Annotated in this window: 53 protein-coding genes and 3 tRNA genes (2 of these 56 only partly in view); 25 read left to right on the plus strand and 31 right to left on the minus strand. The window is 64.6% G+C overall.

What is annotated here, in order from left to right:
• From obgE to ACOHWE_RS02930, 5 genes are all read right to left on the minus strand, one after another.
• Nucleotides 1-889, minus strand: the 5' portion of a protein-coding gene (obgE, locus tag ACOHWE_RS02910) for a GTPase ObgE (RefSeq protein WP_420663991.1). Its footprint begins 146 nt before the window's first position; only the first 889 of its 1,035 coding nucleotides appear in the window; it begins with the start codon at nt 887-889; its stop codon lies off the left edge, out of view.
• Between the two features lie 115 nt (nt 890-1,004).
• The gene (locus tag ACOHWE_RS02915; protein WP_420663993.1) at nt 1,005-1,541 is read right to left on the minus strand and encodes a GNAT family N-acetyltransferase; all 537 of its coding nucleotides are present in this window, start codon (nt 1,539-1,541) and stop codon (nt 1,005-1,007) included.
• Nucleotides 1,542-1,790: 249 nt separating this feature from the next.
• Nucleotides 1,791-2,060: a 50S ribosomal protein L27 gene (gene rpmA, locus ACOHWE_RS02920; RefSeq protein WP_420663994.1), complete on the minus strand. Its 270-nt coding sequence runs from the start codon at nt 2,058-2,060 to the stop codon at nt 1,791-1,793.
• 12 nt (nt 2,061-2,072) lie between these two features.
• Nucleotides 2,073-2,648, minus strand: coding sequence for a 50S ribosomal protein L21 (locus ACOHWE_RS02925; protein WP_420663995.1), 576 nt, complete (start codon nt 2,646-2,648; stop codon nt 2,073-2,075).
• A 223-nt stretch (nt 2,649-2,871) separates the two neighbouring features.
• Nucleotides 2,872-3,732 (minus strand): DUF2059 domain-containing protein, encoded by an 861-nt coding sequence (locus tag ACOHWE_RS02930; RefSeq protein ID WP_420663996.1) that lies wholly within the window; start codon nt 3,730-3,732, stop codon nt 2,872-2,874.
• Nucleotides 3,733-3,850: 118 nt separating this feature from the next.
• Here ACOHWE_RS02930 and ACOHWE_RS02935 point away from each other — a divergent pair.
• A tRNA-Ser gene (locus tag ACOHWE_RS02935) sits at nt 3,851-3,940 on the plus strand.
• 279 nt (nt 3,941-4,219) lie between these two features.
• Here ACOHWE_RS02935 and ACOHWE_RS02940 read toward each other — a convergent pair.
• From ACOHWE_RS02940 to ACOHWE_RS02950, 3 genes are read right to left on the minus strand one after another with little or no spacing between them, the layout of a single operon-like run.
• Nucleotides 4,220-5,278: a methyltetrahydrofolate cobalamin methyltransferase gene (locus ACOHWE_RS02940; protein WP_420663997.1), complete on the minus strand. Its 1,059-nt coding sequence runs from the start codon at nt 5,276-5,278 to the stop codon at nt 4,220-4,222.
• 9 nt (nt 5,279-5,287) lie between these two features.
• Entirely contained in the window at nt 5,288-6,214 is a 927-nt protein-coding gene (locus tag ACOHWE_RS02945; protein ID WP_420663998.1) for a methylenetetrahydrofolate reductase, read from the minus strand.
• A gap of 26 nt (nt 6,215-6,240) precedes the next feature.
• On the minus strand, nt 6,241-6,537 hold the full coding sequence (locus ACOHWE_RS02950) for a virulence factor (protein WP_420663999.1): 297 nt from the start codon (nt 6,535-6,537) through the stop codon (nt 6,241-6,243).
• 320 nt (nt 6,538-6,857) lie between these two features.
• Here ACOHWE_RS02950 and ACOHWE_RS02955 point away from each other — a divergent pair, with 320 nt between their 5' ends.
• Both ACOHWE_RS02955 and ACOHWE_RS02960 read left to right on the plus strand, forming a co-directional pair.
• The gene (locus ACOHWE_RS02955; protein WP_420664000.1) at nt 6,858-7,970 is read left to right on the plus strand and encodes a Ppx/GppA phosphatase family protein; all 1,113 of its coding nucleotides are present in this window, start codon (nt 6,858-6,860) and stop codon (nt 7,968-7,970) included.
• A 77-nt stretch (nt 7,971-8,047) separates the two neighbouring features.
• Nucleotides 8,048-8,764, plus strand: coding sequence for an RlmE family RNA methyltransferase (locus ACOHWE_RS02960; protein WP_420664001.1), 717 nt, complete (start codon nt 8,048-8,050; stop codon nt 8,762-8,764).
• A gap of 34 nt (nt 8,765-8,798) precedes the next feature.
• Here ACOHWE_RS02960 and ACOHWE_RS02965 read toward each other — a convergent pair whose 3' ends face one another.
• Both ACOHWE_RS02965 and ACOHWE_RS02970 read right to left on the minus strand, forming a co-directional pair.
• Nucleotides 8,799-8,981 (minus strand): hypothetical protein, encoded by a 183-nt coding sequence (locus tag ACOHWE_RS02965; protein ID WP_420664002.1) that lies wholly within the window; start codon nt 8,979-8,981, stop codon nt 8,799-8,801.
• A 96-nt stretch (nt 8,982-9,077) separates the two neighbouring features.
• The gene (locus tag ACOHWE_RS02970) at nt 9,078-9,959 is read right to left on the minus strand and encodes a YihY/virulence factor BrkB family protein (RefSeq protein ID WP_420664665.1); all 882 of its coding nucleotides are present in this window, start codon (nt 9,957-9,959) and stop codon (nt 9,078-9,080) included.
• A 146-nt stretch (nt 9,960-10,105) separates the two neighbouring features.
• On the opposite strand from ACOHWE_RS02970, the gene cls reads away from it, so the two are divergent.
• Nucleotides 10,106-11,521, plus strand: coding sequence for a cardiolipin synthase (gene cls / locus ACOHWE_RS02975; protein ID WP_420664003.1), 1,416 nt, complete (start codon nt 10,106-10,108; stop codon nt 11,519-11,521).
• Here cls and ACOHWE_RS02980 read toward each other — a convergent pair.
• Nucleotides 11,518-11,943 (minus strand): potassium channel family protein, encoded by a 426-nt coding sequence (locus ACOHWE_RS02980; RefSeq protein ID WP_420664666.1) that lies wholly within the window; start codon nt 11,941-11,943, stop codon nt 11,518-11,520. The genes cls and ACOHWE_RS02980 overlap by 4 nt on opposite strands.
• 202 nt (nt 11,944-12,145) lie before the next feature.
• Between ACOHWE_RS02980 and ACOHWE_RS02985 the strand changes: the two genes are divergently transcribed.
• From ACOHWE_RS02985 to ACOHWE_RS02995, 3 genes are read left to right on the plus strand one after another with little or no spacing between them, the layout of a single operon-like run.
• Nucleotides 12,146-12,802, plus strand: a complete 657-nt coding sequence (locus ACOHWE_RS02985; protein WP_420664004.1) for an ABC transporter ATP-binding protein — start codon at nt 12,146-12,148, stop codon at nt 12,800-12,802.
• Nucleotides 12,799-15,216: an ABC transporter permease gene (locus ACOHWE_RS02990; protein ID WP_420664005.1), complete on the plus strand. Its 2,418-nt coding sequence runs from the start codon at nt 12,799-12,801 to the stop codon at nt 15,214-15,216. The genes ACOHWE_RS02985 and ACOHWE_RS02990 overlap by 4 nt, the downstream gene beginning before the upstream one ends.
• Nucleotides 15,206-16,258, plus strand: coding sequence for a lipocalin-like domain-containing protein (locus ACOHWE_RS02995; protein ID WP_420664006.1), 1,053 nt, complete (start codon nt 15,206-15,208; stop codon nt 16,256-16,258). Before ACOHWE_RS02990 ends, ACOHWE_RS02995 begins: the two co-directional genes overlap by 11 nt.
• Before the next feature lie 41 nt (nt 16,259-16,299).
• Here ACOHWE_RS02995 and ACOHWE_RS03000 read toward each other — a convergent pair whose 3' ends face one another.
• The 3 genes from ACOHWE_RS03000 to ACOHWE_RS03010 form a co-directional block, all read right to left on the minus strand.
• Nucleotides 16,300-16,731, minus strand: coding sequence for a universal stress protein (locus tag ACOHWE_RS03000; RefSeq protein WP_420664007.1), 432 nt, complete (start codon nt 16,729-16,731; stop codon nt 16,300-16,302).
• Complete coding sequence (locus tag ACOHWE_RS03005) at nt 16,728-19,340, minus strand: TRAP transporter permease (protein ID WP_420664008.1); 2,613 nt, start codon at nt 19,338-19,340, stop codon at nt 16,728-16,730. Before ACOHWE_RS03005 ends, ACOHWE_RS03000 begins: the two co-directional genes overlap by 4 nt.
• A gap of 130 nt (nt 19,341-19,470) precedes the next feature.
• Nucleotides 19,471-20,436 carry a TAXI family TRAP transporter solute-binding subunit gene (locus ACOHWE_RS03010; protein WP_420664009.1) on the minus strand — a complete coding sequence of 322 codons (966 nt, stop codon included), beginning with the start codon at nt 20,434-20,436 and terminating at the stop codon, nt 19,471-19,473.
• Nucleotides 20,437-20,830: 394 nt separating this feature from the next.
• On the opposite strand from ACOHWE_RS03010, the gene ACOHWE_RS03015 reads away from it, so the two are divergent.
• The 4 genes from ACOHWE_RS03015 (at nt 20,831) to ACOHWE_RS03030 (ending at nt 23,973) form a co-directional block, all read left to right on the plus strand.
• Entirely contained in the window at nt 20,831-21,139 is a 309-nt protein-coding gene (locus tag ACOHWE_RS03015) for a hypothetical protein (protein ID WP_420664010.1), read from the plus strand.
• Between the two features lie 85 nt (nt 21,140-21,224).
• Nucleotides 21,225-22,070: a KPN_02809 family neutral zinc metallopeptidase gene (ypfJ, locus tag ACOHWE_RS03020; protein WP_420664011.1), complete on the plus strand. Its 846-nt coding sequence runs from the start codon at nt 21,225-21,227 to the stop codon at nt 22,068-22,070.
• 116 nt (nt 22,071-22,186) lie between these two features.
• Complete coding sequence (gene mtnA, locus ACOHWE_RS03025; RefSeq protein WP_420664012.1) at nt 22,187-23,290, plus strand: S-methyl-5-thioribose-1-phosphate isomerase; 1,104 nt, start codon at nt 22,187-22,189, stop codon at nt 23,288-23,290.
• Nucleotides 23,291-23,307: 17 nt separating this feature from the next.
• Complete coding sequence (locus tag ACOHWE_RS03030; protein ID WP_420664667.1) at nt 23,308-23,973, plus strand: class II aldolase/adducin family protein; 666 nt, start codon at nt 23,308-23,310, stop codon at nt 23,971-23,973.
• Between the two features lie 70 nt (nt 23,974-24,043).
• On the opposite strand, the gene ACOHWE_RS03035 is transcribed toward ACOHWE_RS03030, so the two are convergent.
• Nucleotides 24,044-24,129, minus strand: a tRNA-Leu gene (locus tag ACOHWE_RS03035).
• A 165-nt stretch (nt 24,130-24,294) separates the two neighbouring features.
• Here ACOHWE_RS03035 and ACOHWE_RS03040 point away from each other — a divergent pair.
• A complete protein-coding gene (locus ACOHWE_RS03040; protein ID WP_420664014.1) occupies nt 24,295-24,873 on the plus strand; it encodes a YqaA family protein in 579 nt (192 codons plus the stop codon).
• 2 nt (nt 24,874-24,875) lie between these two features.
• Complete coding sequence (locus ACOHWE_RS03045; RefSeq protein WP_420664015.1) at nt 24,876-25,343, plus strand: disulfide bond formation protein B; 468 nt, start codon at nt 24,876-24,878, stop codon at nt 25,341-25,343.
• Between the two features lie 51 nt (nt 25,344-25,394).
• On the opposite strand, the gene ACOHWE_RS03050 is transcribed toward ACOHWE_RS03045, so the two are convergent.
• Nucleotides 25,395-25,820, minus strand: a complete 426-nt coding sequence (locus ACOHWE_RS03050; RefSeq protein ID WP_420664017.1) for an Lrp/AsnC family transcriptional regulator — start codon at nt 25,818-25,820, stop codon at nt 25,395-25,397.
• A gap of 115 nt (nt 25,821-25,935) precedes the next feature.
• Here ACOHWE_RS03050 and rocF point away from each other — a divergent pair, with 115 nt between their 5' ends.
• The 3 genes from rocF to ACOHWE_RS03065 are packed head-to-tail and all read left to right on the plus strand — an operon-like array spanning nt 25,936 to nt 28,831.
• Nucleotides 25,936-26,862 carry an arginase gene (rocF, locus tag ACOHWE_RS03055; protein ID WP_420664018.1) on the plus strand — a complete coding sequence of 309 codons (927 nt, stop codon included), beginning with the start codon at nt 25,936-25,938 and terminating at the stop codon, nt 26,860-26,862.
• The gene (ctlX, locus tag ACOHWE_RS03060; protein WP_420664019.1) at nt 26,859-27,788 is read left to right on the plus strand and encodes a citrulline utilization hydrolase CtlX; all 930 of its coding nucleotides are present in this window, start codon (nt 26,859-26,861) and stop codon (nt 27,786-27,788) included. The genes rocF and ctlX overlap by 4 nt, the downstream gene beginning before the upstream one ends.
• Complete coding sequence (locus tag ACOHWE_RS03065; RefSeq protein ID WP_420664020.1) at nt 27,785-28,831, plus strand: ornithine cyclodeaminase; 1,047 nt, start codon at nt 27,785-27,787, stop codon at nt 28,829-28,831. The genes ctlX and ACOHWE_RS03065 overlap by 4 nt, the downstream gene beginning before the upstream one ends.
• A gap of 200 nt (nt 28,832-29,031) precedes the next feature.
• Here the strand turns inward: ACOHWE_RS03065 and ACOHWE_RS03070 are convergent, their stop codons facing one another.
• Nucleotides 29,032-29,616, minus strand: a complete 585-nt coding sequence (locus ACOHWE_RS03070) for an HNH endonuclease (RefSeq protein ID WP_420664021.1) — start codon at nt 29,614-29,616, stop codon at nt 29,032-29,034.
• 237 nt (nt 29,617-29,853) lie between these two features.
• Between ACOHWE_RS03070 and ACOHWE_RS03075 the strand changes: the two genes are divergently transcribed.
• The gene (locus ACOHWE_RS03075) at nt 29,854-30,501 is read left to right on the plus strand and encodes a pseudouridine synthase (RefSeq protein ID WP_420664022.1); all 648 of its coding nucleotides are present in this window, start codon (nt 29,854-29,856) and stop codon (nt 30,499-30,501) included.
• Nucleotides 30,502-30,513: 12 nt separating this feature from the next.
• Nucleotides 30,514-30,948, plus strand: coding sequence for a VOC family protein (locus tag ACOHWE_RS03080; RefSeq protein ID WP_420664023.1), 435 nt, complete (start codon nt 30,514-30,516; stop codon nt 30,946-30,948).
• An 84-nt stretch (nt 30,949-31,032) separates the two neighbouring features.
• On the opposite strand, the gene ACOHWE_RS03085 is transcribed toward ACOHWE_RS03080, so the two are convergent.
• On the minus strand, nt 31,033-31,698 hold the full coding sequence (locus ACOHWE_RS03085; RefSeq protein WP_420664025.1) for an alpha/beta hydrolase: 666 nt from the start codon (nt 31,696-31,698) through the stop codon (nt 31,033-31,035).
• On the minus strand, nt 31,695-32,327 hold the full coding sequence (locus ACOHWE_RS03090; RefSeq protein ID WP_420664669.1) for a DNA-3-methyladenine glycosylase family protein: 633 nt from the start codon (nt 32,325-32,327) through the stop codon (nt 31,695-31,697). The genes ACOHWE_RS03085 and ACOHWE_RS03090 overlap by 4 nt, the downstream gene beginning before the upstream one ends.
• 124 nt (nt 32,328-32,451) lie before the next feature.
• Here ACOHWE_RS03090 and ACOHWE_RS03095 point away from each other — a divergent pair, with 124 nt between their 5' ends.
• Nucleotides 32,452-33,669: an MFS transporter gene (locus ACOHWE_RS03095; protein ID WP_420664027.1), complete on the plus strand. Its 1,218-nt coding sequence runs from the start codon at nt 32,452-32,454 to the stop codon at nt 33,667-33,669.
• Between the two features lie 198 nt (nt 33,670-33,867).
• Here the strand turns inward: ACOHWE_RS03095 and ACOHWE_RS03100 are convergent, their stop codons facing one another.
• The 5 genes from ACOHWE_RS03100 to ACOHWE_RS03120 form a co-directional block, all read right to left on the minus strand.
• A complete protein-coding gene (locus ACOHWE_RS03100) occupies nt 33,868-34,644 on the minus strand; it encodes a squalene/phytoene synthase family protein (protein WP_420664670.1) in 777 nt (258 codons plus the stop codon).
• Nucleotides 34,634-36,268, minus strand: coding sequence for a citramalate synthase (gene cimA / locus ACOHWE_RS03105; RefSeq protein ID WP_420664028.1), 1,635 nt, complete (start codon nt 36,266-36,268; stop codon nt 34,634-34,636). Before cimA ends, ACOHWE_RS03100 begins: the two co-directional genes overlap by 11 nt.
• A gap of 145 nt (nt 36,269-36,413) precedes the next feature.
• Complete coding sequence (gene cysS, locus ACOHWE_RS03110) at nt 36,414-37,796, minus strand: cysteine--tRNA ligase (RefSeq protein WP_420664030.1); 1,383 nt, start codon at nt 37,794-37,796, stop codon at nt 36,414-36,416.
• Nucleotides 37,797-38,144: 348 nt separating this feature from the next.
• A complete protein-coding gene (locus ACOHWE_RS03115) occupies nt 38,145-38,729 on the minus strand; it encodes an outer membrane protein (RefSeq protein WP_420664031.1) in 585 nt (194 codons plus the stop codon).
• Between the two features lie 219 nt (nt 38,730-38,948).
• Complete coding sequence (locus ACOHWE_RS03120) at nt 38,949-39,329, minus strand: hypothetical protein (protein WP_420664032.1); 381 nt, start codon at nt 39,327-39,329, stop codon at nt 38,949-38,951.
• Between the two features lie 614 nt (nt 39,330-39,943).
• On the opposite strand from ACOHWE_RS03120, the gene ACOHWE_RS03125 reads away from it, so the two are divergent.
• Complete coding sequence (locus tag ACOHWE_RS03125) at nt 39,944-41,494, plus strand: trimethylamine methyltransferase family protein (RefSeq protein ID WP_420664033.1); 1,551 nt, start codon at nt 39,944-39,946, stop codon at nt 41,492-41,494.
• Between the two features lie 153 nt (nt 41,495-41,647).
• Here the strand turns inward: ACOHWE_RS03125 and ACOHWE_RS03130 are convergent, their stop codons facing one another.
• The 5 genes from ACOHWE_RS03130 to pdxH all read right to left on the minus strand — a co-directional run bounded on the left by ACOHWE_RS03130 (nt 41,648) and on the right by pdxH (nt 47,811).
• Nucleotides 41,648-45,295 carry a vitamin B12-dependent ribonucleotide reductase gene (locus ACOHWE_RS03130; protein WP_420664671.1) on the minus strand — a complete coding sequence of 1,216 codons (3,648 nt, stop codon included), beginning with the start codon at nt 45,293-45,295 and terminating at the stop codon, nt 41,648-41,650.
• A gap of 642 nt (nt 45,296-45,937) precedes the next feature.
• Nucleotides 45,938-46,014: transfer RNA gene (locus ACOHWE_RS03135), tRNA-Pro, on the minus strand.
• 43 nt (nt 46,015-46,057) lie between these two features.
• A complete protein-coding gene (locus tag ACOHWE_RS03140; protein WP_420664672.1) occupies nt 46,058-46,519 on the minus strand; it encodes a DUF192 domain-containing protein in 462 nt (153 codons plus the stop codon).
• A 13-nt stretch (nt 46,520-46,532) separates the two neighbouring features.
• Nucleotides 46,533-47,072, minus strand: a complete 540-nt coding sequence (locus tag ACOHWE_RS03145) for a cold-shock protein (protein WP_420664035.1) — start codon at nt 47,070-47,072, stop codon at nt 46,533-46,535.
• Between the two features lie 133 nt (nt 47,073-47,205).
• Nucleotides 47,206-47,811 (minus strand): pyridoxamine 5'-phosphate oxidase, encoded by a 606-nt coding sequence (gene pdxH / locus ACOHWE_RS03150; protein ID WP_420664037.1) that lies wholly within the window; start codon nt 47,809-47,811, stop codon nt 47,206-47,208.
• Nucleotides 47,812-47,954: 143 nt separating this feature from the next.
• Here pdxH and fabI point away from each other — a divergent pair, with 143 nt between their 5' ends.
• Nucleotides 47,955-48,761: an enoyl-ACP reductase FabI gene (fabI, locus tag ACOHWE_RS03155; RefSeq protein WP_420664038.1), complete on the plus strand. Its 807-nt coding sequence runs from the start codon at nt 47,955-47,957 to the stop codon at nt 48,759-48,761.
• A gap of 1 nt (nt 48,762) precedes the next feature.
• Here the strand turns inward: fabI and ACOHWE_RS03160 are convergent, their stop codons facing one another.
• The gene (locus ACOHWE_RS03160) at nt 48,763-49,230 is read right to left on the minus strand and encodes an SRPBCC family protein (protein WP_420664039.1); all 468 of its coding nucleotides are present in this window, start codon (nt 49,228-49,230) and stop codon (nt 48,763-48,765) included.
• Between the two features lie 72 nt (nt 49,231-49,302).
• Here ACOHWE_RS03160 and gpt point away from each other — a divergent pair, with 72 nt between their 5' ends.
• From gpt to trpE, 4 genes are all read left to right on the plus strand, one after another.
• Nucleotides 49,303-49,806, plus strand: coding sequence for a xanthine phosphoribosyltransferase (gpt, locus tag ACOHWE_RS03165; RefSeq protein ID WP_420664674.1), 504 nt, complete (start codon nt 49,303-49,305; stop codon nt 49,804-49,806).
• Between the two features lie 179 nt (nt 49,807-49,985).
• Complete coding sequence (locus tag ACOHWE_RS03170; protein WP_420664040.1) at nt 49,986-51,161, plus strand: aminotransferase; 1,176 nt, start codon at nt 49,986-49,988, stop codon at nt 51,159-51,161.
• A gap of 112 nt (nt 51,162-51,273) precedes the next feature.
• Nucleotides 51,274-53,115 (plus strand): peptidylprolyl isomerase, encoded by a 1,842-nt coding sequence (locus tag ACOHWE_RS03175; RefSeq protein ID WP_420664041.1) that lies wholly within the window; start codon nt 51,274-51,276, stop codon nt 53,113-53,115.
• 15 nt (nt 53,116-53,130) lie between these two features.
• Complete coding sequence (gene trpE, locus ACOHWE_RS03180; RefSeq protein ID WP_420664043.1) at nt 53,131-54,642, plus strand: anthranilate synthase component I; 1,512 nt, start codon at nt 53,131-53,133, stop codon at nt 54,640-54,642.
• A gap of 95 nt (nt 54,643-54,737) precedes the next feature.
• Here the strand turns inward: trpE and ACOHWE_RS03185 are convergent, their stop codons facing one another.
• Nucleotides 54,738-55,287: the end of a divergent polysaccharide deacetylase family protein gene (locus ACOHWE_RS03185; RefSeq protein WP_420664045.1), read on the minus strand. The gene runs 968 nt beyond the window's last position; 550 of the gene's 1,518 nt are visible here — the last part of the coding sequence; its start codon lies beyond the right edge, outside the window; it ends in the stop codon at nt 54,738-54,740.

The following is a 55,287-nucleotide window of genomic DNA, read 5'->3' on the forward strand; positions in this document are numbered from 1 at the left end:
CCAGCGCGGCGCGTTTTTCTTCGCGTTCTTCCGGGTCAAGCGCATCGGCCTTGTTCAGCACGGTAACGCGCGGCTTTTCTGCCAGGTGGCCGCCATAGGCCTCCAGCTCACCGATGATGGTCTGGTAATCCTCCACCACCGTCTCCGAGGTGCCGTCGATCAGGTGCAGAAGCACCGCACATCGCTCGACATGGCCAAGGAAGCGGTCGCCGATGCCGCGGCCTTCGTGCGCGCCTTCGATGAGGCCGGGAATGTCCGCAACCACAAATTCAGTGTTGTCGATACCAACCACGCCAAGGTTCGGATGCAGGGTGGTAAACGGATAGTCCGCAATCTTCGGCCGCGCGTTGGAGGTCGCCGACAGGAAGGTCGACTTGCCCGCGTTCGGCAGCCCCAAGAGGCCTGCGTCGGCAATCAGCTTGAGCCGCAGCCATATGGTGCGATCGACGCCTTCCTGACCCGGGTTGGCCCGGCGCGGCGCCTGGTTGGTGGAGGATTTGAAATGCAGGTTGCCAAATCCGCCGTTGCCGCCCTTGGCCAGCAGCACCCGTTCGCCCACCTCGGTGAGGTCGGCGAGCACGGTTTCCTCGTCCTCATCCAGGATCTCTGTGCCGACCGGCACACGCAGCACGATATCGTCGCCATCCTTGCCGCTGCGCTGCCGTCCCATGCCGGACTGGCCGTTCTTGGCAAAGAAATGCTGCTGGTAGCGGAAGTCGATCAGCGTGTTCAGCCCTTCGGTGGCCTCGGCCCAGACCGACCCGCCCTTGCCGCCATCGCCGCCATCGGGGCCGCCGTATTCGATGTACTTCTCGCGCCGGAAACTGACACAGCCGTTCCCGCCCGCGCCCGATCGGATGTAAACCTTTGCCAGATCGAGGAATTTCATGTGAGCTCCTTAATGCAGCGGAGATATGGCCCTGCCGCGTCGTACCCCGGAAGCAGACTGAAGCTGCCGCCCAGGCGGTTTGTCTTGCCTTACCGTAAAGCGCGTGCCGCGCCAATCACAGTTTTCGGCTGTAGGTCCAAGTCGGTACCGTCGCGTTGCGGGCGACCGAGTAGCTTTCGGCATCGCCCAAGTAATCGAAGCCGCAATGGATCAGAACCCGGGCCGAAGCTGGGTTGTCCTGAAAGACGGACGCGAACATCGCCGCATTGTTTTGCGGGTTAGCATCGACGAGCGCCTTCAATGCGGCGGAGGCAAGGCCAGTATTCCAGAAGGGCGGCGCGGTCCAATAGGAGACCTCGGACTGGTTCCGGTCCATCCGCTTCAGCCCGATGACGCCTTTCAGTTCGGCATCGCCATCGCTGGTGCCGTCGATAACCCAGACGTCCTCATCCCGCACCTCGGACATTGCGCGGGCGACAAATGCCTCCACAGCACCAGGCGGCAGAGGGTGCGGGATAGATCGTGTCATGCGGGCAACGCGCTCCTCGCCGACGTAATGCGCGATCAGCCCGGCGTCGGACTTTCGCAACGGCCGCAGAATGAACCTTTCGGCCTCAATAACCTGCTGGCACACGATCTGTTCCAAATTCATGGCTTCCCTCCTCCACGTCCAAAGCCGATCCCCTGCATGATTTGCAGATGGGTGCGGCGGGGGTTCAAAGCAAGCGCTACCCGGTTCAACTTGCACAATAAATTCCGTTACCGCCGCTGCGCCGACGCCACCGTGGCCGGGCGGTTTTCACCGCCGGGTGCCCTCTCCGGAACCCGCAATGCGGAAACAGCAAGGGGGACCGGCTGTATAGCCGATCCCCCCTAAGATTTCTTTACCCTTCGGGTCGGCTTACTCAGCGGCCTCCGCCACTGGGAGAACCGATACAAAGGTGCGGCCTTTGAGGCCTTTGTGGAAGGTCACTGCGCCATCGGTGGTTGCAAAGATGGTGTGATCCTTGCCCAGGCCAACGCCTTCGCCCGGCCAGAACTTGGTGCCGCGCTGGCGCACGATGATGTTGCCTGCGATGGCCGCCTGGCCACCGAACAGCTTCACGCCAAGGCGGCGACCGGCAGAGTCGCGGCCGTTACGGGAGGAACCGCCAGCTTTTTTATGTGCCATTCGTCTTTCTCCTTAGCCTTTGGCCAGCTCTTTGGCCTGCTCAACCCATTCGGGTTTCACTTTGACCGCTTCGATAGCAGCAATGTCGTCTTCCGACAAGGCCGCGATCTGGGCAAAGCTGGTGAGGCCGGCATCGTTCAGCTTCTTGGCAGCGGCGGGGCCGACACCGGTGAGCTGGGTCAGATCGTCGGAGCCGGCAGCAGCGGCGGGCGCTGCCTTGGCTGCGGATGCGTCACCCTTGCCGGTCGCGGCTTTCACGCCGGTGGCGTCCGCGCCGGAGGCCAGGATCTCGGTGATCTTGACCAGGGTCAGCTTCTGACGGTGGCCCTTGGTGCGCTTGGAGGAGTGCTTCCGGCGGCGCTTCACGAAGTGGATCAGCTTCTCGCCTTTGATCTGCTCGATCACTTCCGCCTGCACGGCGGCGCCTTCCACCAGCGGAGCGCCCACAACGGGGGAGTCGCCGCCAAGCATCAGGATGTCGTTGAACTGGATGGTTTCGCCAGCATCAGCAGCCAGTTTTTCCACGCGGAGCACATCGCCCGCCTGAACCCGGTACTGCTTGCCGCCAGTCTTGAGGACCGCAAACATATGCGTCTTTCCTTTTCCAACCGCGTCCTTCGGCCCCCGGTTTCGGGTGTTGTGGCGGATGCCGCCCCGGACAGCGCGCCCTTCGCGGGCGTATTACAAAAGAACCCCGGCGCACGGAATCCGGGCCGGGATGCGGGCTTATGAAACAGAAGGCGGTGAGTTGTCAACCGCTCCGGCAGCGATTTCTGAACCTGCCGCTGTAACGGACGCAGCAGCCCTGCACTCAGATATCCTGTTCCGGCGTCAGATCCTTCATCCGATAGGCCAGCGCCTCGAAACGGTTGGCAGTGATCTCATATTGCACCGCGTTCAGGAGCTCGTAAACGCGCTGCATTTTGGGATGCTCAAGCGCCTCGGCATAGGCTTCGACCTCTGCGTCGGTGAAGCCTTGGTAGGTGTAGGCCGAAGAGGCCAGCCCCGAAGCCTCCAGCGCCACGCGCAGCGCATCATCCTGCTCCGCCAGATAGGCACGCAGCTCCGCCGCATCCAGGTCCAGCTCGATCAGCCCGGCGGCCGCTGCAGCCATAATAAAGCGGAACTGGATCTCCTGCAGCGCCTTCAGCCCGGTATCGGCCGCGTCGATCGCCCGTCCCAGCCGCTTGAACAGCTCGACCCGAGGGCTCCCCGCTTTCACCAGGGCCCCAATGATACGCTCGCCCGCCTCAGCTTTGACCTCCTCGTCGCGCACCCGGTGGGCGGCATTTTCTGCGGCCACCAGCCGCACGCCAAGGGGCGTCTCGTAGAATTCGGCGGCATGGGCGAGCGCATCCTCGTCGAGCGTTTGCTCCAGAATATCCAGTGCGATTGCCCGCATCGCGGAAGTCTCGAACACTTCCTCGGAAAGCTTGGTCCACTCCGCGCCGAAGCTGCCAGCGTCAAATCCAAGCAGTTCGGGTGCGCCCGCGGCGGAGAAGGCAATGCTGTCCAGCGCGACATCAAAACCCGTGACCTCCAGGAAAGCCTCGATCCGGGCCCGCTCTGCCGCTTGCGCGGGCAGCACTCCAGCCAGGATAACGAATACGAACGCGCCCGCAGCGCCAATCCGGCGGCGGGATTTCAGCATCAGAAGGAGTATCTGGGTCATACCGCAAATTTAGCCAAAAAGCCTGACCGGGCAATGCGGTTGCAGTTTTTTTTACGTGCAGGCTATTTCCGCCTTGCACGCGTCTGGAAACAACATTAAACCGCGCCTCACCCCCCGCGGAGAGGTGCCGGAGTGGTCGAACGGGGCGGTCTCGAAAACCGTTGTGGGTGCAAGCCCACCCAGGGTTCGAATCCCTGTCTCTCCGCCACTTTTTCCCGAAAGACGCTCCCAGATCGCGCGAAGCCGCTGAGGCCGCTAGGCCCCATACCGGTTTGCCGTGCGTATCTTGCCGCGAACTCAGAAAGCGCCGTTTCCTTCCCCTTCCCGGTTCCGCCAGCGGCATGCTGGCCCTGATGGACCATATGCTGGACGCCAGTGCAGCACTTCCGTAGGCCCTGGCGCCCCTGCGCACGTGACGCGCGCGAAAATGCAAAAAGGGGGAAGGTTTCCCCTCCCCCTCGCACCGTATATCTCACACCGGCGCGGATCAGGCGCGGCGCCGGCGGCCGCCGCCGCGGCGGCCGCGGCCTTCGCTTTCGCCTTCAGCGGCCGGCGCCTTGTTGAACCTGATCCACTCGCCACCGTGCGAGTCATTGTTGGTCAAAAGGTTGGCGGCGCGGATCGCCTCCATCTCTTTGCCCGCGCGCGGCTGGGTCGAGCCCAGGCCGAACATGGTCACGAAGGTCTCGTCATCCATGCCTTCCGGAAGGATAATGCCGGCCGCTTCGACCTGTGCCTTCTTTTCTGCAATCGCCTTCTGCGTCACCGGCAGCGCCACCGGGTTCATGATCGCCGAGGTCATGCCTGCCCCCATTGCCATTGGCAGGAAGGCGTTGTTAATGCCGTGGCGGTTCGGCAGGCCGAAGGAGATGTTGGACGCACCGCAGGTGGTGTTGACGCCCAGCTCCTCGCGCAAGCGGCGCACCAGCGCGAACACCTGGTTGCCCGCGGTCGCCATCGCGCCAATCGGCATCACCAGCGGATCGACCACGATGTCGTGTGCGGGAATGCCGAAATCGGCCGCGCGCTCGACGATCTTCTTGGCGACGGCAAAGCGCACATCCGGGTCTTCCGAGATGCCGGTGTCGTCATTGGAGATCGCCACAACCGGCACGTTGTACTTCTTGACCAGCGGCAGCACGTGCTCCAGGCGCTCTTCCTCGCCGGTAACGGAGTTCAAGAGCGGCCGGCCCTGGGCTGCCTTGAGCCCGGCTTCCAGCGCGCCGGGAACCGAGGAGTCGATGCACAGCGGCACGTCGGTAAGCCCTTGCACCAGCTCGACGATCTTGGTCATCAGCGGCGGTTCGGTCTCGTTCGGGTTGGGGTTGGAATTATAGACCACCCCGGCATTGATATCGAGAATGTTGGCGCCCGCCATCACCTGCGCCAGCGCGTCTTTCTCGACAGTGGAGAAATCGCCGGCCTCCAGCTCGGCCGCCAGTTTCTTGCGGCCGGTTGGGTTGATGCGTTCGCCGATCACGCAGAACGGCTCGTCAAAGCCAAGGATCGCGGTTTTGGTTTTTGATTCTACGACTGTACGGGTCATTGTTGATCCTCAGGAATTGACCGGCTGCGCCGCGGCGCCGCCATTGTTGATGGCCCAGGTGGCATTCGTCTTGATGCCGCCCAAGGGGAAGAAATGAACGTTGGTGATATTGAAATCCGGATGCGCGGCCTTATAGGCGGCAAGCTCTGCGACCACGTCGTTGGGTTCGTAGGGCAGCAGCAGCTTGGAGACATCCATCGCCCGCTTCTGCAGCACTTTCAGCGACGGGCCAACGCCGCAGGCAATCGCGAATTTGATCAGCGTCTGCAGCTTTGCAGGGCCCGCAATGCCGATATGGATCGGCAGATCGACACCTGCAGCCTTCAGGCCATTGGCCCATTCGATGATGGGCTTGGCTTCAAAGGCGAACTGGGTGGCCAGTGCCATCTTGGCATCGGTGCGCTCGGAGAATTTCTGCTTCCACATAAGCGCTTCGACGACGTTTTTGGTGGAACCGTCCGGGTCGATGTCCTTGTTGCCTTCGGGGTGGCCCGCGACATGCAGGTTAGTGAACCCAGCCTTGTCGAACAGGCCAGTTTCGAGAAGCTGCATAGAGCTGTGGAAGTTGCCATGCGGCTGTGCCACGCCGCCCGCCAGAAGCAGCGCCTGCTTCACGTCCGCCTCGCCCTGGTAGCGCGCGATCCAGTCGGCGAGAGTTGCCTCGTCCTGGATGATACGGGCCGGGAAATGCGGCATTACCGGGTAGCCTTCGGCGTTCAGCCGCTTGGCGGTCGCCACCATTTCCTCGATCGGAGTGCCTTCGATGTGGGCGATGTAGACGCGGGTGCCCGCCGGCAGCAGGTCGCGGAAGTCATCGACCTTGGAGGCGGTGCGCGGCATCACTTCGATGGAATAGCCCTGCAGGAAGGCCTCCACATCGGAGTTGACGGGCTGAGCAGCGGCGGTGTCACGTTTTTTGAAGTTCAGCAAAGCCATCATGGCCTCCCATAGTGGTGTCAGGCTCACGCCCATCCGTCATTCGCGATCAGCGCCTTCAGGCGGTCCTGATCGTATTCCCGTTCCAGGCGGGCGGCTTCCGACTCGGCAATGTCACCGGGCTCGCCCTCGGCCGAAAACGGCTCGGCCTTACGCCATTCGGCGAGATAAGCATCGGCGTCCTTGGCGTTGACCTTCATCGCGGCACGGTCGATCGCCTGCTCGAAGCGCTCCTCCAGCTGGCGCTTGGCGCCGCGGCGGCCTTTGCCTACGATGACCTGCGCGGGAATATCGCGCCAGTACACGATGGTGACTTCGGGCATCCCGAGATTTCCTCCTACCTGATTAAACCACCTTCTAGTGCGGCTGCGTATTCCGCGTTGGTCGGATTTCGACAACACGGGGGGTTTGAGCGACGTTTTGGCCTGCGCCCCTGCCCGGCCAACCTACGGGGCGCGGCGCGGGAAAGCCACCGGCGCGTTCCGCCAAAATCTTCATGTGGATTATGAATCTTTGCCTTTAACGGTGACCGGTGCGGGCGCGCGGATTGCAATTTCGCCCTCCCGTTGCCGAGCAGCGGCTTGCGCCTGTGCACGCACGCACCTATTCTCTCAAGCAACACGATAATCGGAGGGCGTGAATCATGGCGCCCAGGCGCTCGAAAGGTGCGGGCGCGTTTCCCAAGGCGGTAGAGACCCCTGCACCGGCCCGGCCCGATCCAGATGCGCTTTATGCCGCGCTGGATTTGGGCACCAATAGCTGCCGCATGCTGATTGCCCAGCCCAAGGGCAGCGGCTTTCATGTGGTGGACAGTTTCTCCAAGTCGGTGCAATTGGGCGCCGGACTGGAGCGGACCGGACGGCTGTCGCGGTCCTCGATGGCGCGCACCATCCAGGCTCTAAGGATCTGCCAGCAAAAGCTCAAACGCAACCGGGTGCGAAGGATGCGCCTGGTTGCAACCGAAGCCTGCCGGCGGGCCAAGAACGCCCGCGACTTCATCCGCCAGGTCAAACGCGAAACCGGCCTCACCCTGGAAATCATCCAGCCCGAGGAGGAGGCCCGGCTCGCGGTGATCTCCTGCGCGCCTCTGGTCTCCACCAAGACAGAGCAGCTCCTGGTGGTGGACATCGGCGGCGGCTCCACGGAGCTGGTCTGGATCGACATCTCCTCGGTGCCGCGGCGCGACCGGCCCTCGGCGATCATGCGCCTGCATAACGGCTTCCACGCCGCCGAAAACCCGTTTCCCGCGGCCAAGGTGGTGGATTGGATCTCGGTGCCGCTCGGCGTGGCCACCCTGCGCGACCAGTTCAACGACGTGGAGGATGACGCCGCCCGCTTTGCCCTGATGAGCTGGTTCTTCGAGGAAAACCTCGCGGATTTCGCACCCTACAAGGACGAGCAGGCGCGCGCGGGCTTCCAGATTGTCGGCACCTCCGGCACGGTGACCACGGTCGCCGCCTCCCATCTCGGGCTGAAACGCTATGACCGCACCAAGGTCGACGGGCTCAGAATGACAAGCGATCAGATTGACAAGGTGATCCGCGGTTATCTAGAACTCGGGCCTCACGGCCGCCGTCGCGACCCCCGCATCGGCGAGGACCGGCAGGCGCTCATCATGTCCGGTGCTGCCATCCTGCAGGCGCTCCTGCGCTGCTGGCCGACCGACCGGCTGTCGGTAGCGGACCGCGGCCTGCGTGAGGGCCTGCTTTACGCGCAGATGAGTGCGGATGGCGTTCTGGAGGACGGCCCCTTCTAGGCGGGGCCGGAAAATTTCAAATTTTCCGGGCCGGAATTTTCCCAAAATTCCGGGCCCCGGGGCAGATGGTGGCGGATATGGCAAAGACACCGACCGGAAAGAATACATCGGGCCGCGGCCAGCGCGACCTGAAGGTGCGGGTGAAAAGCGCGCGCGGGCGCAAGCTCAGCTCGACCCGCTGGCTGCAGCGGCAGCTCAACGACCCCTACGTGCGCCGCGCCCAGGCCGAGGGCTACCGCGGCCGCGCCGCCTTCAAGATCATGGAGCTCGACGACAAATTCCGTTTTCTGGTGCCGGGCGCCCGGGTGGTTGATCTCGGCTGCGCGCCGGGCGGCTGGGCGCAGGTCGCGGTGAAGCGCATCAACGCTCTGGGAGAAAAACAGGGCAAGGCCGTGGGCCGCATCATCGGTATCGATCTGCAAGAGGTCGAACCGCTGGCGGGGGCCGAGTTCCACCAGCTCGACTTCATGGACGACGGCGCCGACGAACAGGTCAAGGAATGGCTGGGCGGCAAGGCTGACCTGGTGATGTCGGACATGGCCGCCGCCAGCTCCGGCCACAAACAGACCGACCACCTGCGCATCATCTCGCTCTGTGAAACCGCGGCCTATTTCGCCTTCGACGTGCTGGAGGAAGGCGGCACCTTCGTCGCCAAGGTGCTGGCGGGCGGCGCCGAGGGGGAGCTGCAGAAACTGCTGAAGCAGAAATTCACCAAGGTGGCCAACGTGAAGCCGCCCTCCTCGCGCGCCGACAGTTCCGAGAAATTCGTGGTCGCCCAGGGGTTCCGCGGCTAACGGGCGGCGCCGGCAACGCCGGGAATTGTTCGCCTCAGGCGCGCACCGCCGAGGGGCTTGGCCGCAAGGAGCGGGTCGCGCGGTCGCGCAAGATCAGGCATTCCGCTTCGTTCCTGTCGCTGGGGCGCGTTACCTTGGCCGTGCCGGCGCCCCGGCCAGCGTTGGCCCGCTGCCAAAGCGCTTTCAGCAGGTTCCGGGTCTTTGGCGTCGTCCGCATGATGGCATTCCTGTGCAGATGCTGTCTTTGCTTCGGATAACCCGCCTTTGCTTCCGCAACGGGGCCGTACTGTGGCGAAACCGCCGCGCAGCCGGCTCAACTTTCGTCCTGCGGTGCCTCCGCGATCTGGTTGGCCATGTCGATCAGAGCCCCGTTGAACTCGGCGCCAAGGATCAATATCGCCGAGTTCAGGTAGAGGAAAATCATCGCCGCCATCGCACCGGCGAGCCCTGCATAGGTCGCCGAGTACTGCGCAAAGGAACTAACGTAGAAGGCAAAACCGCTGCCCGAAGCCAGCCACAGCAAAAGCGTCAGCACCGCCCCCGGCAGAATCCGCCGCAGCCGGTGCACACGGCCCGGCAGAAGCACATGGAATGCCAGCACCGCCCCCGCCGGCAGCGCCAGCGCTAGGATGCCGCTCAGCCCCTGCTCCCAACCCTGCGGCACGGTGGCAAAGGGAATGAGCTTGGTGATGTGGCGCACGTAGAGCGGCAGGATCACCTCGAAGACGGCAACGGCCAGAACGCCCGCGCCCCCCATGATGACAAGGCCGATGCACAGCGCCCGCGCGCGCCAGAACGGCCTGGTATCGGTGTCATGATAGGCCTGCACCATCGCCACCCGCACGGCATCTACCCCATTGGAGGCGAAATAGAGCGCAAACAGTGCGCCTAAAGTGGCCAGCTGCGTGTTGGAGGTACGCAGGACTGCCCGAAGTTCCGTCAGCAGCGGCCGCGCAACACTGTCCGGCCAGACACCGAAGACCTGCTCGGTCATCGCTTCCAGTTCAACCTCGCGCGAAAGCATCCCCGCAATGGTGCCCGCCAGCGCCACGGTGAACAGCACGAAGGGAAACAGCGCCAGCATCATCGACATAGCGATATGGCTGCTCATCACCCAGCCGTTCTTGCGGTTGAAGCGGCGGGCCGCGGTCAGCAGGGCGGCGGGCCAGCAGTTGAGAGGCGGCAGCACGGACATGCGGGCAACGTTCCACAGCAAAAGAAAAAACGCCAGCGTCAAAGCAGAAAAGCCGGAAGTTTCCATGCGCTTGCTGCAAGCAGTTGCAGCGCGGCTGTGCATGTGCAGAGATGCGGAGCCGAATGTCATCCATAATGGAAGGCCGTATGCACTGGTTCACCTTCAGTTCGACCACCGTCGCTCTCGTCTGGATTGCCGCCGCCTTTGCCGCGATCAGCGCCGCCCGCACTGCGCGCACGCCCCAAGGGGCGATCGGCTGGGTGGTATTCCTGCTGGCCGCCCCGGTCGCGGCCCTGCCCGCCTATCTCGTCTTCGGCCACCACCGGTTCCGCAGCTACCGCAATGCCCGCCGCGCCGCGGAGCAGGTGGTGAGGGACATGCGCAGCTACACGCGGACCCATGCCGGGGCTCCGGTGCAGGTCAAGGTCAACACCGCCCCCTTCGAGGCGATCTCCGGTCTGCCTGTCTGCGGCGGCAACAGCTTCGAACTGCTGATCGACGGAGAAGAGACCTTCAGGTCGATCTTCGAGGCCATCGACGCCGCGCAGGACTATATCCTTTTGCAGTATTACATACTGCGCGCAGATGATCTGGGTATGGACCTGCAAAAACGCCTCATCGACGCCGCCGGGCGGGGTGTGGCCGTGTGGGTCATCACCGACAGCATTGGCTGTTACACCCTGCCGGGCAGCTATCTGGAGGCGCTTGAGGACGCAGGCATCGATATCGCCGAGCCTGTGGCGCCAAACCGCCCCTGGCACCGGCTGCGCGTCAATTTCCGCAATCACCGCAAGACCGTGATCGTCGACGGCAAAACGGGCTTCACCGGCGGACTCAACGTCGGCGACGAGTACCTGGGCAAGGACCCGGCCTTCGGAGCCTGGCGCGACACGCACCTGAGGGTGACGGGTCCGGCGGTCCAGCAGCTGCAGCTGTCGTTTGCGGAGGACTGGCACTGGCGCACCCAGGAGCCGATCCTCGACTTGCTGGCCTGGGATGCGGAGCCCTCGGACGAAGACCGCGCCGCGCTGGTGGTCTCGACCGGCCCCGGCGATAACACCGAAAACGGCTCGATGCTGTTTTTCTCCGCCGTCACTGCAGCCCGGGAACGGGTCTGGATTGCCTCGCCCTACTTCGTTCCGGATCAGGACGTGACGGCCGCGTTAAAACATGCCGCTCTGCGCGGGCTCGATGTGCGCATCCTGATTCCCGAAACCGCCGACCACTATCTTCCCTGGCTGGCGGCCTTTGCCTACTTCGATGAACTGCGCGCCGCTGGCGTCAAGATCCTGCGCTATCGGGACGGGTTCATGCATCAGAAGGTCTTCGTCATCGATAACTCGATCACCGCTGTTGGCACCGCCAATCTCGACAACCGCTCCTTCCGGCTGAATTTCGAGACCATGGTGCTGTATTTCGACGAAGACTCCGCAGTGCGTGCCGCGCAGATGCTGGAGCGGGACTTTACGAAAGCGCAGGAGTTGATCACGCCGCTTGAGGACCAGAAATGGCCGGTGCGCCTGCTGGCGCCGCTGGCCCGGCTTCTGGCGCCAGTGCTCTAGGATCTTTCCCCGGGCGCGCCGCCGTTCAGGGAGAACATCCGCCCCATCACACTGACCAGGAATGCGGTGCTGACGCCGAACGCCAGCATCCCGGTTACCGCTGCAAAGGCCGCAAAAATCCGCAGACCTGGGCCCAGCACTACATCGCCGTAGCCGAGCGTCGTGTACGTGGACAGCGAGAAGTAGAGCGCCGTGTTCCACTCTCCAATCGCACCCACCATCATGAAGGCCGACGCCCAGATCCAGACCTGCGCTGTGTGGGCCAGCACGATCAGGCCGATCGCGATCATCAGAATGGCCGCATTGTGCCGCCGCCCGTGCGGCGCCGGGAACCGCTTGGACAGCTCCGCAAGCAGCGCCGCGCACCAGACCAGCACCGCGATCTCCAGAAACAGGCAGACGCCAAGGTAGATTGAGCCCATGATCAGCTGGTGTCCCACGGGTCTTGCTTCTCCTGCCTGACTTTGTGCGCCTCTTGGCCGAGGGCAGCGTAAGGGGGCACGCCAGCACATGCAATTGCCCCCGGCGGCCCTGTGACGGAGCTGCACTGGACTTCCCTGCCGCGGCGCTATTCACTGCGGGCACTCGCGCGAAACACTTGGAGACGCCGGAGGGCCGCCCGCCGTGGTGCTGAGGATCAAGAATGTGACGAAAGCCTTCCCCGGCCAGAGTACCGGTGAGGCCGTGCTGAAAGGCGTGTCGCTCGAGATCGCGGCGGGCGAAAGCCTGGCTCTGACCGGCGACAGCGGCTCGGGCAAGAGCACGCTTCTGCACCTGGCCGGCGCTTTGGACCATTTCGACAGCGGCGAAATCGAGATTGGGCGGACCCCGCTTTCGGGTCTTGGGGACGCGGCACGGGCAGCGCTGCGGCGGCGTGAGGTGTCATTGGTGTTTCAGCAGTTCAACCTGGTGCCCTCGCTCACCACCGGAGAAAACATTTCGCTGCACGCGCGGCTGGGGCAGCGCTGGGACGCCAAATGGGGCGCGGAACTGACCGCCCGGCTTGGCCTCTCCGATCTGCTCCACCGCTACCCTGAGCAGCTTTCCGGCGGCCAGCAGCAGCGGGTTGCCATCGCCCGCGCGCTGGCGTTGCGCCCTGCCCTGCTGCTCGCGGATGAGCCCACTGGCAATCTCGACGAGACGACGAGCGGCGCGGTGATGGAGCTGATGCTCGACTTGGTGCGCGACAGCGGTGCAGCTCTGTTTCTGGTCACCCATTCTGCAGCCATTGCGTCGATGCTGGACCGGCAGCTGCACCTGCGCCACGGCCGGGTCGCATGATCGCCGCCGCTATGGGAGCGATCCTGTCGCATTGGCGGCGCCACCCCTTTCAATTGCTAACTCTTGCCGTTGGTCTCGCGCTGGCGACCGGATTGTGGTCGGCGGTCCAGGCAATTAACGGCGAGGCCCGCGCCAGCTACGCCCGCGCCGCCGCGCAGCTGGGGCTTGCCGGCACCGAACGCTTGGCAGCGCGCAGCGGCAGCATCCCGCTGGCCCGCTATGTAGCTCTGCGACGGGCGGGCTGGCAGCTGGCGCCGGTTCTGGAAGGCCGCTTGAGAATCGGGGTGGAAACCCATGATTTAATGGGGATAGACGTGCTGAGCCACCCGCTGGTTCCGGCGCTGGCCGAAGCAGCCGGGGAGGACAGCGCCGCGCCGCTTGATGCGCTGCTGCCGCCCGGCCGCCTGTTTGCCCATCCGGACACCGCCGCCCGCATCCGCGGGGGGCCGGACCTGCCGCCGCTCACCCGCTCAGAGGCACTGCCGCGCGGGGTGCTGGTGGCGGACATCAGCCTCGCCAGCCGCCTGCTGAGACAGCCGGAAAGCCTCTCCTACCTGCTCATCCTGCCCGGGCAGCGGCGAGGCCTTGCCCCCCTGTCACAGCTCGCGCCCGATCTGCTCCGGGTCCGCGGCGGAAGCAGCGCCGCCGGGACCGAGCGGCTGACGGACAGTTTCCACCTCAACCTCACCGCCTTTGGGCTCCTGTCCTTTGCGGTGGGGCTGTTCATCGTGCAAGGCAGTATCACCCTAAGCCTCGAACAGCGCCGCGGGCTGATCCGGACCTTGAGGGGGCTGGGCGTGCCGATGCGGCTGCTGGCGGCGCTGCTGCTCTGCGAACTCGCAGCGATTGCCCTGCTGTCGGGCACCGCCGGATTGTTGGGCGGGTACTTTGTGGCGGCGGCGCTTCTGCCGGATGTAAACGCGACGCTTGCGGGGTTATACGGCGCGCCGGTGGACGGCAGCCTGTCGCTGCGTCCGGCATGGGTCCTCTCCGGGCTGGGCATGGCCCTCGGCGGCACCGGCCTGGCCTCGGCGCAGGCGCTGGTTTCGGTGATGGGGATGCCGCTCCTGGCTGCCCCGGCGGCGCATGCCCGCGGCCAGCAGGCCGGGCGCTCGCACCTTGCGGCGGCGCTTGCCGGGGCCGGCTGTATTGCGGGGGGCATCGTAGTCCTGCGGCTGTTCGGCGGCTTGACCGCGGGGTTTGTGTTTCTCGGCGGGCTGATGCTGGGGGCCGCACTCTTGCTGCCCTGGCTGATCGCGCAACTGCTGCGGCTTGGAAGCCGCCTGGCGCATCGCCCGCTGGCGCAGTGGCTCTGGGCCGATGCCCGGGCGCAGCTGCCCGGCATGGCGCTGGCGCTAATGGCGCTGCTGCTGGCACTGGCAACAAATATCGGCGTGGGCACAATGGTTTCGAGCTTTCGGCTCACCTTCACAGGGTGGCTCGACCAGCGTCTGCCGGCCGAGCTTTACGTGACCGCCAGCTCTGATTCCGAGGGCGCCGCGCTGGAAGTCTGGCTGGCGGAACGCGGCGTCACTGCTCTGCCGATCCGCTCCGCCGAAAGCCGCTTCCAGGGCGCGCCGCTCAGGATCTATGGCATCAGGGACCACGCTACGTACCGCCGCAACTGGCCGCTGCTGCAAGCGCAGCCGCAGGTCTGGGAGGCGCTGGCCCGTGGCGATGCGGTGCTCATCAACGAGCAGCTGGCCCGGCGCAACGGCATCGCCCTCGGGCAGGAAATTGCGCTTCAGGCGGGCTGGACTCTGCCGGTTGCAGGCATCTACTCCGACTATGGCAACACGCACGGACAGGCGCTGGTCGCGCTGCCCGCGCTGCTGGAACGGACACCGGAGGTGCCGAACCGCCAGTTCGGGTTGCGCCTGAGGCCGGCCGATGTGCAGGGAATGATGCAGTCGCTGCAGCAGCACTTCGGCCTGCCGCGGTCCGGTATGGTGGATCAGGCCACGCTCAAGGCCCAGTCGCTCGCGATCTTTGACCGCACCTTCGTCGTAACAGCGGCGCTGAACCTGCTGACGCTGGCGGTAGCCTGTTTTGCAATCCTGTCCAGCCTGCTGACGCTCTGGAACCAGCGTCTGCCGCAGCTGGCGCCGCTCTGGGCGATGGGGGTCACCCGGCGGCAGCTGGCATGGGGAGAGGTCCTGCGCAGCGTGCTGCTTGCTGCGCTGACTGCTGTTCTGGCACTGCCTCTGGGGCTTGTGCTGGCCTGGGCGCTGCTCACCGTGATCAACACAGAGGCCTTCGGCTGGCGGCTGCCGATGCACCTTTTCCCGGGAGACTGGCTGCGCCTGATGGCGCTGGCTCTCACCGCTGCGGCCCTGGCGGCCGCGTTGCCTGCCCGCCGGCTGAGCCGCCTGGCGCCGTCGGAATTGCTGAGGGTCTTTGCCAATGAACGTTAAAGCCGCACTGATCTGCGTTTTCGCTTTCGCGGCCTCTGCCGTTTCCGCGCAGGGCTATGCCGGACTGGCCGCAGAGGCGGAAGGTTTCGCCACGCCAAAGAGGGGCGAGCCGCTCCGCTTTCCCGAGGACCACGGGCCTCATCCAAATTTCCGCATTGAATGGTGGTACTTGACCGCCAACCTTGAGGCATCTGACGGGGCTGAATACGGCATTCAGTGGACCCTGTTCCGCTCCGCCTTGGCACCGGGCGAAGGCGGCGGCTGGCAGAGTCCGCAGATCTGGTTTGCCCATGCCGCGTTGACCTCCGTGGACAGCCACCACTTTGCCGAGCGCATTGCCCGCGGCGGCATCGGCCAGGCAGGCGTGACCGCGACGCCCTTCGCCGCCTGGATCGACGACTGGGAGATGCTCGGGCGCGCGGGCTCTGACATGGAGGCGCTAAGCGTTATCGCCCGCGGCGAAGACTTTGGCTATTCGCTCACGCTCGCCGCAGACGGCCCGCTCGTGCTTCATGGAGATGCGGGCTATTCGGTGAAATCCGCTGCCGGCCAGGCGAGCTATTATTATTCGCAGCCCCATTTCCGTGTGAGCGGAGAGATCACCCTGCCCTCCGGCCCGGTTCAGGTCACCGGCCACGGCTGGCTGGACCGCGAATGGTCGAGCCAGCCTCTGGCCGAGGATCAAAGCGGCTGGGACTGGTTCTCGCTGCGTTTTGATGACGGCGCGAAGCTGATGGGCTTTGTCCTGCGCGGGGAAAGCGGCGATTTCACCTCCGGCACCTGGATCACTCCGGAGGGCAGCGCCGAGCCGCTTCCGCCCGGCGCTTTTCAGGCCGAACCGCTGGAAACCTCCACCGTGGCAGGCCGCGAGCTTCCCACCACCTGGCGCGTGCTGCTGCCGGAAAAAGCCCTCAACGCCGAGATCGAAGCGCTCAATCCCGGGGCCTGGATGGGCACATCGTTTTCCTACTGGGAAGGCCCGGTGCGCATCCGGGGCAGCCACAGGGGCCGGGGCTACCTGGAGATGACCGGATACGAATGAGGGCCCCCGGAGGCGCCCTCATTCAGATCTGTTCGCACGCGTCAGCGCACCACGAAGACCGAGCAGTCCGAGTGCCGGATTACCCGCGCTGCATTGGGCCCAAGCAGGTAATCTTTCAGATCCGGCTTGTGAGCGCCAATCACGATCAGGTCGGTGCCCGCCTTCTCTGCCACCTTCAGTATCTCCTGGTAGGCAGTGCCCGTGGCGACGAGGTGGCGCACCTTGGCGTTGCGCTCCTCACCCAGGATCTCGGCGCAAAGCTCCTGAAGCCGCCGGGTCGCGTCCTTCACGGCGTTCTCATGGTGATGCTCCTCGAAGAAGCCCGACACCCAGCTTTCGCCGAAGTCCGGCAGCACGTTCAGCACGTCAAGCTGCGCGCCGTCCATTTCCGCCATGCGGGCGCCCTCCCGAAGCACCTTCTCGTCGGTCTTGCGGTCGCTCAGTTCGACCGCGCAAAGAACGGATTTGCTCATGCCGGTACTCCTTCCTCCGTTTCACGGGCCCGGCCGCGCTGCATCAGCGCCACAAGGGCGATCAGCAGCAGCGCCGGAATGAACATCAGCTCCTTGGGCAGCTGGCTGGCCGGAGCCTTCACCTCGACGATCCGCACCGGCTCGTCGGCGTAGAAGTCGAAGTTCTCCAGGCTTGGCGAGGCCGGCGTGCCGAACATCGGCTCTTCCAGCTTCACGACCCCGTCTTCTTCCAGCAGCATCAGGCCGAAGTCATCCACCATTTGCGTCCCGTCCGAGCCATCCGCTGTGAGGGCCAGCGTGGTCGACGTCATCTTGGATGTGTCGAAGTCCGGGCCTTCAACCAGGATGCGGATCTCGTCGCCCGGAGCGGCCTCATCCAGCGCCTTCGCCAGCTGCGCCGGCGGCACTTGCGTGAAGGGCGGCATCACCCTGTCCATGAAGAAGTCCGGCCTGAACAGCGCAAAGGCAGCAAAGATCAGGAGGATGCTCTCGTAGATCCGGTTGCGGCTCACGAAGTAGCCCATGGTGCCGGCCGTGAAGACAAGGATCGCTATGGTCGCCGAGACCGCCACCAGTATGCCCTGCACCCAGCCCACGTCGATCAGCAAGAGATCGGTGTTGAAGATGAAGACAAAGGGCAGCGCCACGGTGCGCAGGGAGTAGAAAAAGGCGGTGAATCCGGTGCGGATCGCGTCGCCGCCGGAAACCGCGGCGGCGGCGAAGCTTGCCAGTCCCACCGGCGGCGTCACATCCGCCATGATCCCGAAGTAGAACACGAAGAGGTGCACGGCGATCAGCGGCACCACCAGGCCCGACTGCGCACCAAGCTCCACCACGACACCCGCCATCAGTGAGCTCACCACGATGTAGTTGGCGGTGGTGGGAAGCCCCATGCCGAGTACCAGAGACAGGAGACCCACCATCACCAGCATCAGGATCAGGTTGCCGCCCGAAATGAACTCGACCAGCTCGGACATCACCTGCCCCACGCCAGTCAGCGTCACCGTGCCCACGATCACGCCGGCAGTGGCGGTGGCCAGCGCGATGCCGATCATGTTGCGGGCCCCGTCAATGAGACCATGCCAGAGATCGAAAAGACCGTCTTTAAAGGCACTTGCCATCCGGCTTTCACCGCGGAACAGCGCCTTTAGCGGCTTCTGGGTGATCAGGATTACGAACAGCAGCGCGGTCGCCCAGAAGGCTGAAAGACCAGGCGATTTCTGCTCGATCATCAGGAAGTACACCAGAACGATGATTGGCAGCAGGTAGTGCAGCCCCGCCTTATAGATCTCCGCCACCACCGGCAGTTCGACCTTCTCGGAGTTGGGATCATCAGGGACCAGATCATCGACCCCCGCGGCCAGCCACAGGAGCGCCACGTAGGCCAGCACCACCAGGGCTGACAGCACCAGGCCGGAGGCATCGGGCATCAGCGAAACGACCGCCCGGACCGGATACTGCACGCCGTAGCACAGCGCAGCGAAGCCTGCGAAGAACAGCGCCATGCCGCCGATGGTGCGGCCCATCGACACGACCCGGTCGCCCAGCGTCGGCATGTTCCGCTTCACCGCTTCCAGATGCACGATATAGACCAGCGCGATGTAGGAGATCGCGGCCGGCAGGAAGGCATGGGTGATCACCTCGACATAGGAGATGCCGACGTATTCCACCATCAGGAAGGCCGCGGCCCCCATCACCGGCGGCATGATCTGCCCGTTGACCGAGGATGCGACCTCGACCGAGCCAGCCTGCTCGCTGGTAAAGCCCACGCGCTTCATCAGCGGGATGGTGAAGGTGCCGGTGGTGACCACGTTGGCAATCGAGGAGCCGGAGATCAGGCCGGTTGCGGCGGAGCCCACGACAGCGGCCTTGGCCGGGCCGCCGCGCAGGTGGCCAAGCGCGCCGAAGGCCATCTTGATGAAGTAGTTGCCCGCGCCCGCCTTATCAAGGAGGGCCCCGAACAGCACGAAAAGAAAGACAAATTTGGTGGAGACACCCAGCGCGATGCCAAACACGCCCTCGGAGGTGATCCACATGTGACTCATCGCCTTGCGGATGCTCGCGCCCTTCCAGCGGATCACTTCGGGCACCCATTCGGAGGAGCCGAAGAAGACATAAAGGAGGAAGATCGAGGCGATGATCGCCATTGCAGGCCCCAGCGCGCGGCGCGCGGCCTCAAACAGCAAGAGCAGGCCGATGAAGGCAAAAATGGCGTCCGTCTCATCCGCGAGCCCGCCGGAATCGACGATCTTCTGATAGAAGAAGTAGCCATATAGCGCGATGAGCGTGCCCGCGATGGCCAGGATCCAGTCGACCGCCGGCACGTGGCCGCGCGGGCTGCTCTTGAAGGCGGGATAGGCCGCGTAGGCCAGGAAAATCGCAAAGGCCAGATGAATCTGGCGCGAGTTGTTTACCACGCTGCCGGGCAGCAGCACATTGGCCAGCGGCGAGGCCAGAACGACTTGGAACACCGACCAGATCACCGCGACGATGGCAAGGAACAGACCCACGGACCCTACCGGGTTGCGGGCCCCTGCGTCGGAGGACGCGACCAGTTCCTGAAGCTCTTCTTCGCTAAGCGGTCGATTTCCCTGAGCATCGGATGTCATGGATAATCTCCCCTGGGGCCGCCTTCCCTGCGCGGCCTGGATATTTTATAGCCGGGAGGCTGTCCCTCCGGGGCTGAAACGGGGCACCCAGCGTGCCCCGTCCCTCGTCACTTGAATAGGAGCCGGCCGGTTACTCGATCCAGCCCTTTTCCTTGTAGTACTTCTCGGCGCCCGGGTGCAGCGGCGCCGACAGGCCGTCCTTGATCATTTCTTCCGGCTTCAGGTTCGCAAACGCCGGGTGCAGTTTCTGGAACGCCTCGAAGTTTTCGAACACCGAGCTGACCACGGCATAGACCGCGTCCTCGGAGACGTCCGCGGAGGTCACGAAAGTTGCGCCCACACCGAAGGTATTGGTGTCTTCGTCGGTGCCGCGGTACATGCCGCCGGGAATGGTGGCCTTGCGGTAGAAGGAGTTCTCTTCCACCAGCTTGTCGACCGCCTCGCCATTCACGTCGACCAGGACGGAATCACATGCCGTAGTGGCTTCCTGGATCGAGCCGGACGGGTGCCCGACGGTATAGATCATCGCGTCGATCTGGTTGTCGCAGAGCGCCGCCGACTGCTCGGCCGCCTTGAGCTCGGTCGCGAGGGCGAAATCTTCCATGCCCCAGCCCTTGGCTTCCATCAGCACTTCCATGGTGCCGCGCTGGCCGGAGCCCGGGTTGCCGATGTTCACGCGCTTGCCTTTGAGGTCATCAAAGGTTTCGATGCCGGTATCGGCGCGGGCCACCACGGTGAAGGGTTCCGGATGCACCGAGAAGACGGCGCGCAGGTTCTCAAACGGACCCTGCTCCTCGAATTTGGAGGTGCCGTTATAGGCGTGGTACTGCCAGTCGGACTGGGCCACGCCGAACTGAAGCTCACCTTCGCGGATGGTGTTGATGTTGTACACCGAACCGCCGGTGGATTCGACCGCGCACTTGAAGCCATGCTCTTTACGGCCCTTGTTCACCAGGCGGCAGATGGCGCCGCCGGTGGGGTAATAGACGCCGGTCACGCCGCCGGTGCCGATGGTGATGAATTCCTGCGCCATCGCGGCCGGTGCCATGATGGCGGCCGAGACCAGGGCGCCGAGGCCCAGCTTGGTGTGTGTCATGATCAAGTTTCTCCCACTTGTCTTATGATTTTGAGCGCCGCCCAGCACCCCTGCGCCCGGAAACGCGTAAGGCATTGGCCGTACCGGATGAAATCAAACCGACGGGCAGCACCCGTGCGGAATTTCGCACGTGCAAAAGCGTTTCACCGGCAAGATGTCAAGTCAAGGGTGCTATTTTTTGACGCACCCCATCAAAAGAATGTTTTTCGCGCGGATGATACAGCCTGCGAATTTTTCCCCGTTTTCCGCGGGGCGCGGCGCCCGATGACGGGACAAACGCGCCGCTGTGCGATCCGCCTGACGCCGACGGCCGCTTCCGGTTCCGGCGCGGGGCGGCTCTGGAAAACTATCGCCAAGCGCCCGTTAAAACGTGTGTCGATTGACTTGATTGCAGATGACACAACGCAACCCTGGCGATATTAACGCGCTCGCCAAACACCAAACAAAAGAACCGGCCCTATTCCACCCCCGTTCAACAGGCGAGGACTATGGCGTGACTTTGCTCAGCCAGTTGCTATCAGAAAACCCCAAGGTGCATGATTTCTGGACGCTGGAACGCAGCGTCTCTGCAGCCGCACGGCTTTTGCCGCGCTGCGACCGCCCCGCGCTCTTGTGCGATGTTCAGCCGGAATTTCCTTCCACCCCCCGCTGCTGGGACCTGATTCTGACTGCCGCGCACGAACGCGGCCTGCGGGCGCGTTAGCCGGGCACGACCGAAGCCGCCGGGTTTGATATTCTGCGGCGGCCGCCTATCCTTGAGCGGAACTGAAAGAACCGGGAGGGCGCTCATGCGGTGGAGAGGACGGCGCGGCAGCCGCAACATCGAAGACCGGCGCGGACGGCGCCCGATGGGCCGGGCCGCGGGCATTGGCGGGCTCGGTGCGGTGCTCTTGGTGGTTGCCGGGGCCTTCTTCGGCGTCGACCTCACCCCGCTCTTGCAAGGCAATGCCCCGCCGCCCTCCGCCACCCGCCAGCCGACTGCGGCCGATCAGCAGGCGGGACAATTCGTTAGCGTCGCCCTTGCCGACACCGAAGACGTCTGGCGCCAGATCTTCGAACGCCAGCTGGGCCAAAACTACGACCCTCCGGTTCTGGTGCTGTTCACCGGGGTGACGCAATCACCCTGCGGCGGCGCCTCCGGCGCAACCGGGCCGTTCTATTGCCCGCTCGACAGCAAGATCTATCTCGACACCGCCTTCTTCACCACGCTCAGCCAGCGCTTGGGCGCGGGCGGCGATTTCGCCGCCGCCTATGTGGTCGCGCATGAGGTGGCGCATCATGTTCAGCATGAACTGGGAATTCTGGAGCAAACGCATCGGGCCCGCGCCAGCTCCAGCGATGTCGAGTCGAACCGGATCTCGGTTCAGGTGGAGCTGCAGGCAGACTGTTTTGCCGGTATCTGGGCGCGCTATGCCCGGGATGCTCTGGGCACGCTCGAGCCCGGCGACGTTGAGGAAGCGATGAACGCGGCGAAGCAGATCGGCGACGACACGCTGCAGCGCAACGCAGGCCAGGCGCCGCGGCCGCATACCTTCACCCACGGAACCAGCCAGCAGCGCCAGGCCTGGTTTGCGCGCGGCTATGAGTCCGGCAGCGTCCGCGCCTGCGATACCTTCGCTCCAGGCACTCCCTGAGGGAGGCTCTGCTGACGCATCTCTGTCTTGCGCCCGGGCTTCATTTCGGCAACACCAGCCGCTAGGATCGCCCGGCAAACGCTCCGCGCGCAGCCACAGCCAAAGGACATATCGCCATGAAAGTGAACGGCACCCATTACCGCTCTTTGTGGTGGGATCATCAGAACGATGTCCTGAACATCATCGACCAGCGCTGGCTGCCGCATGACTTCCGCGTGCAACCGGTTGAAACGCTTCAGGACTTCGCCGACGCCATCGTCGAGATGCGGGTCCGCGGCGCGCCGCTGATCGGGGCCACCGCAGCCTATGGCATGGGACTGGCGATGCGGCTTGACCCGTCGGACCGGGCGATGGACGAAGCCTGGAGCTTCCTCAACGCGACCCGCCCCACCGCGATCAACCTGCGCTGGGCGCTCGACCGCTGCCGCAACCGCCTGCGCCCCTTGCCAGAAGGCGAGCGCGCTGCGGCCGCGCTCGCTCTTGCGCATGAGATCGCGGACGAAGACGTGGAAATCAACCGCCGCATCGGACAGCATGGCCTGGAGCTGATCCGAGAAATTGCGGCCGGGAAGCCTGCGGGCGAGCCGGTGCGCCTGCTCACCCACTGCAACGCCGGCTGGATCGCCACCGTCGATTGGGGTACAGCGACCAGTCCGATGTACCAGGCCCATGACGCCGGCATCCCGATCCACGTTTGGGTCGACGAGACCCGCCCCCGCAACCAGGGCGCGCTGACCGCTTGGGAGCTAGGAAGCCACGGCATCAGCCACACCTATGTCACCGACAACGCCGGCGGCCACCTGATGCAGCATGGCGAGGTCGATCTGGTCATCACCGGCACTGACCGCACCACCCGCCGCGGCGATGTCTGCAACAAGATCGGCACCTACCTGAAGGCGCTCGCCGCTAAGGACAACGGCGTGCCCTTCTACGTCGCCCTGCCCTCGCCCACCATTGACTGGACGGTCAGCGACGGCGTGGCCGAGATCCCGATCGAGGAGCGCAGCGCCCGCGAGGTTACGCATGTGCAGGGGCTCGATAGCGGGGGCGGCATCGGCGCGGTGCAGGTCACGCCCCAAGGCACAGCGGGCGGCAACCCGGCATTCGACGTGACGCCGAACCGGCTGGTCACCGGGCTGATCACCGAGCGCGGCATCTGCGCCGCCAGCGAGGAAGGCCTAGCCGGGCTGTTCCCCGAGTTCGCGACGCGATCCGCCTGAGCCGCGCTGCCATGTCCCTGACGCCCCCGTACACCGACACGCCCGAGCTGCGCCAGGCGGTGATCGACACGTGCCTTGCAATGAACGCCGCCGGCATCAACCAGGGCACCTCCGGCAATATCTCGGTGCGGGCGGATGGGGCGATGCTGATCACGCCTTCGGGCGTGCCCTACGCGCAGATGGCGCCGGAGATGCTGGTGCGGATGCCGCTGGATGGCAGCCCGCCCGAGGCCGGGCAGAAGAAACCGTCGACCGAGTGGCCCTTCCACCTCGCGATCCTCACCGCCAAGCCGCAGGTTCATGCGGTGGTACATGCCCACCCTGTGCATTGCACGGCGCTGGCGATGAACCGGATGACCATCCCGGCCTGCCACTACATGGTGGCGGCCTTTGGCGGAGACGATGTTCCGCTGGCCGATTACGCCCTGTTCGGCAGCAAGCAGCTCTCGGACAACATCCTGCGCGCGCTTGAAGGGCGCTCCGCCTGCCTGATGGCCAATCACGGCGCGGTCACCACAGGCGAAAGCCTGGCCCGCGCGCTCTGGCGGATGGAGGAGCTGGAGACTCTCGCCAAGGGCTATGCCGCAAGCCTCGCAATCGGCAAACCGGCGCTGCTAAGCGCGCCGGAGATGGCGGAGGTCGCCGCAGCTTTTGCAGATTACGGCCTGAAGGACAGCCGCTGAGCGTCTGCCCATCGCCCGGACTAAGAAAAAGGGATTACGTGAACAAAGCCACGTAACCCCTTGAAACCCTTGGTACCCAAGGCCGGACTCGAACCGGCACGCCCGCAAAGGCGGGGGATTTTGAATCCCCTGCGTCTACCATTCCGCCACTTGGGCCACGCTCTGTTCCTAGCCAAGCGCGCAGACAACGTCCAGTGCCAAATCGCGCCTCCGATGGCGAAATTTTACGGGGCGGCGCGCCCTCGGGACGGGAAAGCTTGACGCTGCCACCCCCGCGTGCCAACAGCTTAGATCGAGGAGATTAACGAACCACGGGGCGGTATGCTGAACACCCTTTATGCGCGCACCATGGCGCTGGCTGATCACCCCAGAGCATTGTGGCTCCTGGCACTGGTCTCCTTTGCGGAAAGCTCGGTCTTCCCGATCCCCCCCGATGTGCTGATGATCCCGATGATCCTGGCCCGCCCCTCGCGCGCCTGGCTGATCGCGCTGATTGCGCTTCTGTCCTCGGTTGCGGGCGGCATGCTGGGATATCTGATCGGCGCCTTCTTCTACGACAGCATCGGCCAGCCGGTGCTGGAGGCGATGGGCAAAGGCGCCGCGATGGAAGAATTCAATACCCGCTTCAACGATTTCGGCTTCTGGGCCGTCCTCGGCGCGGGCATCACACCTTTCCCATACAAAGTGATCACCATCATGTCGGGCTGGACCGGCATGCCGCTTGGGACCTTTGTTGCCACTTCGCTTCTTGCACGGGCGCTGCGCTTCTTTGCGGTAGCGGCGCTGTTGTGGCGTTTCGGAACGCCGGTGCGCGATTTCACCGAACGCCGGCTGGGGCTGGTGTTCTCCGTATTCATGGTGATGCTGCTCGGCGGCTTCTTCGTGGTGAGGTATATCTGAACATGCACCGTATCCTGATCCTGATCGCGGCCGGAGGCTCGGTGGCGCTGCTGCTGGGCGCGCTGGGCTTCCAGTACATCGGCGAAATGGCGCCCTGCAAACTCTGCTACTGGCAGCGCTACCCGCATGCCGCCGCCGCCGGTATCGGCGTGCTGGCGCTGGCCGTGCCGCTGGTGGCCCTGCCCTATCTCGGCGCGCTGGCCGCGCTCACGTCCGCCGGCATCGGCGCCTTCCACACTGGGGTCGAGCGCGGCTGGTGGGAGGGCCCCTCAACCTGCACTTCCGGCCCTGTCGGCGGTTTAAGCCCCGATCAGCTGATGGAGCAGATCATGGCAGCGCCGCTGGTGCGCTGCGACGAAGTGCCGTGGGAGATGTTCAGCTTGTCGATGGCGAGCTGGAACGCAATTGCCTCGGCCGGCCTGGCGGTGCTGTGGTTCGCTGCCGCCAACCACCTGCGCAAACGCGCCTGAAACACCGGGCGGAAGGATCACTGTCGCCTTGCAATTGCTTGAAAAGAGAAGCTAAGTCTCCTTCTTTGTGGCCAGGAGCAGATTGGTCTCGCTGCTCACTACGCCTTCAAACAACCGGATTTTCGCAAGTGCCGCGTCCAGCGTTTCCAGCGTTTCGGTGCCCAGCTCGACGATCAGATCCCAGCGGCCGTTGGTAGTGTGGATGGCGCGCACCTCCGGCAGGCCCTGCAGCTGGCGGGTGATGCGGCTGGCGCCGCGCCCCTCGATGCCGATCATCATCAGCCCGCGCACAGGATCGCGCAGCACGTCCTCTTTCAGCACCACGGTGAACCCCAGGATGTCGCCGCGGGCCTGCAGCCGCTCGATGCGGGCCCGAACCGTGGTGCGCGACAGGTTCAGCCCAAGCGCCAGATCCGACAGCGACGCGCGCGCATTGTGGCGGAGGGCTGCCACCAACCGCTCGTCCGTTTTGTCCATTTCACTTCCCAACTTGACCAGTTGACCCACATTATGGGCAAAATGCTTGCTGGTTTCCATCACGAAACGGAAGGAAATGATAGAAAATCATCAACCCGCAAAGAGGCTGAATCCTGTGTCCACGCAACATTGCATCCTGATCGGCGCCCCGGTCGACAGCGGCAAACGCCGCGCCGGCTGTCTGATGGGTCCCGACGCCTATCGCACCGCCAACATCGCCGGCGCCCTGCAGAGCCTGGGCCACACGGTCGAGGACCTGGGCAATCTCGCGCCCGACACTCATGAGCCGGACAACGGCGAAGGGCTGGTCTTTGCCCGCAACGAAACCATCGGCTGGACCTCCCGCCTCGCCCGCACGGCCGAGGAAGCGATGAATCGCGGCCTGCCCGTGTTCTTGGGCGGCGACCACTCGCTGTCGCTCGGCTCGGTCAGCGGCGTGGCTAATTTCGCCGCCAAGGCGGGCCGCCCGCAGTTCGTGCTCTGGCTCGATGCGCATACCGATTTCCACACGCCCAAGACCACTGACAGCGGCAACCTGCACGGCACGCCGGTCGGGTATTTCACCGGCCGCAGCGATTTCGATGGCTTCCCGAAGGTGGCCAACCCGGTGCCGCAGGAGAACGTCTGCATGATCGGCCTGCGCTCGGTCGACACCGAGGAGCGGCTGGCCCTTGAGGGCAGCGCCATCCGCACTCACGACATGCGCGACATCGACGAGAACGGCATTGCAGGGCCGTTGAACCGCTTCCTGGAGCAGGTTGCCGCCGCCAACGGCATGCTCCATGTTTCGCTGGACGTGGACTTCCTCGACCCCTCCGTGGCGCCCGCCGTGGGCACCACCGTGCCCGGCGGCGCCACCGTGCGCGAGGCGCATCTGGTTTGCGAAATGCTGTATGATTCCGGGCTGATGACCTCGCTCGACCTGGTGGAGCTGAACCCCTTCCTGGACGAGCGCGGCCTTACCGCGCATCTGATGGTCGACCTCTGTGCCTCCACCCTTGGCCGCCGGGTTTTCGACCGTCCGACCCGGAGCTACCGATGAACAGCCTGCAGGCCCCGGGTGCGGTGGTGATGATCCGCCCGCACCACTTCCGCTCCAACCCGGAAACCAGCGGAGACAATGCGTTTCAGACACTTGCGCGGAACAATGAAAGCACCGCCGCTGTACAGGCGCTAACCGAGTTCGATCAGGCGGTTGCGGCCTTGCGCGACACGGGCGTGACCGTACACGTCTTTGACGACGAAGGCTCAGAGACGCCGGACAGCGTGTTTCCGAACAACTGGTTCTCCACCCATGCCGGCGGCCATGTCGCGGTCTACCCGATGTTCGCGCCCAACCGCCGCAAGGAGCGGCGCTGGGACGTGATCGAGGTGCTGAAGCGCGACTACCGCGTGCAGGACGTGATCGACTATTCCGGGCTGGAGCAGGACGGGCTGGCGCTGGAAGGCACCGGCGCCATGGTGCTCGACCATATCGGCCGCATTGCCTACACGGTGAAATCCAACCGCGCCGACCCGGTGCTGCTGGAGCGTTTCTGCACCCATTTCAATTTTGAGCCCATGGTGTTCGAGGCGAAGGACGCGCAGGGCCGCGACGTCTATCACACCAACGTGCTGATGGGCATCGGCACGGATTACGCGTTGATCTGCCTGTCGATGCTGCCCGACGCAAGACGCCGGGCCGAGGTTGCCGCGCGGCTGGAGGAAACCGGCCGCGAGGTGATCGACCTCACCCCCGAACAGATCGCCGCCTTTGCCGGCAATGCGCTGGAGCTGTCCGGCAAACGGCGGCTCCTGGCCCTGTCGGCCCGCGCGCTTGACGCGCTCAGGCCGGAACAAACCGCCGTGATCGAGCGCAGCGCGGACCTGCTGCCGCTCTCCATTCCCACCATCGAAACCGCAGGCGGGTCGGTGCGCTGCATGCTGGCAGGCATCCACCTCAGCCCCCGTGAAAGGAAAACCGCATGACACAGCCTTCGGACAAGGCGCTGGTGCCCTTCGTCAGCGTCGACAACATGATGCGCCTGATCCACGCAACCGGGATCGAGCAGATGCTGCGCGATCTGGCCGACTACGTGGAGGAAGACTTCAAGCGCTGGGAACTGTTCGACAAAACCCCGCGCGTCGCCAGCCACTCGGATGTCGGCGTGATCGAGCTGATGCCGACTTCGGATGGCGAGGCTTACGGCTTCAAGTACGTGAACGGACACCCCAAGAACACTTCCGAGGGCCTGCAGACCGTCACCGCCTTCGGCCTCTTGGCTGATGTTTACACCGGTTACCCGGTGCTCCTGACCGAGATGACAATGCTCACCGCGCTGCGCACCGCCGCTACTTCAGCAATGGCTGCCAAGTACCTGGCCCCCAAAGGGTCCACCACGATGGCGATGATCGGTAACGGCGCCCAGTCCGAGTTCCAGACGCTGGCGATGAAGGCGATCATCGGTCTGAAATCCGTTCGCCTCTACGACAAGGACCCGGCCGCAACCGAGAAATGCGCGCGGAACCTGCAAGGGCTTGGGATTGAAGTGGTTTCCTGCAAGACGCCCGAAGAAGCCATCGAGGGCGCGCAGATCCTCACCACCTGCACCGCCGACAAGCAATATGCCACCATCCTGACCGACAACATGGTCGGCAGCGGTGTGCATATCAATGCCATCGGCGGCGACTGCCCGGGCAAGACCGAACTGGCGCCGGGCATCCTCAGCCGCTCCGATGTTTTTGTGGAATATCCGCCCCAGACCCGCATCGAAGGCGAGATCCAGCAGATGCCGGAGGACTTCCCGGTCACCGAGCTTTGGGAAGTAGTGGCCGGCAAGAAGCCTGGCCGCAGCAGCGAGCGCCAGATCACCCTGTTCGACAGCGTCGGCTTTGCGATCGAGGATTTCTCCGCTCTGCGCTACATTCGCGACCGCATCAAGGGCACCGATTTTTTCATCGACCTGGACATGCTGGCCGACCCGGACGATCCGCGCGATCTCTTCGGCATGCTGCAGCGCGCCAAGGCCTGATCAGGCCAAACAGCGGCGCCATTGCTGCGCCGGCTCCTCATGCAAACATGTCACGGCGGCCCGCCTGAACGAGGCCGCCGGCATCTCCGCTCCCGCCTGTGGGTATGTGCTTCCCGGCACCCTTCGGCAGCCGACAAGGGGATCAGATGGCCCGCCGAAGCGCCCTTCGCGGCCTATGGGCGGGAGCGGAAATACTCGCGTCAGGCGTCGAGCTCGGTATCCCAATAGAGGAAGTCCATCCAGCTTTCATGCAGATGGTTGGGCGGGAACTTGCGGCCGACATTGCGCAGTTCCTCCGCCCCCGGCCGCCGCGGCGGCTTGCGCAGCGACATCCCGGCCCGGTGCAGCGACTTCGAGCCTTTCTTCAGATTGCAGCCCGCGCAGGCGGCGACCACGTTTTCCCAGCTCGTCACACCGCCGGACGCGCGCGGCACCACGTGGTCGAAGGTGAGGTCGCCTTTGCTGCCGCAGTACTGGCAGCGGAATTCGTCCCGCAGAAACAAATTAAAGCGCGTGAAGGCCACGCGCTTTTGAGGTTTTACATAGTCTTTCAGAACCACCACAGAGGGTATTCGAATCTCGGTACTGGGACTGTGCACAACCTCATCGTATTCAGCAACGATGGCGACGCGGTCAAGCCAGGCAGCCTTGACAGCATCCTGCCAGCACCACAGCGACAAGGGATAATAGGACAGCGGCCTGTAGTCCGCATTCAGCACCAGCGCCGGGTGCTGTTTGAGCGCGCCGGGCGCCCTGACAAATTCCGTCCTGAAATCGCCATCCATATGAACGTCTTCCTTGCCCTGACCTTCCGTCTAGCGGAACCAGGGCGGGGAACCCGCCCCAGCCTAAGTTGACTATATATCGTGGTTGCAACCTGACAAGCCCTGTTGATCCACAATATCTCGGGAGATTCCTAGGGCCTTTGCGTTACGAACCTGTGACGGCAGAACGACTTATCCACAAGGAAGCCCGGTCCGGGAGGCCTTGCCAGCCCGGTGCGCGCGCAATATTGCCCAAGGATGACCCGCCTCATCCGTTTCAACAAACCCTATGACGTGCTGCCGCAGTTCACCGACCGCGGCAGTGAAGGAAGCCCCCGCAAGACCTTGAGCGACTTCATTTCCTGCCCCGGAGTATACCCCGCCGGGCGGCTTGACCGTGACAGCGAAGGGCTCATGCTGCTGACCGACAATGGCCGCCTGCAGGCCTGGATCAGCGACCCGCACCACAAGATGGCGAAGACGTACTGGGTGCAGGTCGAGGGGGAGCCGGATGCCGCGGCGCTCACGGCACTGGCCGAGGGCGTGGAGCTGAAGGACGGCATGACCCGCCCCGCCAAGGCCCGGCTGATCGCGGAGCCGCCCAATCTCTGGGCCCGCACCCCGCCGGTGCGCGTGCGCAAGACTGTGCCAGACAGCTGGATCGAGCTGGTGATCCGGGAGGGCCGCAACCGTCAGGTCCGGCGCATGACCGCGGCGGTGGGCCACCCGACCCTCCGGCTGATCCGCTATGGTATCGGAACCTGGACGCTGGACGGGCTGGCGCAGGGAACCTGGGACGATCTGGAACCGCCCCGCGTGCCCGGCCCGCCAAAACCCTCACAGAAGCCGCCGCGCAAGCTTAGAGCGCCAAAACGCGGCACGGGTGACAGGCCCCGCCGCCGCTGATAGCCTGCCCGCATGACATATGACCCGCTGCCTGCAGCCCCTGCCCCAGCTGAAATCCTGGAAGCCGCGCTTTACGTGGATGATCTGAACGCGGCGGAGGAGTTCTATGGGCGGATAATCGGCCTGGAGAAGATCCAGCGGGTGGAGGGCCGGCACGTGTTCTTCCGCGTCGGCGCCGGAACGCTGCTGCTGTTCATCGCGGAGGAGACGGTGAAACCGCCCGGCAACCCGCGCCTTCCCGTCCCACCGCATGGCTCCCGGGGGCCGGGGCATTTCTGTTTTGCCCAGCCGCGGCAAGCCATGATGCAGATGCGCACGCGGCTCCTCGCGGCCGGGGTTGCCGTGGAAGCCGAGTTCGACTGGCCCAACGGCGCCCGCTCGCTCTATTTCCGCGACCCGGCCGGCAATTCCCTGGAAATCGCCGAGCCGCACCTGTGGCAGGGCTAAGGCAGCAGCGGCGACCGGATAATCGCTAATTCTCCGGCCGAAATCTTTGCCGGATTTCTGCTTCCGCAGAACGACCGATTGGGGTCAGAGACCCAGCTTGTCGCGCATGAACGCCAGCGCCACGCTCAAGCCGTCGGGCGCGATGCCATGGGCAGTGCCTTTCTGGATATGGGCGAACACATCCTGGAAACCCGCCTCCTGCAGCGCCTCGGCGGCTTCGGGCAGGGATTGCACCGGCACCACGTCGTCCTGATCGCCATGCACCAGCAGCACCGGCATTTTCGAGATGGCCTCGTCCTTCAGCAGATCCGGGTTCAGCAGACGGCCGGAGAATGCCACGATCCCCGCCACCGGATCCTCGCGGCGCGGCGCCACGTGCAGACTCATCATCGTGCCTTGGCTGAATCCGAACAGCACCACCTGCTCGGGCAGCACGTCCTCATCGACCATCAGCGCATCGAGGAAGGCGTTCAGATCCTCGACTGCCGCCTGCATGCCGCGCATCGCCTCCTCCTCGGAGGAGCCGTCGATCCACGGGATCGGGAACCACTGGAAGCCCATCGGCGCACCGGCGCAGGCTTCAGGCGCATCGGGGGCCACGAAGAGCGTATCCGGCAGGTGCTCGCCCAGCGGATCGGCAAGGCCCAGCAGATCGGCTCCGTTGGCGCCGTAGCCATGCAGGAACACCACGACCGAGCGGGTCTGGCCGGAGACCGGCTCCCTGCGGCCGGCATTGAGTACACGAGTCATCGGATTCCTTCCCTGTCCTTCGCCACCCGGTAATAGGCCCAGAGAATGCGCGCTGCAACCGACCGCCAAGGCGACCAGGCCTCGGCCATCTGCCTGAGCGCGCGTTCCCGCGGCCGCTCCGGCAGATCGAACAGCACCCGCGCGCCTTCTTGCAAGGCGAGGTCGCCGGGCGCAAAGACATCGGCACGGCCCAATGAGAACATCGCGTAGATCTCTGCCGTCCAGGCGCCGATCCCGGGCACCTCAACCAGTGTGGCGATCACCTTCGCATCAGGTGCGTCACGCAAGCCTTTGAAATCAATCTGTGCCTCCGCCAGCGCGCGGGCATAGCGGATCTTCTGGCGGCTGAGGCCCGCGGCGCGCAGGTCGTCGTCGCTGGCCCAGAGGATCTTGCGCGGCCCGGTGAGGCGCGCCGCCTTCAGCCTTGCCCAGATTGCATTGGCCGAGGCGACACTCACCTGCTGGCTGACAATTGCGCTCAGCAGTTCGGCAAAGCCATCGGGCTTGCGCCGGAGCGGCAGCGGTCCGGTAAGCTGCAATGCCCGCGCAAACCGCGCGTCCTGAGCCGCAAGCCAGGCCGCGCCCTCCTCGACACAGGCCGGGGTGGTGATGATGCGCCCAACGTCCAGGGCGCAAGCTTGCCGATCTGACGCCACGTCACTCGCCTCCAGGCTCAAAGCGGGCTGCAAATGCCGCGCCCTCCAGCGCGGCAGGCGGCTTGCCCCGCGTCATATTCGCGGCTACGCATCCCATATGACCATGAGCATGACCACCCCCAGCGACAGCGTCGCCAAGAAAAACGTCGCGATTCTGGTGCTTGCGCAGGCGATCCTGGGCGCGCAGATGCCGATGATCTTCACCATCGGCGGGCTGGCGGGGCAATCGCTCGCCACCAACCCCTGTTTCGCCACCCTGCCGATCTCGCTGATCGTGGGCGGCTCGATGCTGGCGGCGACGCCGATTTCGGCGATCATGCAGCGCTGGGGACGGCGCGCCGGGTTCTTCGTGGGGGCCGCTTTTGGTGCCATTGGCGGGCTGGTCGGGGCCTATGGGCTCTACCTAGGATCGTTCCAGGTGTTTCTGATAGGCAGCCTGCTCACCGGCGTCTACATGAGCGCGCATGGTTTCTATCGTTTTGCTGCCGCCGACACCGCCTCCGAAGCGTTCCGGCCCAAGGCGATTTCCTACGTGATGGCGGGCGGACTCGCTGCGGCCATAATCGGCCCGCAGCTGGTGAAGGCGACAAGCCAGACCTTCGTGATCCCCTTCCTTGGCACCTATCTGGCGGTAATTGCGGTGAACGTGCTGGGGGCAGCGCTGTTCCTGTTTCTCGACATTCCAAAACCGCCCGCGCCTGCGGTCGATGCACCGCGCGGCCGCAGCCGGGGCGAGCTGCTGAAGACACCGGTGATTGCCGTCGCGGTGATCTGCGCGATGGTGTCCTATGCGCTGATGAACCTGGTGATGACCTCGACCCCGCTGGCGGTGGTCGGCTGCGGCTACTCCGAGGGCCGGGCCGCGGATGTAGTGACCTCGCACGTGCTGGCGATGTATGTGCCGTCGTTCTTCACCGGCCATCTGATTGCCCGCTTCGGGGTGGAGAAGATCGTCGCCGCCGGTCTGGTGATCCTTGCCGGAGCTGGAGCTGTGGCGCTGCAAGGCGTGGAGCTTGGCAATTTCTTCGTGGCTCTCGTGGTCTTGGGTGTCGGCTGGAACTTCGGCTTCATCGGCGCGACCACCATGCTTGCGGGCGCGCATGAGGCGCATGAGCGCGGGCGGATGCAGGGGCTCAACGATCTCCTGGTGTTTGGCGGTGTGACCGTGGCCTCGCTTGCCTCGGGCGGGCTGATGAACTGTTCCGGCGGCAACCCGGTGGACGGCTGGAATGCGGTCAACATGGCGATGGCGCCTTTCCTGGTGCTGGCGGGCGGCGCGCTGCTGTGGCTGGTGCTGCGGCCGCGGGAGGCGTAAGCGCACACGCGCTTCTTTTCGACCATCCAGCCCGGCCGAAGGCCGGGCCGCGCCCGACCCTCCCCCCGGGAGGGCGCCTTGCAACCTCCCGACACGATCAAACGGTGCTCCTTTCAGAGACAAACCGGCCCACACGGAAGTCGCGCACGCCCTCCCAGGCTCGGGCGCGGCCCTTCCCGCTTTACATGGGTTGTGGCACTACCACCGCCCCAGCGCCGCGCGCCACATCAGGCCGCTGCGCTTGCGGAACTCGCTCTGGCCCAAGGCGCCCTGCACCACCCGCTCGGGCTGCCGGATGGCCTGCCGCAGGATCGCCCCGGCCTGCCAGCCGGCCAGCAGCGCTACTCCGGCCTCGCGCGAGACCTTGCCGCCCGCGGCCCGTGCGCCTTCCAGCCGCTCCAGCCCGCGCCGGGCCAGCGCCTGCACCGCCTCCGGCGTGCCTTCAACCAAAGGGATACGGTTGCTGCGCTCCAGCTCGGGGATGGCGCGCAGCCAGTTGGCGATGCCGGCCCCATAGGCAAAATCGCGCACCACGGCCTCATCGGCCTCTCCCAGCGAGCCCGCCGCCATCCACATCAGCGACCCGGCGGTGGCGTCGATATAGGCATCAAACGCCGCAGCGTCCTCGAATGAGTCACGATAGATGTCCCAGCGCCGCGCTTCGGCCATGCCGTCGATCAGACGGGCAAACTCCGGCTTCAACAGCCCCCCCAACGGGGTCGCGACGAAATGACGGCGTACCGGCTTGCCAGCCGCGATCTCCGCACCCACGTCGCGCCACCACTGCACCCGCATCTCGGCGATCATGCTTTCCTGGCTGGCCCAAGGCGCACGGGCGAGCTCCACGTTGAAGGCATAAAGCGCAAACAGCAGCGGCCGCGCCGCAGGCGGCGCCGCCATCGTGGCCAGGAAGCGGTCCGGATCCCCCTTCTGCACCAGCTCCGCGCAGGCGGTCAGGTCGTCGTCAAACTGCATCCGCCTGCCCGGCCGCACCGTCATGGATTAGCTTCCAGCGGATCGCATCCAAGAGCGCCTCGAAGGACGCGTCGATTATGTTCGCGCTCACGCCAACCGTGGACCAGCGGCGGCCTTTGCCGTCCTCGCTGTCGATGATAACACGGGTCACCGCCTCGGTGCCGCCCTGAGTGATGCGCACCTTGAAGTCGACCAGCCGCATATCCTCAAGCTGCGCCGAATAGCGCCCCAAGTCCTTGATCAGCGCCTTGGCGAGCGCGTTGACCGGCCCGCGGTCGCTGCCGGTCTCATCCAGCGACTCGCTGACCGAGAGGCGCTTTTCGCCATCGACCTTCACAACCACAACCGCTTCCGAAAGGCTCACCATGCGGTTGTACTTGTTTTTGCGCCGCTCAACCGTGACCTTGTAGCGCTTTACCTCAAAGAGATCATGCAGCTGGCCCAGCTCATCCCGCGCCAGGAGCTCGAACGAGGCCTGCGCGGTGTCGTAAGAATAGCCTTCCGCCTCACGCGCCTTGATCCGCTCGAGGATACGCGCGAGCGCCGGGTCGCCTTTGGCCACGGTCAGCCCGGCATCGGTGAGCCGCTTGCGCAGGTTCGACTGGCCCGCCTGGTTCGACATCGGGATGATGCGCGCATTGCCAACGACGCCCGGATTGATGTGCTCGTAGGTCGACGGGTCCTTCAGAATCGCGCTGGCATGCAGTCCTGCCTTGTGTGCAAAGGCCGAGGCGCCGACATAAGCCGCCTGGCGCTGCGGCACCCGGTTCAGGATATCGTCAAGCATCCGGCTTACCCGGGTCAGCCCCGCCAGCGCCTCAAGGCTCACGCCAGTCTCGAAGCGGCTGGCGTACGGCTCCTTCAGCAGAAGCGTCGGGATCAGCGCGGTGAGATTGGCATTGCCGCAGCGCTCGCCCAGCCCGTTCAGCGTGCCCTGAATCTGCCGCGCCCCGGCCTCGATCGCAGCAAGCGAACAGGCAACGGCATTTTCCGTGTCATTATGGGTATGTATGCCAAGTTTTTCACCCGGAATTCCGGCCTCGATGACCTTGCTCACGACACGGGAGACCTGCGACGGCAGCGCGCCGCCGTTGGTGTCGCAGAGCACCACCCAGCGTGCCCCCGCTTCCAGCGCAGCGCGGCAGGCGGCCAGCGCGTAGTCCGGATTTTCGCGGTAACCGTCGAAGAAATGCTCGGCGTCAAACAGCGCCTCTCGCCCCGCCGCCACCACGTGGGCGACCGAGGCTCGGATGTTCTCGAGGTTCTCCACAAGCGCGATCCCCAGGGCGTGGGTCACGTGGTAGTCATGGCTCTTCCCCACCAAGCAGACGGTGCCGGTGCCCGCGTTCATCACCGCCGCCAGAACATCGTCATTGGCAGCCGAGCGCCCGGCCCGCTTGGTCATGCCAAATGCGGTGAGCCGCGCCCGCGTCTGCGGCGCCTCGGAGAAAAACGCGCTGTCGGTCGGGTTCGCCCCGGGCCAGCCGCCTTCGATGTAATCGACGCCCAAATCGTCAAGCGCGCGGGCAATCTTCATCTTCTCTGCGGTGGAGAATTGGACGCCCTGCGTCTGCTGCCCGTCGCGCAGGGTGGTGTCGTAGAGGTAGAGGCGCTCGCGGGTCATGAATGTTTCCTTCCGCCCGCGGCGCTTGCGGCACGGGCAGCGCCCGGCCGCCCCGTCAAACCAAAGGTTTGCCTTCGGCAAAACGGGCGGGCGCTTCTCGCCCACCCGCGGCCGGGCACTGCCCAGTGTTGATTGCATCCAGCCATCACAATGCCTCCAGCTTCGCAGCATCGAAACCGGCGCCTGGCACCAGTTCAACACCGGTCTTGCTCATCCGCACCTCGAGACCGGCCTGAACATAAGCCTCTTTCAGCCGGTCCACTTCCGAAAAATCCTTGCTCTGCATCGCCGCCTCGCGAGCTTGGAAGAGCCGGTCCTCATGAAGAGACAGGTCAGCCACCGGCGCCTCCGCCCATGCACCCATCTCATCGGTCAAAAGCCCCAGCATCTGTGCCGAGGCGAGCAGCTCCGCTGCCTCGCCCGCCGCGGCGAGCTTGTGCAGTTCGGCAATGGCGCCTGCGGTGTTGAGGTCATCCGCCAGCGCCTCCAGAACCGCGGCAGCAGCGCTGGACGCGGGCTCGATGCCCGCGGTCAGCGCCCGCCACTTGCGCAGCGTGGCCTCAGCGTCCCTGGCCTTTTTGACGGTCCAGTCCATCGGCTTGCGGTAGTGGGTATGCAGGAACACAAACCGGATCACCTCGCCTGGATAGCCTTGGTCCAGCAGGTCCCGAACGGTGAAGAAGTTGCCCAGCGACTTGGACATCTTCTTGCCCTCGACCTGCAGCATCTCATTGTGCAGCCATACCTTCGCAAAGCTGTCGTCGCCATTTGCGCAGCAGCTTTGCGCGATTTCGTTCTCATGATGCGGGAACATCAGGTCGTTGCCGCCGCCGTGGATGTCGAAGGTTTCGCCCAGAAGCTCGTGGGACATCGCCGAGCACTCGATGTGCCACCCGGGCCGTCCGCGGCCCCAAGGGCTGTCCCAGCCTGGCAGGTCGTCACTTGAAGGCTTCCACAGCACGAAGTCCATCGGGTTCTTTTTGTAAGGGGCAACCTCAACCCGGGCGCCCGCGATCATGTCATCGACCGAACGGCCCGAAAGCTTGCCGTAGTGCGCCTTCCAGCTGTCCACCGCAAAGAGCACGTGGCCGTCGGCGGCGTAGGCGTGGCCCTTTCCGATCAGGTCTTCGATCATTGCCACCATCTGCGGGATGTATTGGGTTGCGCGCGGCATATGGGTTGGCTCCAGCGCGCCCAGCTCGCCCATATCCTCCAGGAACCAGGCGGTGGTCTCGGCGGTGATATCGCCGATGGGACGGCCGGTTTCGGCGGCGCGGGCGTTGATCTTGTCGTCCACGTCGGTGAAGTTCCGCACGTAAGTCACTGCCTCATCGCCGTAAACGTTGCGCAACAGCCGGAACAGAACGTCAAAGACCACCACCGGGCGCGCGTTGCCCAGATGCGCCCGGTCATAGACAGTAGGACCGCAGACATACATCCGCACATTGCTGGCGTCGATCGGCTGAAAGACCTCCCGCGTCCGTGTCTTTGTGTTGTGCAGCCTGATCGCGATATCCTTGGTGTCCATGCCCGGTCCTTTCACATGCCCGGCCCACGCGGACCGGCGCTCCCTTCACGCGCAGCGCGGGCTTAGCAACTTGTCAGGAAAATGGAAACGACAGAAACCGGCCCGCTGATATGTCAGCAGGTAATGCAGCAGATCATCGCGATGGGGTTCTGTTTCATGCAGGCTGGATAGCACGGGTTTTGCGCTCCGCCAAGCCTGCCGTGCGCATGATGCAGGGAAAGATCCGCAAGATCCGGGTACCTGGCAAATGGAAAGGCCGCCCGGGCTGTCCCGGCCAACGGGACAGCCGGAACGGCCTTGGGGCGCGGCCGCGCTAACAGGCGGCCCGCGCCGAAGCCCCCGGCGGGCTTAGAAGTGGAAGGAGGCGCGCACCGCGACAGAGGTCGCCTCTCCGCCAACACCGGAATTGCCGAATTCGTCGAAGTCATGCTCGAGGACTTCGCCGCCGACGCTCCACTGGTCGTTGACCTTGTAGGCGAGGCCCAGGCCGTAGAATTCGCCGGTCTCGTCGCCGATCGAGGTCTGTGCTTCCGCCACACCAGCGGTCACGTAACCCAGCACGGGGCCGAAGTCATAACCGGCCTTGACCTTGCCGCGGGTCACGGAGTCGACGTTCGCGACGCCGCCGCCAATGTCCACGTCGGTCTCGTCATGTTCGATTTCACCACCCAGCACAAAACGGCCGAAGTCGTGGTTGTAACCGCCGTGGATACCATAGGCGGTGTCGTCGCCCGAGAGGCCGTTGTCGGCGTCGGCATCAAGCTGGCCAACCTGGCCACCCAGATAGAAACCGGTCCAGTCCCCACCATAATCGACCACCGGAACCGGGGCCGGCGCGGGCGCCGGTTCCACGACCGGTTCACTCAGATTGCCGGCAAATGCCGCACTGCCCATTGCGGCGGCGATGGCTGTCATAGCTACGAAACGAGTCATTTAGACTTCTCCTTTTGCAGTGCCAGCGCATTCTCTGCGCCGGTGGAGGGTACAAAAGGTCTTGGCGCCGGGATTTCCAGAGGCGGCATGAACCAGCCCTTGGATTTTGGCAGTGATTTGCCGAAACGCCTATCGCGTCTGCATTTTTCCGCCAGTCACCGGTTCCGGAGTTCCGCGCCGGCCATTGAAAAACCCGCGCCGCGCACCCAACTAGCACCGCTAAAACCGAAACGCGGCGCCCAGCGACAGGGTTTCGCCCTGTGAAGCAGATGAGCCGCTGGACGGCCCGGCCTGATGGTGCAGAAGCTCCCCGGTGAGTTGCAATGCGCGGTTGAGCGAAACCCGCATGCCCAGCCCCAGCACGGGCCCGCTGCTGCGCCCGGCGCGCGTGTCTGCCTCCACCCGTCCTAGGGTGACATAGCCAAGCGCCGGGCCGAAGTCGTACCCGGCCCGGGCGCGCAGCTGGCGGGTTTCTTCGGCTTCGAGAGCGCGGGCCAAGGGCCCGTCCTGAGTAAGCGCGACCATACCCCCGAGCACGAGGCTCCCGAAGTCACGGTCGTAGTCCAGCCGCAGAGTAGCGGCCTCCGCGGCACCGCGCACTGGCGTGCCACGAGGCGCGTGATTCGCAGCGGCAGCCTCTCTGGAGTTTGCGAAAGAGAACAGCGGCCGGCTCCAGTCGCTGGCATGGGAAGGAACGGCGAGGCAGGCGAAGGCCGCGGCAGCGGTCAGGAGAGGTCGGATTTTCCAAGCTGCTGGCATGTGGCTTTGCCTTTACTGTGCACGCCGTTTCTGCGCGCCATCCCTGGACCGCCAGTCTCGCCGGCAAGTCTTAATATTTCGTTCCCGGCACTGTGCCACCGCAGCCGCCGCAGTGCCAAAGGAATTCCCCCGCCGCTCGGCAAGCTGCCTTGCATTTTATCCAAAATTAACCGGGGCGCGGCAAAATGACAAAAACCTGCAGCAGTGGGCGCAGCTCCGATGGGGCATGAAAAAGATGTCGCTTTTTTCATTGAGGTCGCGAACGCGATAGAATCGCACCGCCCAAATGCCACTCTATTGCAAACCGGAGGAGGGGCCGCATGCAGGGTGAGCGCTGTTCAGTCAGCCTGGTCTACCGCACCATCGGAGCGGCGCGCGGCCGTGCTGCCCGGGGGCGGCCGGTCTGAGGGGGACGCTTTCCGCCTTCCACCTCACTTGAAAATCAGAGACTTAGCATGAACCAGACTGCACAGACCGCCCGCACCGCCCGCAGCGGTGGACGCAACGCACGCCGGGCCGCCCGCGCCGCCGCCCTGCCCGATCATCTGCGCGCCGTCCGCCCCGGCCAGGAGGGCGGCTCCCTCAAACTCCTGTCGCAATCCGACATGGAAAAGATCCACGCCGCAGCGCTCGAGGCGCTGGAGCGCATCGGCCTGGCTGATGCGCCGGAAAGCGGCATCGCGTACCTCACCGCCGCGGGCTGCACCCTCGGCGCCGACGGCCGTATCCGCTTCCCCCGCACGCTGGTCGAGGACACCATTGCCAAGGCCAACCGCTCGGTCACGCTGTTCAGCCGCGACGGGCGCATGGATCTGGAGCTTTCGGGCACGCGCGTGCACTACGGCACCGCCGGGGCTGCGGTGCATATGGTCGATGCGGAGGGGCGCAATTACCGCGACTCCACGGTGCAGGACCTGCATGACGCTGCCCGGATCTGCGACCAGCTCGACAACATCCACTTCGTGCAGCGGCCGATGGTCTGCCGCGACATCGCCGACAACCGCGAGATGGACCTGAACACGATCTATGCCGCCTGTTCGGGCACCACCAAACATGTCGGCACCTCCTTCACCGATCCAAGCTATGTGCGCGACGCGCTGGAAATGCTGCACATGATCGCGGGCGGCGAGGACAAGTGGCGGGAACGGCCCTTCGTGTCGAACTCCAACTGCTTTGTCGTGCCGCCGATGAAGTTTGCTACTGAATCCTGCCAGGTGATGGAGGAATGCATCAAGGGCGGCATGCCGGTGCTCCTGCTGTCGGCGGGCATGGCGGGGGCCACCGCGCCTTCGACCATTGCCGGCGCGATCGTGCAGGCCACCGCCGAATGCCTCGCCGGGCTGGTCTACGTAAACGCCGTGAAGCCCGGCGCGCCTGCGATCTTTGGCACCTGGCCTTTCGGGCTGGACCTGCGGACCGGGGCGATGTCCGTGGGCTCCGGCGAGCAGGCCCTGCTCAGTGCGGGCTGCGCCCAGATGCATCATTTCTACGACCTGCCCGGCGGCGCCGCGGCGGGCGCCTCGGACGCCAAGCTGCCGGACATGCAGGCGGGCTGGGAGCAGATGTGCTCCAACGTGATGGCGGGGCTGTCCGGGCTCAACATGATCTACGAAGCCGCGGGCATGCATTCCTCGCTGCTTGGTTTCTGCCACGAGTCTCTGATCCTTGCGGATGACATCATCGGCCAGGCGCTGCGCTGCGTGCGCGGCATTGAAGTGACGGAGGAGACCCTCGCGGTGGACCAGATCGCCGAGGTCTGCCTTGGCGGCAGCGGTCATTACCTGGGCACCGGTCAGACCCTGGGCCGGATGCAGGTTGACTATGTTTATCCGTCGCTTGGCGACCGGACTTCACCCAAGGAATGGGCTGAGCGCGACAAGCCTGACCTGGTCGCCAAAGCGGTCGCCCGCAAGGAGCGCATCCTGTCCGAACGCGCGGTGGCGCGGTTCGACGCGGAAACCGACGCGGCGATCCGCGCGCGCTTCAACATCCACCTGCCGGCCTGAACGGGCATTGCCCGTACCCTAGAAAAGAAAAAGGCCCCCTCCGATCCGGAGGGGGCCAGTTGAGCACCGGTCGGGCTCCTTCATTGACTGCCCGAGTGTTTTCTTGCCTGGGCCTTCCCGGTGTTCAGAGCGGGCGCACCCGCTCCAGATTCTTCAGCTGCAGCCGGATGTGCCGCCGCAGGTATTGCACTTCATGCAGGTGCCGTTGCGCACCAGCGTGTAGTTGCCGCATTCGCCGCAAGCCTCGCCTTCGTAGCCTTGCATCTTTGCTTTCACGCGCGCGTCCATGCCGGCGGAGCTTTGCGCCGATGACTGCTCGGATGTCTCCGGGACCAGCGTCTGCAGCGCCCGGACCGGATCTGTGCCGGTGCCAAGCGCAGTGACATCACCCTGGCCGCCTTGCAGCACTACCAGTTCCTGCGGCAGCCGCTTGCGCAGGTAGCCGGTGGAGGAGATCTGCTTCAGCACTTCCAGCGAGCGGCTGGCCGCGCTCTCGCTCAGCTCGGTGAGGTTGGAGACACCCTCCTCCTCGCCGCGGCCAAGATCGTCGAAAGTGGCGCCTTCCGGCTTTACATGGGCCAAATCGGTGCGGTCGAGGTAGGAAACCGCCAGCTCGCGGAACACGTAGTCAAGGATAGAGGTCGCGTTCTTGATCGAGTCGTTGCCCTGGACCATGCCTGCGGGCTCGAACTTGGTGAAGGTGAATGCGTCGACGAACTCCTCCAGCGGCACGCCGTATTGCAGGCCGACGGAAACCGCGATGGCGAAGTTGTTCATCATCGCCCGGAAGCCTGCGCCCTCCTTGTGCATGTCGATGAAGATCTCGCCCAGGGTGCCGTCTTCGTACTCGCCGGTGCGCAGGTAAACCTTGTGGCCGCCGACCACCGCCTTCTGGGTGTAGCCCTTGCGGCGGTGCGGCATCTTGGTGCGATGGCTGCGCACCAGCTCCTTCACCACCACCTTCTCGATGATCTTTTCCGCCAGCACGGCGGCCTTTTCCTGCTGCGAGCCGCTTTCCAGCACCTCGGCGGCCTCGTCGTCATCCTCGACCAGGGCGGCCGCCAGCGGCTGGCTCAGCTTGGAGCCGTCGCGGTAAAGCGCATTGGCCTTGATGCCGAGGCTCCAGCTCAGCTCATAGGCGTTCTGGCAATCCTCGATGGTGGCCGAGTTCGGCATGTTGATGGTCTTGGAGATCGCGCCCGAGATGAAGCTCTGCGCTGCCGCCATCATGCGGATGTGGCTGTCCACGCTGAGGTAGCGGGTGCCCTTCTTGCCGCAGGGGTTGGCGCAGTCGAAGATCGCGTAATGCTCTTCCTTCAGATGCGGCGCGCCCTCGAGCGTCATGGTTCCGCAGACGTGGTCGTTTGCCGCCTCAATATCGGCCTTGGTGAAGCCGAGGTGGCGCAGCAGGTCGAAGGTCGGATCGTTCAGCTTCGGCCCCGGGATGCCGAGCACGCCGGTGCAGAAATCCTCGCCCAAGGTCCACTGGTTGAAGACAAAGCGCACGTCGAAGGCGGATTCCAGCGCGGCGTCGATCTTGGCAATCTCGGCCGGGCCAAACCCGTGCCCCGCCAGCGAGGTGTGGTTGATCGCGGGCGCATTGGCGATGCTGCCATGGCCCACCGCGTAGGAGACAATATCGGCGATCTCGGCCGAGGAATAGCCCAGCCCTTCAAGCGCCGAGGGCACCGAGCGGTTGATGATCTTGAAGTAGCCGCCGCCGGCCAGCTTCTTGAACTTCACCAGCGCGAAGTCCGGCTCGATACCGGTGGTGTCGCAGTCCATCACCAGGCCGATGGTGCCGGTCGGGGCAATCACCGTGGTCTGGGCGTTGCGGTAGCCGTACTTTTCGCCCAGCTCCAGCGCTTCGTCCCAGGCACCGGCGGCAAGGCCTGCCAGCAGCGGGTCGGCGCAATTGGCAATGTCGAGCGGCACCGGCTTCACCGAGAGCTGCTCGTAGCCCTCCTCCAGCCCGCGCGCGGCGGTGCGGTGGTTGCGGATCACCCGCAGCATGTGCTCGGCGTTCTTGGCATACCCGGGGAAGGCGCCCAGCTCCGCCGCCATTTCGGCCGAGGTGGCATAGGCGATGCCGGTCATCAGCGCCGACAGCGCGCCGCACAGGGAGCGGCCCTCGTCGCTGTCGTAGCTGTAGCCCATGTTCATCAGGAGGCCGCCGATATTGGCATAGCCCAGGCCCAGGGTGCGGAAATCGTAGGAACGCTGCGCGATTTCCTTCGAGGGGAACTGCGCCATCATCACCGAGATTTCCAGCGTCACCGTCCACAAGCGGCAGGCGTGCATGAAGTCATCGGCCTGGAATTTGCCGTCCTCGAGGAAGGTGAGCAGGTTCAGCGACGCCAGGTTGCAGGCGGTGTCGTCGAGGAACATGTACTCGGAACAGGGGTTCGAGCCGCGGATCTCGCCATCTGCCGGGCAGGTGTGCCACTCGTTCACTGTGTCGTGGAACTGGATGCCCGGATCGGCGCAGGCCCAGGCGGCGTGGCCCACCTTCTCCCACAGGTCACGCGCCCGCACCACCTTGGCAACGCGGCCGTCGGTGCGGTTGATCAGCTCCCAGTCGGCGTCTTTTTCGACCGCATGCAGGAAAGCATTGGTGACGCGGATCGAGTTGTTGGAGTTTTGGCCCGAAACCGAGCTGTAGGCCTCGCTGTCCCAGTCGGTGTCATAGGTCGGGAACTCGATCGAGGTATGGCCCTGCTTGGCGTAGTCCAGCACCCGCTTGATGTAGGTCTCCGGGATCGCGACCTTCTTGGCCTCGCGCACCGCCGCCTTCAGCCTGCTGTTCACCGCCGGGTCATAGGCATCCGCCTCGGCGCCGTCCCAGCCGCGGATCGCCTCGAAGATACCGTTCAGCATCTTCTCGTGCATCTTGGAACCCGCGACGATGGAGGCGACCTTCTGCTCCTCGATCACCTTCCAGTCGATGAATTGCTCAATATCGGGGTGATCGGCGTCGACGATCACCATTTTTGCTGCCCGACGGGTTGTCCCGCCCGATTTGATTGCGCCCGCCGCGCGGTCGCCGATCTTCAAAAAGCCCATCAGGCCGGAGGACTTGCCGCCGCCGGACAGTGCCTCACCCTCGGCGCGCAGGTGGGAAAAGTTCGTGCCGGTGCCGGAGCCGTATTTGAACAGCCGCGCCTCGCGCACCCAAAGATCCATGATGCCGCCATCCTGCACCAGGTCATCGCTCACCGACTGGATGAAGCAGGCGTGCGGCTGCGGGTGCTCGTAGGCAGAGGCGGATTTGGTCAGCTTGCCGGTTTTGTAGTCGACATAGTGGTGCCCCTGCGCCGGGCCGTCGATGCCGTAGGCCCAGTGCAGCCCGGTGTTGAACCACTGCGGCGAGTTCGGTGCCGCGCGCTGGGTCGCGAGCATGAAGCGCATCTCGTCATAATAGGCGCGGGCGTCTTCCTCGCTGGTGAAATAGCCGCCCTTCCAGCCCCAATAGGCCCAGGCGCCCGCCAGCCGGTCGAACACCTGCTTGGAGGAGGTCTCGCCGCCCATTTCCGCGCCCTCGTCGGGCACTGCGCGCCACAGGAACTCGGGCACGCCCTTCTCGCGCACCTTCTTGAGCCGCGACGGAACGCCCGCCTTGCGGAAGTATTTCTGCGCGATCACATCGCTGGCGACCTGGCTCCAGGTGGCGGGCACTTCGATGTTGTCGAGGCGGAAAACGATGGTCCCGTCGGGGTTGCGGATCTCCGAGGCCGTCTTGGCAAAAGCCAGCCCGGCATAGGCGTCCTGCCCGGGTTTCGTGTATTTCCGTTCGATCTTCATGCCCTGCCCCTTCTCAAGCTGCATCTCACTTGCCGGATGCGCCCCTGCACCCGCCGCCGGCCGTCCCGAATGCGTCATCGCACTGTGCAACCCCGCGCACTGCCGCGGCCCTCACCGGCCTGTTACAAACCTGTTAGCAATGTTCCGGCGTTGTTGCTTCTGGCTCCTGATCTACAATATCTGGTGTCAGCGCAACCGGTGAACACAATTTGACGTATTCGGACACAAGTGGTCAATGCAAATTTTCGGGCTGACACCCGATCTTTCCTGTTGACGCTCCCGAGGCCTTACCGGGCCGTGCCGGACGGTTTGATTCATCCACAGCCTTTAATGGGGCGGCGGCGCACAACACTGACGGCTTCCCTTCTAATTTCTTACGGAAAGGTAAAGGTTTGCGACCGGTCAGAGCTGTTGCTGGCAGACCAGCACGGCGGCTGCCAGCGCAAATCATCCACATGCGGCTTCTTTGCATCGTCACCAAGTTTTTTTCTAGCTTGAAACATTCTGCCGCTGCAGCAAGGCCGGCAGATGATGCCTGTTCGCGGCAAAGGGTTGAGAAAGGGTTAATGTGCAAAATTCACGAACGCAGCCGTCAACCATGCCCGCCCGCAGGCGCAAATCAAAGAAACTCTGAGTGGAAAGTGGTCGGGGCGGCGAGATTCGAACTCACGACCCCCTGTACCCAAAACAGGTGCGCTACCAGACTGCGCCACGCCCCGGACCGTGCGCCTTCCTATCGCCGCAAATCTGATTTGAAAAGCCCTAACAGGGCCAAACCGCTGTTTCTTGCGAAAAAACCGGGTGCCGTAGCTGGCTGCCCTTGGCAATGCCATGGCGCCGGGCCAGCCCGCCGTTGATTTCCAGCACCGCGAAAACTTCGCCGCCGCCGGAAATCGGTGTCAGATCGCCCGGCACAGCGTTCTCATGCACCAAGGTGACAGTGCCATTCGCATCGAGAAAGATGATATCCAGCGGGATCAGCGTGTTCTTCATCCAGAAGGCCGCAGGCTGCGGCGCGTCGTAGACAAACAGCATCCCCGCACCTTCAGGCAGGGTTTCGCGGAACATCAGCCCGCGGGCGCGCTCTTCTTCGCTGTCGGCGAGTTCAACCGTGAAAGCCGCCTGCCCCCAATCCCCGCGTAAATCCACGCGATCGGGCCGGCATTCCGCCGCGGCAGCGTCGGCAGTCAGAAATATTGCGCCGGCCAGAGCTGTCAAGCTCAGCCGCCGCACGGCGTCAGTCCTGCTCGGAAGGCAGCAGCGCCGCCTCCCAGGCCAGCACCTCAACCGCCATACGGCCGCGTTTGCCGTCGATCACCCGCATCGACAGCGCCTCGCCCGGCTGCAGGTCTGCCAGCCCGGACTGACGCAGAACCTCGACATGCAGGAACACATCCTCGCTGCGGCCGAACACATTGGCGAAACCGAATCCCTTGCCCTTGTCGAACCACTTGACCCGGGCCGGCTCCAGCGGCTTGCTCTGTACTGTGCCCATGTCGAGGTTGGCGAAATCGCTCAGCACCGGCGTCTCGTCCCGTTCGGGCGGCGCGATCGACAGCACCTCGACCGCCTGCACGCCGCGGCCGGTTTCCTGGGTAACCACTTCAATCCGAACGCCGTCCGCCACGGAGCTTTGGCCGAAGTTGCGCAACACGTTCACGTGCAAAAGAATGTCGGGGCCGCCCTCGTCAGACACGACAAAGCCGTAGCCCTTGGCCGGGTCGAACCACTTCACGAGCCCCTGAACCCGCTGCAAGCTGCTCAGATCTTCTGCCACGAAACTCTTCCCACTGCGTTTTTTATTATAGTCATAAACTGATGCGCGATTTCAGTTATTGAGTTCAAGTATTAAATTTTACCATTGTCGCAAATCTTATATTGACGCTGGGTCAAAAATCCCAATCGGGCAATCAGGGGTTGAGGCGGACAATTTCCCAACGCGCATTTGGGTTTTCTCGGCGCCAGCGGAACCGGTCATGCAGGCGGAAGGCGCCATCGGCCCAGAATTCGATCTCCAGCGGCACGATCCGGTAACCGCCCCAGAACGGCGGGCGGTCCGGGTTCGGGCCCTGCTGCGCGGTCACCTTGGCGACCTCGGCCATCAGGGCGCCACGGCTGGCCAGGGGCTGCGACTGGCGGGAAGCCCACGCGCCGAGGCGGCTCTTGAGCGAGCGCGAGCGGAAATATTCATCGGCCTGCGGCCCGTCCTCGCGGCTCACCGTGCCGCGCACGCGGATCTGGCGGCGCAGCGATTTCCAATGCATCACAAAAGCCGCCTTGCCGGTCGCCTCAAGCTCTTGCGCCTTGGCGCTTTCGTAGTTGGTGAAGAAGACAAAGGCACCGTCCTCGATCTCCTTCAGGAGCACCATGCGGGCATTCGGCAGCCCGTCCGCATCCACCGTCGCGAGGGCAATGGCATTGGGATCATTCGGCTCGCTGTTTTCCGCTTCTGCCAGCCAGGCGCGCGCAATGGCAAAGGGGTCCTCGCCTGCAAAGATTCCGGAGCGGTCGGACATGGGGCACCTCCTGGCGGGCATTTCACTGTTCGGGGGGGAAGTTATGCAGCTTCAGCCACCGCCACAAGGGCGTGCGCTCTTGATGCGCGGCGCGGGGCATACTAAAGGTCGCATAATTAACAGATCACAGGCGGAGAACCTGCATGTCTAGTCAACTGATGGCCGGTAAGCGCGGCCTCATCATGGGCCTGGCCAACGACAAATCCATCGCATGGGGCATTGCCAAGGCCTGCGCCGATGCCGGGGCCGAACTCGCCTTTTCCTATCAGGGCGAGGCACTGAAGAAGCGGGTCGATCCGCTGGCGGCGCAACTGGGCAGCGAAATTGTTCTGCCGTGTGACGTCTCCGACGAGGCCTCGATCGACGCGCTTTTCGCCGGCCTTGAGGAGAAATGGGGCAAGCTGGACTTCGTGGTGCATGCCATCGGCTTCTCCGACAAGAACGAGCTGCGCGGCCGCTATGTCGACACCAGCCGCTCGAACTTCCAGATGACCATGGACATTTCCGTGTTCTCCTTCACCGCCGTTGCCAATCGCGCCGAGAAGCTGATGAGCGAAGGCGGCTCGATGCTCACCCTGACCTATTACGGCGCAGAGCAGGTTATGCCGCATTACAATGTGATGGGCGTCGCCAAGGCGGCGCTGGAAGCGTCGGTCAAATACCTGGCCGAGGACCTGGGCAAGGACGGCATCCGTGTCAATGCGATCTCCGCCGGGCCAATCAAGACGCTGGCCGCCTCGGGCATCGGCGACTTCCGCTACATCATGAAGTGGAACGAGTACAACTCTCCCCTGCGCCGCAACGTGACCACTGATGATGTCGGCAAGTCGGCGCTTTACCTGCTGTCGGATCTCAGCTCCGGGGTGACCGGTGAAAACTTGCATGTGGACGCTGGCTACCACGTGATCGGCATGAAGGCGGTTGACGCGCCGGACATCGAAAAACGCTAAGTCAGCTTCTGCGCCGGGCCAGCTCCCGGCGCAGCCCTTCCAGGCCCCGCGCCATGGCCCAGCGGTGATTTGCCGCGAAGGCGGGCCACAAGACCGGCGCCAGCAGCCGTAGCACCGGCTTGCCCACCGCCACCCGCCAGTCATAGCGGATATCGGCGGTCTCGCCCTCCTGGACCAGCCGCCAGATCCCTTGCCCCTCAAGATCGCCGCTGGCCCGGATTTTCCAGCCGTGCGGGCGGTTGGCCTCCGTCACTTCTCCGATCCACCGCAGCGTATAAGGCAGTCGGCCGCGGGTGAGGAACGCCACCCTGCGCCCGACCCCATCCTCGCTGCCCGCCTCCAGGATCTGCACGTCGAGGTAGACGTCGCCCCACCACTCCGGGAAACGGGTCACATCACCCAGCACCTCGGACACGTCCTCGATCCGGGCCGGCACGCGCCAGCGGCTTGTCAGCAAGCGGGGTTTCATGCCTCGGAGTCTAGCACACTTCCCTTTGCGGCGCTGTTCGAGTATGCCTGCGCAAAAAACATGGAGATCGTGATGACCGACCGCCTGCCGCATGAAAAGGGCTTTCACATCAGCTGGGACCAGATCCACCGCGACTCCCGCGCGCTGGCCTGGCGCCTCGACGGGCAGGGCCCGGGCGACGGCACCTGGCGCGCGGTAGTGGCGATCACCCGCGGTGGCATGGCGCCGGCCATGATCGTCAGCCGCGAGCTCGGCATCCGCACCGTCGACACCATCTCGGTGCAGTCCTACCACCATCAGGCCCAGGGTGAGGCCGAGGTGCTGAAATCCCCCGACCAGGCGCTGATGGGTGACGGCGAGGGGGTGCTGGTGGTGGACGATCTGGTCGACAGCGGCAAGACGCTGGAACTGGTCCGCAAGCTCTATCCCAAGGCGCATTTCGCCACCGTCTACGCCAAGCCGCAAGGCCGCCCGATGGTCGACACCTTCATCACCGAAGTGAGCCAGGACACCTGGATTTTCTTCCCCTGGGACATGGCGCTGCAGTATGTCGAGCCCTACCGCGGCAAAGACTGATCCTGTCCTCGCTAAACGCTGGCTGAGGCGTGCCTCGCGAGGCGCGCCTTTTTACGTGCATTACGCCGGACGCGTAACCGCCTATTTTCCTTGAGCCGCCGCGGGGGGCGTGCCAGACAGGGCGGCGCAAGGCGCGCTGGCGCCGCGCCTAACGACAGACAGGCCCCAGGAAACCGTTCATGCACAACAGCCGCACCCAGGATACCTTCGTCTCCCCCATCGTTGAATCCCGCCGCTGGCTCGACGGGGCCGAGTTTACCTCGGATCGCCCGCTGCTTAACGTAAGCCAGGCCGCCCCTGCCGAAGCCCCGCCCGAGGGGCTGCGCCGGGCCATGGCAGAGGCGTCGCTGAACAGGGTAGACGCCCATCTTTACGGACCGGTGCTGGGCGATCCTGATCTGCGCAGGGCGCTGGCCGCGCAGATCTCCAGCCACTACGGCGGAGAGGTTTTCCCGCCTCAGGTGGGTATCACCGCTGGCTGCAACCAGGCCTTTGCCGCGGCCATCTCGGCGCTGTGCAATGAGGGTGACGAGGTGATTATCCCGGTGCCCTGGTACTTCAATCACAAGATGTGGCTCGACATGATGGGCGTCACCGCCGTTCCACTGAAGGCCGGCGGCGCAATGCTGCCGGACGTGGACGCTGCCGCGGCGCTGATCACCCCGCGCACTCGCGCCATCGTGCTTATCACCCCCAACAACCCCTGCGGCGTCGAATATCCGGACGGACTGGTGCAGGCCTTTTACGATCTCGCCCGCAGCCGCGGCCTCGCACTTTTGGTGGACGAGACCTACCGGGATTTCGACAGCCGGGAAGGTCCCCCGCACGCACTGTTCCAGCGCAAGGACTGGGACGACACGCTGCTACACCTCTATTCTTTTTCCAAGGCTTACCGGCTGACCGGCCACCGGGTCGGAGCGGTCGTGGCCTCCCCGGCCAAAATGTCCGAAATGGAGAAGTTTCTCGACACCGTCACCATCTGCCCGGCACAATTAGGCCAGATCGGTGCACGCTGGGGGATCGAGAACCTGCAGGACTGGCTGGCGGGCGAGCGGCAGGAAATCCTCGACCGCCGTGCCGCGATCGTGGAGGGCTTTCCGGCGCTTGCCGCCCGCGGCTGGGAGCTGCTCGGATGCGGTGCCTACTTCGCTTATGTAAAGCATCCCTTCGACGCCGCGTCCGAGGACCTTGCCCGCAAACTGGTCCGCGAGGCCGCGGTGCTGATGCTGCCGGGCTCCATGTTTATGCCCGAGGGCGACGCGGACGGCGCGCGCCAGTTCCGCATCGCCTTTGCCAATGTGGACCGCGCAGGAATCGCGGAGCTGTTCCGGCGCTTGGAAACCTTCCAGCCCTGAGCGTACCCCCTGCCCGCTGCCGCATCTTGCCCCGCCGCGGGCAGGCGCGTATTCAGGCAGCAACACACCCCGCGCCAAGCGCCGCGGGCACAGAAAAATTGAAGAGGGCATCATGGCCGCAGGCATGAAAAAGCTATCCAAAACCTTCGTCTGGATCCTGATGGGGATGCTCATAGTCGGCCTCGCGGGCTTTGGCGCCGTGAACTTCACCAGCTCCGCCTCATCGGTGGCGCAGGTCGGAGACGAGGAAGTCAGCATCGGCGACTACGTGCGGGAGCTGCGCCGCGAACAACAGGCCCTGCAGGCACAGTCCGGGCAGGCGGTGACGATCGCCCAGCTCAGTGCCTTCGGAATCGACCGCGTGGTGCTGGGCCGCCTCGTTTCGCTCGCCGCGCTCGACCACGAAGCCAAGCAGCTCGGCCTGTCCATCGGCGACGAGAACCTGCTGCAGGAACTCGGCGAAATTCAGGCCTTTCAGGGCATCAACGGCGGCTTCGACCGCGGCGCCTACCGCTTCGCGCTCGAGAACGCCGGGCTGAGCGAGGCCGAGTTCGAAGAAGATCTGCGCCGCGAAGCCGCCCGCACAATTGTCCAGCGGGCGATCATGACGGGCACCGAGATGCCCGCTGCCCTGACAGACACGCTGACCGGTTACATCGGCGAGCGCCGCAGCTTCTCCTATGTGCAGCTCAACGCCGATGACATTGCGCTGACCGCCGAAACTCCCTCGGACGAGGACCTCAAAGCCTTCTACGCCGCCAACCCGGACCTCTTCACACTGCCGGAAACCAAGGTAGTGACCTACGCTGCGCTGCGCCCGGAGATGCTGGTGGACGAAATGGATGTCAGCGAAGACACCCTGCGCAAGCTGTTCGAGGACCGCGCAAACGAGTACCAGCAGCCCGAACGCCGCCTGGTGGAACGGCTGGTCTACGCCAATGAGGAGGCTGCCGCCACCGCCAAAGCCCAAATCGAATCCGGCGGTGCCACCTTTGAAAGCCTGGTGGCTGACCGCGGCCTGGCGCTTGAAGATGTGGACATGGGTGATGTCACCGAGAAAAGCCTCGGCGCGGCCGGCGCCGAAGTCTTTGCAGCCGGCGTAGGTTCGGTTGTCGGCCCCCTGCCCTCAGCTCTTGGCCCGGCGCTGTACCGCGTGAACGGAAAGCTGGAGGCCCAGGTCACCACCTTCGAGCAGGCCGAGCCCGAGCTGCGCGACGAGCTTGCCACGGACCGCGCCCGCCGCCAGATCGAAGCGCAGGCCGAAACCATCGACGACCTGCTCGCAGGCGGCGCCACGCTGGAGGAGCTGGCAAAAGAAACCGGCATGGAGCTGGGCCGGCTGAACTGGACCGAAGACAGCAGCGAGGGCATCGCTGCCTATGAAGGCTTCCGCAACGCCGCCGCCGCAATCACTGCCGAAGACTTTCCCGAAGCGGCGTTCCTCGACGATGGCAGCGTCTTTGCACTGCGTCTCGACGAGGTGCTCCCGGAACGCCCTGAGCCCTTTGAAGATGCCCGCGGGAAAGTGCTGGAAGCCTGGCAGGCCGACCGCCTGAACACCGCGCTGCGCGAAGAGGCGGAAACCCTGCTGGCAGCCGCCAAGGAAGCTGGCAGCTTTCCTGGAGATGCCGAGGTGCAGGAGGAAACCGGTCTTACCCGCACCGCCTATATCGAAACCGTTCCGGCGGACCTGATGGCAGAGGTCTTCAAGATGGAAGAAGGCGCTTTCAGCATGGTGCTGGGCGGAACCTCCGCCGTCGTGGTGCAGCTTGATGGCATCCTGCCGCCCGCCGAGAACGACGACATGCAGATGCTGGCCGAGGCGCTTGGCGCCCAGCTTGACCAATCGCTTGCCCAGGCGCTGTTCCGCGCCTACGTGCAGGATGTCCAGACCCGGGCCGAACCGCAGATCGACCAGCAGGCGCTCAACGCGGCGCAGGCGAACTTCCAGTAAACGAGGCGGCACCCGATGGCATTGACCCCCGATTTCGACACCTTTGCAAAGGCTTACGAAGCCGGCGAGAACCAGGTCGTCTACACCCGCCTGGCCGCCGACCTCGACACGCCGGTGTCCCTGATGCTAAAGCTGACCGGTGCCCAGAAGGACGCCTTCATGCTGGAATCGGTAACCGGCGGCGAGGTGCGCGGGCGCTATTCGATCATTGGGATGAAGCCGGACCTGATCTGGCGCTGCCGCGGAGAGACCTCCGCGCTGAACCGCTCCGCGCGCTTTGATGCGGAGGATTTCGCCGAACAGCAGGGCAACCCGCTCGACCACCTGCGTGCGCTGATCGCAGAAAGCCGCATCGACCTGCCCGAAGACCTGCCGCAGGCCGCGGCGGGCCTGTTCGGCTACCTCGGCTACGACATGATCCGCCTTGTCGAGCACCTGCCAGACGTGAACCCGGACCCGCTCGGCCTGCCGGATGCGCTGATGCTGCGGCCCTCGGTGATTGCGGTGCTTGATGGCGTGAAGGGCGAGGTCACCGTGGTTTCCCCCGCCTGGGCCGCAGAGGGCCGGAGCGCCAAGGCGGCTTACGCCCAGGCCGCGGAGCGGGTGATGGATGCGGTGCGCGACCTGGAACGCGCGATGCCCGCCGAAACCCGCGATCTCGGCAGCGCGGATGAAATCGCTCCGCCGCTGTCAAATTTCACCAAGGACGGCTACATGGCTGCGGTGGAGAAGGCCAAGGAGTACATCCGCGCAGGCGACATTTTTCAGGTGGTGCCGGCACAGCGCTGGACGCAGGAATTCCGCCAGCCGCCGTTTGCGCTCTACCGATCGCTTAGGCGCACCAACCCCTCGCCTTTCATGTTCTATTTCAACTTCGGCGGCTTCCAGGTCGTCGGGGCGTCCCCCGAAATCCTGGTCCGGGTGTTCGGAAAGGAAGTCACCATCCGCCCAATTGCCGGCACCCGCCCGCGCGGCGCCACCCCGGAAGAGGACAAGGCGCTGGAAGCAGACCTGCTCGCCGACAAGAAGGAGCTGGCCGAACATCTGATGCTCCTGGACCTCGGCCGCAACGACACCGGCCGCGTGTCAAAAATCGGCACCGTGCGCCCGACCGAGAAGTTCATTATCGAGCGCTACAGCCACGTGATGCACATCGTCTCCAACGTTGTGGGCGAGCTGGCCGAGGACAAGGACGCGCTTGACGCCTTCTTTGCCGGCATGCCCGCAGGCACCGTCTCCGGCGCTCCCAAGGTGCGCGCGATGGAAATCATCGACGAGCTGGAGCCGGAGAAGCGCGGCATTTATGGCGGCGGTGTCGGCTATTTCTCGGCAGGCGGTGACATGGACATGTGCATCGCGCTCAGGACCGCCATCGTGAAGGACAAAAACCTCTACATCCAGGCCGGCGGCGGTGTTGTCTACGACAGCGACCCGGAAGCCGAGTATATGGAAACGGTGCACAAATCCAACGCGATCCGCCGTGCCGCCGCAGACGCAGCAATGTTCACCGGCAACGGCAATCTTTGACCCCGGCGCAGACCGCGGCCGCAGCCGCTGTCTGACCCGAATACCTTCGCCGAAGACCCGGCGCCACTTGAGGCGCCGTTCATGCTTCCGCCCGGCTACTTCTCCGGCAGCTGCGCCTCCAGCGTTGCCGAGACCGGCGCCAGCGCCACCTGGTTTGCACGGTCCTGCAGGCCCCAGATCAGCAGCGCCGACACGGTGTCGGGCTTCAGCCGGCCCAGCATCGTCACCGCGCCTTCCTGCCTCGCGCGGAACGCGGCCTGATCGAGGAAACGGCGGATCGCGCGCGGGTCCTGGCCAGCGCCGTCGAAATCCCGGAACACAACGCCCGCCGGCACACCCTCGCGCAGTGCAAGCTTCTGCACAGTGTTCAGCCCGCTGTTCTGGGTCAGAAGCCCATACCCCGCCGCGGCGGCAAAATTGGTCACCTGATCGGCCAGCGGGCGGTTGCCCTGGATGCCGGTCTCCACGCCTTCGAGGATTGCCACCGCCTCGGGCAGGCGGGTGCGCCAGACCTCAAGCGCAGTCTCCGCGTCCTGCGGCGCTGCGTTGCGCGGCAGGTCCGTAAGCAACAGGACCTCGAACCCGGCCGCCCGGTGCATGGCCATCTTCCGCTCCGCCTCCGGGTCATCGGGGTCGATTGCGATA

The organism is Cribrihabitans neustonicus (assembly GCF_048820895.1).
Lineage (GTDB): Bacteria > Pseudomonadota > Alphaproteobacteria > Rhodobacterales > Rhodobacteraceae > Cribrihabitans_A > Cribrihabitans_A neustonicus.

Coding starts and splice junctions, on each gene's coding strand:
- ACOHWE_RS03010 (WP_420664009.1), bottom strand. CDS start 20,436: ATGACACACACCAAGCTGGGCCTCGGCGCCCTGGTCTCGGCCGCCATC.
- gpt (WP_420664674.1), top strand. CDS start 49,303: ATGACCGACCGCCTGCCGCATGAAAAGGGCTTTCACATCAGCTGGGAC.
- ypfJ (WP_420664011.1), top strand. CDS start 21,225: ATGCGGTGGAGAGGACGGCGCGGCAGCCGCAACATCGAAGACCGGCGC.
- ACOHWE_RS02925 (WP_420663995.1), bottom strand. CDS start 2,648: ATGTTTGCGGTCCTCAAGACTGGCGGCAAGCAGTACCGGGTTCAGGCG.
- ACOHWE_RS03130 (WP_420664671.1), bottom strand. CDS start 45,295: ATGAAGATCGAACGGAAATACACGAAACCCGGGCAGGACGCCTATGCC.
- ACOHWE_RS02945 (WP_420663998.1), bottom strand. CDS start 6,214: ATGGCTTTGCTGAACTTCAAAAAACGTGACACCGCCGCTGCTCAGCCC.
- cimA (WP_420664028.1), bottom strand. CDS start 36,268: ATGACCCGCGAGCGCCTCTACCTCTACGACACCACCCTGCGCGACGGG.
- ACOHWE_RS03070 (WP_420664021.1), bottom strand. CDS start 29,616: ATGGATGGCGATTTCAGGACGGAATTTGTCAGGGCGCCCGGCGCGCTC.
- ACOHWE_RS03115 (WP_420664031.1), bottom strand. CDS start 38,729: ATGACTCGTTTCGTAGCTATGACAGCCATCGCCGCCGCAATGGGCAGT.
- ACOHWE_RS03045 (WP_420664015.1), top strand. CDS start 24,876: ATGCACCGTATCCTGATCCTGATCGCGGCCGGAGGCTCGGTGGCGCTG.
- fabI (WP_420664038.1), top strand. CDS start 47,955: ATGTCTAGTCAACTGATGGCCGGTAAGCGCGGCCTCATCATGGGCCTG.
- ctlX (WP_420664019.1), top strand. CDS start 26,859: ATGAACAGCCTGCAGGCCCCGGGTGCGGTGGTGATGATCCGCCCGCAC.
- ACOHWE_RS03005 (WP_420664008.1), bottom strand. CDS start 19,340: ATGACATCCGATGCTCAGGGAAATCGACCGCTTAGCGAAGAAGAGCTT.
- ACOHWE_RS02960 (WP_420664001.1), top strand. CDS start 8,048: ATGGCAAAGACACCGACCGGAAAGAATACATCGGGCCGCGGCCAGCGC.
- cls (WP_420664003.1), top strand. CDS start 10,106: ATGCACTGGTTCACCTTCAGTTCGACCACCGTCGCTCTCGTCTGGATT.
- ACOHWE_RS02980 (WP_420664666.1), bottom strand. CDS start 11,943: ATGGGCTCAATCTACCTTGGCGTCTGCCTGTTTCTGGAGATCGCGGTG.
- ACOHWE_RS03015 (WP_420664010.1), top strand. CDS start 20,831: ATGACACAACGCAACCCTGGCGATATTAACGCGCTCGCCAAACACCAA.
- pdxH (WP_420664037.1), bottom strand. CDS start 47,811: ATGTCCGACCGCTCCGGAATCTTTGCAGGCGAGGACCCCTTTGCCATT.
- ACOHWE_RS03170 (WP_420664040.1), top strand. CDS start 49,986: ATGCACAACAGCCGCACCCAGGATACCTTCGTCTCCCCCATCGTTGAA.
- rpmA (WP_420663994.1), bottom strand. CDS start 2,060: ATGGCACATAAAAAAGCTGGCGGTTCCTCCCGTAACGGCCGCGACTCT.
- ACOHWE_RS02990 (WP_420664005.1), top strand. CDS start 12,799: ATGATCGCCGCCGCTATGGGAGCGATCCTGTCGCATTGGCGGCGCCAC.
- ACOHWE_RS02915 (WP_420663993.1), bottom strand. CDS start 1,541: ATGAATTTGGAACAGATCGTGTGCCAGCAGGTTATTGAGGCCGAAAGG.
- ACOHWE_RS03175 (WP_420664041.1), top strand. CDS start 51,274: ATGGCCGCAGGCATGAAAAAGCTATCCAAAACCTTCGTCTGGATCCTG.
- ACOHWE_RS03065 (WP_420664020.1), top strand. CDS start 27,785: ATGACACAGCCTTCGGACAAGGCGCTGGTGCCCTTCGTCAGCGTCGAC.
- ACOHWE_RS03160 (WP_420664039.1), bottom strand. CDS start 49,230: ATGAAACCCCGCTTGCTGACAAGCCGCTGGCGCGTGCCGGCCCGGATC.
- ACOHWE_RS02970 (WP_420664665.1), bottom strand. CDS start 9,959: ATGTCCGTGCTGCCGCCTCTCAACTGCTGGCCCGCCGCCCTGCTGACC.
- ACOHWE_RS02950 (WP_420663999.1), bottom strand. CDS start 6,537: ATGCCCGAAGTCACCATCGTGTACTGGCGCGATATTCCCGCGCAGGTC.
- ACOHWE_RS03050 (WP_420664017.1), bottom strand. CDS start 25,820: ATGGACAAAACGGACGAGCGGTTGGTGGCAGCCCTCCGCCACAATGCG.
- ACOHWE_RS03040 (WP_420664014.1), top strand. CDS start 24,295: ATGCTGAACACCCTTTATGCGCGCACCATGGCGCTGGCTGATCACCCC.
- ACOHWE_RS03000 (WP_420664007.1), bottom strand. CDS start 16,731: ATGAGCAAATCCGTTCTTTGCGCGGTCGAACTGAGCGACCGCAAGACC.
- cysS (WP_420664030.1), bottom strand. CDS start 37,796: ATGGACACCAAGGATATCGCGATCAGGCTGCACAACACAAAGACACGG.
- ACOHWE_RS03125 (WP_420664033.1), top strand. CDS start 39,944: ATGAACCAGACTGCACAGACCGCCCGCACCGCCCGCAGCGGTGGACGC.
- ACOHWE_RS03080 (WP_420664023.1), top strand. CDS start 30,514: ATGACATATGACCCGCTGCCTGCAGCCCCTGCCCCAGCTGAAATCCTG.
- ACOHWE_RS02965 (WP_420664002.1), bottom strand. CDS start 8,981: ATGCGGACGACGCCAAAGACCCGGAACCTGCTGAAAGCGCTTTGGCAG.
- mtnA (WP_420664012.1), top strand. CDS start 22,187: ATGAAAGTGAACGGCACCCATTACCGCTCTTTGTGGTGGGATCATCAG.
- ACOHWE_RS03100 (WP_420664670.1), bottom strand. CDS start 34,644: ATGCAGTTTGACGACGACCTGACCGCCTGCGCGGAGCTGGTGCAGAAG.
- ACOHWE_RS02940 (WP_420663997.1), bottom strand. CDS start 5,278: ATGACCCGTACAGTCGTAGAATCAAAAACCAAAACCGCGATCCTTGGC.
- ACOHWE_RS02955 (WP_420664000.1), top strand. CDS start 6,858: ATGGCGCCCAGGCGCTCGAAAGGTGCGGGCGCGTTTCCCAAGGCGGTA.
- trpE (WP_420664043.1), top strand. CDS start 53,131: ATGGCATTGACCCCCGATTTCGACACCTTTGCAAAGGCTTACGAAGCC.
- ACOHWE_RS03095 (WP_420664027.1), top strand. CDS start 32,452: ATGACCATGAGCATGACCACCCCCAGCGACAGCGTCGCCAAGAAAAAC.
- ACOHWE_RS02930 (WP_420663996.1), bottom strand. CDS start 3,732: ATGACCCAGATACTCCTTCTGATGCTGAAATCCCGCCGCCGGATTGGC.
- ACOHWE_RS03075 (WP_420664022.1), top strand. CDS start 29,854: ATGACCCGCCTCATCCGTTTCAACAAACCCTATGACGTGCTGCCGCAG.
- ACOHWE_RS02995 (WP_420664006.1), top strand. CDS start 15,206: ATGAACGTTAAAGCCGCACTGATCTGCGTTTTCGCTTTCGCGGCCTCT.
- ACOHWE_RS03085 (WP_420664025.1), bottom strand. CDS start 31,698: ATGACTCGTGTACTCAATGCCGGCCGCAGGGAGCCGGTCTCCGGCCAG.